Origin of the sequence: Paenibacillus sp. FSL R7-0179, from assembly GCF_038002265.1 — a bacterium.
Lineage (GTDB): Bacteria > Bacillota > Bacilli > Paenibacillales > Paenibacillaceae > Paenibacillus_AQ.
This window is the reverse complement of sequence record NZ_JBBOCC010000001.1, coordinates 2,708,524-2,766,194: the sequence shown is the minus strand read 5'-3', so window position 1 is coordinate 2,766,194 and position 57,671 is coordinate 2,708,524. Positions and strand designations below refer to the sequence as shown.

Sequence of the window (57,671 nt, the reverse complement as noted above, 5' to 3'; positions counted from 1 at the left end):
TTCACCGGCAAATACAGGATGCCTGCTGCTTACACTCATGCTCCTTCCCCCTTTTTCAAGTTCTAAATCCCACCCTAATAACCAACTAAATTTATAGGTTTATACGATTATAATTCCATAGGCCATTCACTTATAGTAAAAATCGGAACCCCCTGTTCACACTTTCGTTGCTTGACTTGAAGATCGGAACTCGTTTTAATGTGAATATCTTATCTAATACTTATTTTTCCCACTGGTTAAATGTGTTTTCGGATAAAAGGAGGTCCCTTCATATGTATTTGCCAAACAGAGCATCTGAGCTCTACCGTCCCGTTCAGCCAACCTTTAAAAAGCATCTGCCCTCCTACTCCGAGTACGTTCCTTCCTTAACTGCCCCCTTTGGCGGCGGCATTCAATTCCACGGATTTTTCATGGATGACTTCAACATGGAGCAAATGTTTGTCTTTCCGGAGGGGTGCATGAATCTGGTCATTTGCTGCTACCCGGATCAGCCGTCAGCCAATATATGCGGTACTCTGTACAAAGGCAGACAGGGAATTTTCGTGCGGTCGGGGTGCGAATACTTTGTGATCCGGTTTCTTCCGGGCTATGCGGAGCATTTCTTCGGGTATCCGGTCGGTGAGTTCAGCGAGCTGGAGATTCCGATCGGGGACGTTCTTCCTCATGCTGCAGAGCTGCTGGAGCGGGTGGTGGAGAAGAGGACTTTTCCTGAACGGGTTCAGGCGTTTGAGGACTACTACAACCTCTATGTACTGGGGCGCATGGAAATCCCGCGGCTGATTGACTATTTGACCCGTCAGATTATCCGCAGCCACGGTACCTTGCATGTTAACGATTTATCGAGGGATACAGGCTATTCCAGCCGTTATATGATCAAGGCCTTTGAGCGGTATATCGGGGCATCCCCCAAGCTGTTCAGCCGCATTATCCGCTTCCAGCATGTACTGGAGATATTGGAGGGCAATGATTACAGGAAGACGCTTGAGCGTATCTTCGAGCTTGGTTATTTCGATCAGAACCATTTCATCAAAGAGTTCAAGGAATTCAGCCTGACAACGCCAAAAAAATACATCATCCAGCGTACCTCGGGAGCTGCAGCCGATGAATGCTAGACATGTTCTTTCAGATACTCCTTCAATGCCTTTCCCAGCTCTGCCGTATACCGGGTCAGCCGCAGGCTGATCTCCGTGCGCATCACGTCCCGGGTGAGTCCGAAGCGTTCCTGATAGCCCCGGCAAAAGATTTTGTAATACACCAGGAACTCCTCCTGCTCATCGGGCACCACCCGGATATTGCGTTGCTTCAGCTCCTTCTGCAGCCGGTGCGTATCATCCATAATGCGCTGCTGAATCGCCTGGCCGGCAATCATGGAGGCCCGCTGGAGAATGCTGCCGGACAGCTCAATCTCGCGCAGGCTTTTGCTGACCATGGTGTCCAGGTAAGGGAGCAGAATGAGGTCACGCACCATCGTCCGTTCCTCGACCGTAATCATTCTTCGCCCCTCTCCCCCCTGCTTCTGTTCATACTGCTGAACATGCTCTGTCATAAGCATCTTGGATTTCCAGCGTTCGTTGCCATCCAGCTTGCTCATTTGTAATGGCCCCCGATCTGCTCAGCCCGTTCCAGGGCAACCGCGGATTCCAGCAATGAAGAGGCGCGGATCAAGGCCTGGCTGCCATACCGGGTCTTGATCTGGTCAATCGCCTGTTCCCTGCCCAGCGTTCGCATACGGTCATCGAACAGGGTCAGCTGCATCACGCGGTCATCCGTTAATTCGGAGATGGTAATCGCCAGACGGCTTAGCGGCATCCCCGTCCAGTGGTCCACGAACAAGCGGTACGCTGCCGCCGCCACCTCATGGGTCAGCGCGGACGGCTCGGGCAGTGTCGTCTGACGGCTGTAGGAATTGGAGGTATTGCCGTCCGTCTCGACTACTGCAACAGACACCACCGCGCCCATGTACCGGTATTTCCGCGCCCGCTGGCAGACCTCAATCACCAGCTCCAGCAGCACCACCTCAATCTCCTCCAGCCGGGTATACAGATTCCAGCGCAGCGCCTTCCCGTGGCCGACAGACTTCATCTGGTGGCGTATCCCGGTTACCACCGGGCTAGGATCGATGCCGCGTGCGGTCTGCCAATAATATTCCGCCTGGATATCGCTCTGCTTGCCCATAGTCCTGCGCATCCGCTGCTTGAACTCCCCCAGCTCCATCCGGGCAATATCTCCAATAGTCGTAATGCCCATACGGTAGAAATTCTTGGTCATCCGGCCAGCCACCATGAACATTTCATGCACTGGGCGCGGCCATAGCTCTGTGTCCAGATTATCGTAATCCAGCCGGAAGATTCCGCCCGCCTTCTTCTTGGCGAAGTTGTTGGCCATTTTGGCGAGGATTTTGGACGGCCCGATGCCCACCCGGGTCCACACTCCGGTAGATAACAGAACGTGCTGCTGGATGGAGTGAATCAGCTCCGGCAGGTCTCCTCCGAACGCGCGCAAGGAGCCGGTCACATCCAGGAACTGCTCGTCGATGCTGAACGCCTCCACCAGATCGGTATATACTTGGTAGATCTCGGAGATCAGGAGGGAGACCTTAATGTAGGTCCCCATCCGCGGCCGGATGACTATGAGCTCCGGGCATTTCGTCAGGGCTTCCCCCACACGCGAGGCGGTGGTCACCCCGCGGGATTTGGCGAGCGGACAGGCCGCCAGCACAATCCCGTTCATCCGCGTGGGGTCGCCGACCGCCACAGGCTGATCCGCATATTCGGGATGGGCCGCCTTTTCGACGCTGGCATAGAAGGACTGGCAGTCGGAGAGCAGAATAATCCGCTCTCTAGGCATACCGTTGCCCCCGTACCGGGCGCCACGACAGAATATTCGCGGTCAGGAACACACGGGGCTGGCCGGTGCTCAGACAGGTGGCCCGAATCCGGCCGTCCCGCATCCCGCACACCTCAATTTTCCGCTGCGTAATCCGGCCCGCCTTGTCCAGATATATCATTTCTATAGTTTGGCCGATGCTCATCTTCATGATTGATCGCCTCCGGATAAAGTGGGAACATCTGTTTGTATTATAACCAGCATTAAGTTTTTTAAGCAATGGTAAAATAGAACAGGCGTTCTCTTTTCGAAACAGTATATGCAGCTAGGGGGATAATTAGAACCGGGAAGGGAAATTAAAGGGTAAGAAACGCTGGAACAAACAGGAGATTTACCGTGTTTCTTAGCTGGAACTTAAACCCAAAAGGCGGTAAAATTCATATTAAAGCTAGCGGAGATTATAACTGTATCAACCGATATTTGTACAAGGAAGAGGTTCAAGCATAATGAGAAAAATCGCCGTTGGCGGACACACTTACTGGTGGAGTTATCAAACGGTCAGAGATGTGCATTGCCGTTCAAAGCTGACGCTGATCACAGAGGACAGAAAGACCAAATGGATTGTTAAGTTTACCACTGTAGACCCCATTACTGCCGGAAGTCCTCTGAATGAAGGATTACGGGTCATCAAAGAGGGGCAATCCTATGCTCTCAATCTAAACCAGCCCAAGTATGTTGCCGAAGTGTTGCAGTATGTACTAGGTATGGAGCTGGATACATCTGCGAAGAACGTGCATGAGCTGAACGGTAATGATCTGCTGGCTGGCATGGGGTACCGGGACACTACGGGGATGTTGATACCCGCAGCATTCAACCGGATGCTTTAGGCGCTGGAACGATAGCAACTGCATTTTATACAATGGAATACTGTAAAAAAGGCTTCGAAATACGATCTATTGTATTCCGTACAATGGAATGCTGAAAAAAGTCCCTTTTTCACCCGAAACACAATATTCTACTGTATGAAATACAATAGAACCTCATTTTATGGTCAGATATGCCTTTTCTATTGCAGGAAATACAATCAGCTATGATGTACTGGAGACGCAAACCTAAAACTTAAGCCTACACTGATCAAGGAGAACAAAGGATGAATGGAACGATCTAGTATAAAAAATCCCGCCGGCCAATTAAGGCTGACGGGTTGTTTGCTCTTTTATCCAGTCGAAACTCCTGAGAACGTCACGGGGCCGGTAATGCTGGCCGTATTAAGCAGAATATTGGTGCTGTTATTGGCTACCCCCAAAGAATAGGCATGATAACCGCCTGGAACATTTAAATCCAAATAAGAGATCGTAACCGGCTGTATTGCGAGTATAGCAAGTCCGCTTGCTCCTACATTAAAAATTGGCTGGTTATCCCGATATAACGTAAAAACTACATTCGGGACGCCAAGCGTAGTCTGAAAACCAATGGTTGCATTCAGCAAAACATCGCCGTTTGTAACCGTTGCAATTCCGAACTCCGCCAATATCTGATTCTGACCCGGTGCGAGAATTGGAATGGACAGGGTCTGAGTGCCTGTAGATGCTGTACTCCGTCCTACATCAATAACTTGTGCCACGATCAAGCCACCTCCCTTCCTGTAATCTATTAATAGATTATGTATGGAAAACAATTCCAGATTGGATAAATGGCAAGTATGATTGACACATTATTATGTGATGATAGAAGTAACTCGGTTACTGAGGGCTGCACTGTTACCCCGCCTTGCTTGGACCAACGAGGATAGCATATACTTCCTATGTTGTCCCCTGCAAGGGACCTACAATAACCGATAAAGAGAGGTCACACACCATGTTTCAAGGCAAAACGAGGACCGCCGTCTGGATCGGCCTCAGTCTGTACACTATTCTCACCCTGTTTTTCTTATTCGTCGGCTTCAACCGCTCATCGGCTCTGCCCGAGACGGGCCTCAGATATCGCTTGGCTTTTGACGGCATTCCGTTGCATTTTCCGGGCGGGGGTTATTCGAATCTCTGGGTCTTCAATCTGGGTAACTATCTGGCCTTCGTACCGTTCGGCCTCGTCCTCCCGCTGCTGATCCGCTGCCGGTTCCTGCCGTTCCTCTTGGTCTTCTTAGCAGCCATTACAGGAATTGAGCTGATTCAGATGGTAACGGGTCTGGGTTCGTTCGATATCAACGATATCGTCATTAATACGCTGGGCGCGGTTGTCGGCTACGGTGCCCAGCGGCTGATCCGCCGCGACCGTACAACCACAAAAGGTATGCTCAAGCTCCTGTCATCAGGCGCTGTCTTGACGTTAATCGTCTACTCCGCTGTGAGCGGTATCAACTATTATCTGGATCATGGCCGCGGGGAGATCCGAGCGCTGGACCAGCTCCCTATTGAGCAGGGTGAAATACGGTGGGAACAAGGACTCCATAGTTTCACTATGGCACAGGAGCAGGTCGAACCGGTGATCAATCTCTATAGCCCTGAACATCCGGGACTTCATGAGTTCTCACTGCGCCTGGATGGACAATATAAGGAGTTATCCGGGAATTTCGGCGTCCCTGACGATGCTATACCTGCTAAGGGCAGCGGCACCAGCAGTGTCATAATCAGCGCCGACGGAGAAGAGCTTTACTCCCTGGAGGTGAATATCGCACCGGGCGAGAATCAGCCGCTGTCTTTTCAGGTGCGGCTTGAAGGCAAACAGCAGCTGACTCTTGCAGTCAAAACCGATGCTGCCGACCCGCGAACCCATGCGGTATTGTGGGACCTTACGCTCACAGAGGCCAATACCGGCCAAAAGCTGGCCGCGCGGCTTCACCGGCTGCTGGGCGGGGGATAAAATAACCAGGTCCGCTAGCCAAATAGCTCCTGCGCCCCTGAAAGCAGGCTCAATCCGTTATAGACAAAAGACCCTTCAAAGCCGGATGGCTTGGGGGGTCTTTCCATTTCTAGATATAGAACATGTAATTATCCGCTTGGCTCTCTTCCTTGAAGTTGATCAGGTCGGATAGCGTGGTGGAGTCCAGGACGTCCGCGATGCTGTCGCGGATGCGCAGCCAGAGGTCGCGCTTGGCCGGGTCGTCTTCTTCGGTGAAGTCCACCGGGGAGATCGGGCCTTCCAGGACACGGATGATATCTCCGGCGGTAATGGTGCTGGTCTCGCGGGACAGTATGTAACCGCCGTAGGCTCCGCGGATGCTCTTCACCAGGCCTGCATTGCGCAGCGGGGCGATGAGCTGCTCCAGGTAATGCTCGGACAGTCCGTTTTTCTCGGCGATGCTCTTAAGTGATGTAGGCCCTTCGCCGAATTTCAGGGCAAGCTCCATCATAATGGTTAATCCGTAACGTCCTTTGGTTGATATTTTCAAAGGGGCACCTCTTTCGTATAGTTGCTGGTTCTGCCTGTGTCTGTTCAGCGTGACTGGACATGCGATATGTCATATCAACGTATTCCGATGTCTGCTCTCAGCTTATGTTATCATATCTATAGATACATTTGGAACAGCAAACGGTAATAATTCGCGATTTTGTTCGCCACTGGTGGACAAATTGTCAATTTCGGACTGTTTTTCGCTATATTTTATAGCCTGGGTGTCCTCGTTTGGGGTAGACAGGTATGTTATAATACACAATGAGCCGGGTGTTCAGTGAGAACGCCGGTATTTTGTGTACAGAAAATGGTGATCACGATGACAAAAGCTAATCAGGATATCCGGGTCGTCGTCGGGATGTCGGGCGGTGTGGATTCCTCTGTTACAGCGCTGCTGCTGAAGCAGCAGGGATATGACGTCATCGGCATCTTCATGAAGAATTGGGATGATACCGACGAGTTCGGCGTATGTACGGCCGAGACCGATGCCGAGGATGTGCGCCGCGTCTGCGAGCAGATCGATATTCCTTACTATACCGTTAATTTCGAGAAGGAATACTTTGATAAAGTCTTTTCCTATTTCCTTGAAGAATATAAGGCTGGCCGGACCCCGAATCCGGATGTGATGTGCAACCGCGAGATCAAGTTCGGCGAATTCCTGAACAAGGCGCTGCAGCTTGGCGCAGAATATGTCGCTACGGGGCATTACGCCCGGGTCGTGGAAGAAGACGGACTGTTCAAGCTGCTGCGCGGCGTGGACAACAACAAGGACCAGACGTATTTCCTCAATGCGCTGAATCAGTACCAGCTCTCGAAGGCCATGTTCCCGATCGGACATCTGCCGAAGCCGGAGGTACGCCGGATTGCCGAGGAAGCCGGACTCTATACCGCGAAGAAAAAAGACAGCACCGGCGTCTGCTTCATCGGCGAACGCAATTTCCGCGAATTCCTCAGCCAATACCTGCCTGCACAGTCAGGCAATATGGTCGATATCGCTACGGGCGAAGTGAAGGGCCGGCATGACGGCCTCATGTACTACACGCTGGGCCAGCGCCAGGGGCTGGGTATCGGCGGCTCGGGGACAGGCGAGCCCTGGTTCGTCGCCGAGAAGGATCTGGCCAGCAACACCCTGTATGTGGTGCAAGGCGAGAAGCATATCAGCCTGTACTCGACCAGCCTTATAGCCTCAGGAGTGAACTGGATCGATCCGGACACTCTTGGCGATGCGCCGCTCAAATGTACGGCCAAGTTCCGCTACCGCCAGCCGGATCAGGGAGTTACCCTGACGAAGCAGGCCGATGGAACCGTCCATGTCGCCTTTGATGTTCAGCAAAAGGCGATTACGCCCGGACAAGCCGTGGTCTTCTATCTGGGCGAGACCTGCCTTGGCGGCGGAACGATTGAGACGGCCGACAAGGTTGTGCCGCTGGCGCAGGCCTGATTGGGGAACAATGGCGTGGTGCTCAGTCTAATGTGATCGGTTTTTCGCATACATGCTGCTTAGTACATCCAAAAAAGAACCTTCAAACCACAGCGCGTGGAGTTGAAGGTTCTTCGTCATTGATGGGCAGGATACAGAGTCACGCCGGGGCTGACTCACAGGGCGGCAGTCTTATTGCGGCTGAACACCCCAGACCAGTACACCGTTGAGATACAGCGGTACCCGGTTCCAGTCTGTGAAAGATGTTTTGGTTGCATCATAGGAGTAATCGTCAGCCTCATTGTAATTACTCCAGTCGGTCTTGTTAATGCGCAGTTGAATCTCGCCGGTGTTCGCACCTGCTGCCAGACTGCCGGCACCGGCGCTGAAAGAGATTTCCAGATAATGGTCTGCGCCTGTAACTGCAGATTCAAGCTTCACGAAGCTGCCCAGCACATTGCTGCCGCCGAGAGCCGCATAATCGACATTGAACTGCTGTGCCCGCTCGCCGTCAATCGTGTAGTAATACCGGACCTTAACCTTGCTGAGGTCTACCGCTGTGGTCCCATTATTGACAATCCGCAGCTGTGGACGGAACTGCGGGTCGGTGGCGTTCGTATCCGTTGTACGGTATTGAACGACCAGATTTCCTACGGCAGGCGTAGCGGTTGGTGCGACTGTCGGTGTAGCCGTTGGTACTGTTGTCGGTGTAGCCGTCGGTGCGACTGTCGGTGTAGCCGTTGGCACTGTTGTCGGTGTAGCCGTTGGCACTGTTGTCGGTGTAGCCGTTGGCACTGTTGTCGGTGTAGCCGTCGGTGTAGCTGTCGGTGTGGCTGTTGGCACTGTTGTTGGTGTAGCTGTCGGTGTTGGTGTAGCTGTCGGAGTGGCCGTTGGCGTGGTTGTAGGGGTAGCTGTCGGCATAGGGCCGCTGCCGTTATTAATCAGCCGGTCATATTCGGCGTAGGCTGTAGCCATGTCCACCTGTGACCAGAAGCGGTGATAGGTGAACTCAGGCGCGCCATTGTCCCAGGTCTTGGTGGTTTTATTGTAGGAAGTATTGTATTTTCCTTCGAGATAACTCCACTTGGGATCATTTTTGATTTTCGGGAGAATATCGGTGTAGCTCGCATACACTCCATTGCCGCCCTTAGCCGGGTCAGATGGAACTGTCGCGTTCCCCGGAATGGTATTGCCCTGGCCGAAGGTACCGCTCCAGCCTGCCGGGAAATAGACCTCTTTGGTGAAGAACCGGAAATAATCGGCACGCTTCTCCAGAGTGGTAATTCCAAGGCCGTCATTGTAGCCCCAGGCGGTATCCAGCATCGACTTAGCCAGCTGCGAAGCGGTTCCGCCGAGCGCAGTGTAGTTGCCGTGCTCTGCCTTGTTCCCTGCGGCGAAGAACGTGAGGGCTTTGATATAGCTGCCCAGTACGCCGGTATCCTGCCCTGGGTCCTTGGTCACTGCCTTCAAGCTGCTGTTGCCGTTAAAAGAGCTGAAGCCGTTCCAGGTATCCGGCTGGCCGTGCCACTCTACATTGCCCGGAATCCAGAATTCGCCCGGTGCAGCCACAGTAGCCACCTGCGGGTTGGCTCCGCCCAGAATCCGGTTGCCCTGCTGATCCAGATAATAGCCGGCGGCATCCGATACGGGACGGCTGCCTACAAAAGCATAATCTGAAGACCAGTCAATCCAGTTCTCAATGACCCGTTTGGCCATTTTGAAATTATCCGAGGTGGTATCCCCGCTGGAAGCCAGGATATAATACAGCTCTGCTACGCGCTCCATACTCCAGGACTGCATCCCGAACCAGTTGTTGGATGGCGGGTCCTGATAGACAGGTGCCTCATCGTAGAGCATGCCGTAGAACGTGCTGGCTCCGGCAGGATAAGCACTGTAAGAACCGCCGTAGCTGTTGGTGGCACCGCCTGCAATCGCTCCTTCAGAGGATTGCAGCCAGTTGTAGAATTCCAATTGGCGGGTCAGCGATTTGCTCCAATCCGTTCCGGCTGTAGCGGAAGACGGAACCAGCCCTGCAGTTGCAGTGGACAGCGCATAGGCTGCAACCACATTCTGGTACCCTTGGTGCGCATGGCTTGCGCCGATTCTCCAGGCCCAGTCTCCGCCGCTGCCCAGACCGCCGCCCCAGGAGGTATACCAGGCCATCAGGTACTGGTTGGAATCCTTGCCGGTTCCCGGCTGAGGCGAACCGTTAGCCGCACTTCCAACCTTCTGGAAGTACTTATCGTACATACCGTAACGGAGGAAGTCGCCCATTTTCTTGGCTTTGTTCAGATAGACCGTATTGGTATAGCCAAGATCCTTGGCCCAGTACATCGCCTGCACAGCGCGTGCATCGGCGTCTGTAGCATTCGTGTAACGCCACTGCGCGGAAGGCGCACTATTTTCCTTGGTGAACAGGCTCATGAAGCCTTCATTCGGCTTGCCGAAGGTCTTGTTATCCTGCGAAGGATGGGAGACCGCCTCCCACACCGATTCCTGCACGCCGCGCTGGAAGGTGTTCACATAGCTGGCGGTGTGCTTAGGATTCAGCAGGTTGCCGAACCCATACCAGTTGTCCACATCCACCAGCCAGTGCATCAGATAGGTCTGGTTATTGCCGTAGGTGGCCTTCAGCTCTGCATCGAGCGGGTCCTTACCCGGAGTGTACTTGCCGTTCAATGCACTTGGATACTGATCCGGCTGAGGGAGCTCCGAGGCGTAGGTGGCCGGGCTGTTCGGGTTGTAGCTGCTCATCGTCGGCTGCTCCTGCACACCGTCGCCTTCATTAATTGGAATGATGTATTTCTCCATGTTATCCCAGGCTGATTCGAGCTTGCTCCAGTCCCCGGTGTTATGGCCATACAGCACTTCAAGCCACATCCAGTAGCTATAGGCCTCGGAGGTAGTCATATGCCCATAGTTGGGCGCCTCGCTGAGCAGGGTCTCTACCGCATGATACGGGATGCCTTCAGCCGAGAAATACCCGCTGGCCGGGTCCTTCAGCTGGTCATACAATTGCAGGAACCGGGTCTTCTCCACCGATGCCGCCTTGGCGGTTCCAGGGCTGAAGCTTAGGATTCCGCTGGTGAGGGAAAGGGTCAGAACGGCAGTCATGACTATGGAGGCCGGTTTCTTGAATGAACTTAGCTTCATCTTCATCATTTCGGCATACTTCCTCTCTGGTATGGTTTAGGGTTCGAGGCCCCAGACAAGTGTTCCTCCACGGTACAGGGTGACTTTGTTCCAATCCGCGAAGGTCTGCTGGGTACCGCCATAGGAATAGTCATTGCTCTCATTGTAGGCCGTCCAGTCTGACTTGTTGAAGCGCACTTGAATCTCCCCGCTGTCTGCCCCTGGCGCCAGGCTTCCTGCTCCTGCCGCAAAAGAAATCTCCAGATAAGAGTCGGCCAGGGTAACAGGTGCACTAAGCTTCCCGAAGCTTCCGTTCAGGTTCCCGCTGCCGACAGCTGCATAGTCACAATGGAATTCCTGCGGCTTGTCCCCGTCAACAGTGTAATAGTAACGCAGCTTCAGACCGCTGAGCGGAATGGCCTCGGTTCCTGTATTGATAATCCGGAACTGGCTGCGGATCTGTGAATCGCCGGGACTGGTATCATTGGTACGGTACTGCACGCGCAGAGCGCCGGCAGGCACTGTAATCTCGCGCGGCTTGGCGCTCACCTGTACGGACGCTGTACTCTCCCCTACGCTGTTCGAAGCGGTTACCACATAATAATAGTCCACTCCGTTCGTTAGTCCGCTGTCGCTGTAGACTGCTGAAGTAGCCGTACCCACTGTAGTGTACGGTCCGCCGCTCACCAGAGAGCGCTTGACGGTATACTTCGTCGCACCGCTGACTGCATTCCAGCTCAAGGCTACGCTGGCATTGCCGGGCTCCGCCTGGAGGCCGGACGGACGTCCCGGAACCTGCGGTTCACCTGGCGTTCCGCCGCCGGAAGGCAGCTCCCCGTACACTTTGACACCTGCATCGTACACCGGGATATAAGGGTTCTTCGTTGCCGCTGAAGCATTCGCGGCCACTCCCTTGAAGGAGAAGTCATTGCTGTTGTCCCAGAAGGTGGTGTTCAGCGGTCCGGCAATCCGGAACTGAACCTCCTTGCGGTAAGCTGACTGTCCTCCCGGGTAGATCGGGGTGCCGGAGAAATCTACTTTGGTGTAGTAGATATGGTTCGCTTCATCGTAAGGCAGCAGTTGGGAGACAGTGGCTCCCTGGTTGTAGCCCCCTGCCTTAACCGTGATATCGCCCGGACCATATCCCGCAGCAACAGCCTCGCTGATGTCCAGATAGTAGTTGAAGGACAGCTGGCTGCTGGAGCGGGCAGGCCATGCAGAACGGTTATTGAGAACCGCGCGGATCTCCACAAAATTGCTGCCGCTGGCATTCACGGAAGTCTCCGTGAACATCTCATCCTCACGCGTTTCGGCCGGAGGGAAGTTCGCAAGCGGGCTCTGCCCCTGCCCGTGAAGCATCATCATCCGGGCCAGAGAACCGGTAAAGGCTGAATTGTAATCGGTTGCAACTTCATTAGAGACATAATCGCTGATTGCATCTGTGTACGCATCGGTCTTGGAGGGTCCGCCAACGAGTGCGCCGTAAAGCACATGCCGGTGGTTGGCCGGGGTGGTCTGGCTGTCGCTCCAGGAGCCGTGTGAGGTACGGTGGTGAGGATGCTCAGGTGCATTCGCGCCGTAGCCGATAACATAGCTGCTATTACGCGGATTGTCGCCCAGCATATAGTTAATCTGGCGCTCTGCGAAGGCCTGGGCGGTATTCTTTTTCACCGGATCAGTCACCCAGTCTGCATAGACAAAAGCAAGGAAAGCATGGTTGGCTGCATACCGCAGCGCCCCCCATTGATCCAGATGGGCCAGCCCGCCTGGAGTATACGTTACCCGGTCAGAGGTGCCGTTCACCCCGGTCGTCCAGAACTGCATATTGCGTTCCGTGGACTGGATGAACTTGGGGTCCTCGGTGATGCGGGACAGCAGGAGCTGTGCCCCGTAATGCTTGTCATCCCAGGATTGGGTCCATTGGTAGCCCCAGTCACCGGCCTGGTTGGTGCCCCACAGTTCACTGGCGGCAACCGCCTTGTCCAGATAGGTCTGCTCACCGGTCGCCAGGTATAGCCAGACACCGCCCCAGCTTAATTCATCGGCATAGCTGCTCCATGAATTGTAATACTGCTTGGCGTCCGTGATGGTATCGGAGTAAGCCCCCCGGTACGTATCGGCAAAATTGTATAATTGCTTGGCATGCAGCAGGAGCTTGTCCGCATAAGCGGGATCTGAATCCCTGAAAATAATGGAAGCCGAGGCAAGGGCGGCGGCAGTCTCACCAGCCAGATCCGAGCCGGGATGTGCAGCATCAATCTTGTAGGCCGGGCGCGCCATAGGCATGACCTCCGCCGGTCCCCACCAGTTATGGTCCGCCGTGCCGTTACCCACCTGTCCCCACAGCTCATTCGGTGCAGTATGCGCTTTCACAAAATAGTCTGTGGCCCAGCGGATATTGTCCAGAATCTCATCCAGCTGCCCGGACTGCACGTAACCATCCTTGTATTCATAGACCGACCATGCCAGCATGGTCGCAGTATACGCCATCGGAAAGCCGAATTTGACATGATCTCCTGCGTCGTACCAGCCTCCCGTCAGGTCATGGCCGACATCGGCACCATCCTGCAGCCCCGAGTCGCCTCTCCATTCCACGCGGTTGTCCGCCGGCAGTTCACCCGAGCGCTGGGCCTCGTAGAAATAGATCGATTTCTGCAGTGCCTCTGCATAATTAAATCCGGCGCTTGCCGCTTCGGTGACAGACGGGCGGACTGCCGTCCCTGAACCAATGGTGAAGGCTAACATCAGGCTTAGTGTAGCGATACAGCCGGTCTTCCGTTTACTTTGACTCATCCTTGCTCATCTCCCTTCGATTTCTTGATTTTTCAGTCCGTCAGGACTCAGGCACGCACAAATACCTCCCCAGTGTCCATAATTAGACATCATATTTAGGCACGTTCCATATACCACCTCTATCTTACAAATTAAGGTAAAATACCTCTACCTACACATATACCACATATAGTAAATTAATTCTATATATTTACATTACAATTTTCTGAGGATACCGGTTTTTTTGCCAAAATATTTCTATTTCTATCATATTTATCGCCTGCAGGGTTGTTCCTGTTCGCCTGCAAATTCGCTTACATACATTCGTCCTGCGCATTGTGATCGGTTTTCCGATTACATTCCGCCCTCTCGCCTCCGCCACGCCCATTGTGATCGGTTTTTCGATTACATTCCGCCCACTCGCCTCCGCCATGCCCAATGTGATTGGTTTTTCGATTACATCCGGCCTGCGTGCCCCCATCCTGCGCATTGTGATCGGTTTTTCGATTACATTCCGCCCACTCGCCTCCAGCACGCTCATTGTGATCGGTTTTCCGATTACATCCGGCCCGCACAGGCTCATCTGGCGCATTGTGTTCGACAGTCCGCAAATACTTGCACGCACAAAAAAACCACCGTATGAAATACATACGGTGGTACAGAGCTATTGCCCGCGCCGCAGCTGCTGGTTATGGCGGATCTTCGCCTCATTGCCCTGCTCGGTGGCCTGATAGAAGACCTTGCGGGAGATTGCCTTCGGCAGATAGTCCTGCTTCACATAATGGCCGGGGAAGTTATGCGGATACTGGTAGCCCTCATGGCCCAGCTGGGCCGCACCTTTATAGTGCGTATCCCGTAAATGCAGCGGCACCTCGGCCGACTTCAGATCCTCCAGACTGTTCATGACGTTCGCGATAGCGGTCACTACCCCGTCTGATTTCGGGCTCTCTACGGCGAACAGAATCGCCTGCGCGATATTCAGCTTGGCCTCCGGCCAGCCGTTATTGCGGTAGGCATCCAGCGCGCTGACTGCCTGGACCATCGCTTGCGGGTTCGCCAGGCCGATATCCTCGCTGCTGGCCGCGATCAGTCGGCGGATGAAGGTCATCGGGTCCATGCCAAGCTTCTCCACCGCGTAGAGGAACCAGAACAGGGCGGCGTCACTGGAGCCGCGGATGCTTTTGTGAAAAGCGGACAGCACGTCGTACTGCGTCGACTCGTCCGCCTTCACAATCGGGCGGCGGATCGACTCCTCCGCCACCGCAAGCGTAATATGCACGCTGCCGTCACGCTCCGGCGCCGTAGTCATCGCCGCCAGCTCCAGAGCATTCAAGGCCCGGCGGATATCGCCGTTCGCCATGGCGGCGATATGCAGCAGCGCGTCTTCATCAGCCTTCAGGTCCATGAAGCCGAGCCCCCGCTGATCGTCAGCAAGCGCCCGCTTCATCGCAATCAGGCTATGTTCGCTTGTCAGGGACTCCAGCTGAAACAGTGTCGAGCGGCTCATCAAGGCCCCATTCACGTAATGGAACGGGTTCTCCGTTGTCGCACCGATGAAGGTAATCGTCCCCTTCTCCACGGCCGGCAGCAGCGCATCCTGCCGGGAGCTGTTGAAGCGGTGTACCTCGTCCAGGAACAGAATCGTCTTCGAGCCGTACAGCGCCTTATTGCTCTGTGCGCGTTCAATGACCTCCCGCACATCCTTCACCGAAGCCTCCACCGCATTCAGCCGCACGAATTCACCTTGGGTGTGATGCGATATGATATGGGCCAGAGTGGTTTTGCCGCAGCCCGGAGGCCCGTAGAGCAGGATAGAAGAGACCTGATCCGCTTCAATCGCTCTGCGCAGCAGCTTGCCCCTGCCTACAATATGCTCCTGTCCGATATATTCATCCAGATTGCCGGGCCGCATCCGGTCTGCAAGCAGCCGTCCGCTCCCGTTGTCTTCACCCTGCGAGAATAAATCCATCCCTACACTTCCTTGCTATCATCTAAGATTTCGATAGAATACATACACTTCTCCTATCATACCATACCTGTAGCGGTCGTTAAAAAGAGCATGACCCCGCCGCCACCGGCGGGAGCCATGCTCTTTGTTCTAGAATTAGAACTCATATACGTTCCAGACTAGCGGTTCATCGCCAGCCGCATCTGCCGCATTTTGGAAATAATCTTGCGGATGCTTTCTTCGGATAAGTGATATCTCTTCTGCAGCTCGTTCACCGAGCAGCCGCTGCTGTGACTACAGAAGATCTCTTCGTTGCGGGCAGCAATCTCTTGCCGGGAGCCGCTGTTCTCGCCCCATCTCACCCGTTCTTCCGCTTTCTTCGGGATGTATAACAGCTCACCCTGTATGTAACCCTGCAGCTCTTCGAGCAGCCCCGGGGGGAGCACATCCTTTCCATTGACGTAACTCACGTTCAATTTCCTCCTTCAACAGGTGTATTCCGTTCAGTCCGATCACTGTACTGTTCTGAATAATCATTCCACCTGCCTCCTTTCTTCTCCTCAAATTTGGTAAATCACCTAAATTCATTATATTAAACCCTGCGGTTATCGTCTACATTCATTATAAATCAGCAGCAATCTGTCAGTGGTTGGTCAGTAACATTCTATATAATATAGTAACCGGAATTACATATCCGCTCGTGTTCGCTCGTTATACATAAGGAGGCCTCGCGGCCTCCCCCTAAACAGGTTTCCGTCTTAGACGGAAACCACCTCGTATTCTGAAAACATATCTTCAGCCTCCTTCCAGAAGTAATCTTGCCCGGCCGGACACTTATTATTAAGCCACAGGCCGCCCGGGGTTACAAGTTCAAGAATAGTTATAATCGTTCTCCACCTGAAAGGCTGGCGCGCGTACTACTTGGAACGAGGAAGAAACCGGGAAGAATGCGAGTTAATTTTTTTGACGAAAAACTAATTATTTAGTCGATCTCTGTCGAAATATATATTAAAATATCTAGTTACTTCGAGATATGGAAATAAATTTTAACCGCCATCCATTCAGAAATTCAGGAGGAACTTCCATGCCAACACCGAAAAAAACCCGAAAGCACCTATTTCGTATCACGAAGCTCAGAACTGAACTGATGCTGCTTATCATTACAGCTATTGTGCTGCCCTCACTGGCTCTGGTGGCTATATCAACACAAACCTCAGAATCGGCTCTGCGCTCCAAAATGGAAGACACCACACGTTCAAGCATCCACCTCCTGGATAAAACACTGTCGCAGCTGATCCTGCTGGAGAGTGCCGCAGTGAATGAGCTGGCGTACGAGATGAGCAGCGCCGGGCTGACGAACAACTCTCCACAGCTGCGCAAGCTGATCGACAACTTCAAGCTCGAGCATCCTGAGGTAGATATCGTGGCGATAGGCAACGAGGACGGGAAATACATGTTCGCGCCGGATTCCAAGCTGGACAATTATGATCCCCGGATACGCGATTGGTACATAGATGCACTTAAGACTCCGGACAAAACATCGGTAATTAATCCCATTTTCTCCAAAGTAACGAACAGCTACATTCTACCGGTCTCCAAGGCTTTTCCGGACGGTAAAGGTGCTATTACAATCAGCATCAGCATGAAGGAGCTAATGGAGCTGGCGAAGAATGTCAGTCTGGGCGACAGCGGATATGTCTTCATCCTGGACGGCAATAACAAGGTGATCTACCACCCTGCCATGGAGGTTGCTTCAGAGGCCACAGGCGCAATGACGGCTGGAACCAAGCAAGGCCCGGCGGGCAAAATCTCCTACAAGGATACGGCAGCCGATACGCAAATGGACGGATACTACATTACCAATGATCTGACCGGCTTCACTCTGGCCGGAGTGCTTCCGGAGAGTGAATACACGAAAGCGGTCTACCCGATTCTGTACAAATCAGCTATCGTTCTCGTGGTCGCGCTGCTGCTTGCTGCAGTGATTACCTTCCTGATTATCCGCCGGATTACCGGGCCGGTAGAACGCCTGAACCGTTCGGCCAAGCGGGTAAGCGAAGGATATCTGGATGAATTCGTCCAGACCAGCCGCAGGGATGAGATCGGTCAGCTTGCCGGCAATTATAATGAAATGGTCTCTTCACTGCGCACCATGGTGCAGGAGGTTGCCGAGACCTCCGGCCAGCTCGCCGCTGCCAGTGAACAGCTCACAGCCAGCACGGCTGAGAACAGCAAGGCGGTCGAGTATGTGACAGAGCTGGTGGAGGAATCCACCCGGGGCGTGGAGACCCAGGCGTATGCTTCCGCCGAAGTCGCTACAACGATGGAGGAGATGTCTACCGGTATCCAGAAAATCGCTTCCGCTTCAGAGGCAATTGTGAGTGCCGCTATGCTTACGGAAACGGATGTCGCAACCGGCAGCTCCAGAATGCAGGAGACCCTGCAGCAGATGAAGACGATCCGCGAATCGGTGCAGCAGTCCGGCACCCTGATCGCTGAGCTTAACGGCTTAAGCACCCGGGTCGCTGAGACCAGCACGGCGATCTCCGCCATTGCCAAGCAGACCAATCTCCTGTCGCTGAATGCCGGTATCGAAGCGGCCCGGGCCGGAGAACACGGGCGGGGCTTCGCCGTCGTAGCCGGTGAAGTGCGCAAGCTATCGGAGGCTACGAATAGCAGTGCCGGACAGATTCAGGAGACCATCTCCGATATGGTCGGCCTGATCGCCAGCGCTTATGATGTAATGAAGCATAAGGTGGCAGAGGATGTGGAGCAGGGCATGGCGCTTACGCTGGAGGCAAGCGAAGCCTTCCGGCAGATTGAGCAGTCCACACGGCAGGTCGGCGAGCAGATCCATGAAGTCTCAGCCATTACAGAGCAAATGTCGGCCAGCAGCTCCGAAGTAGCCGCCTCCGTCCAGGAGATGGCTACCATCGCCCGGTCCGCGCTTGACTCCTTCCAGAGCGTAACGGCAGCTACCGAGGAGCAGCTTGCTTCGATGGAGGAAATCACCTCCTCCTCTGCGGCACTCTCCGGCATGGCTGCGGATATGCAGGGACAGGTGGAGCGGTTCCAGTTCGATGCGAAGGGTAAGGCTTAAAGAGAACAAATTCACTCTGCGGTTGAATAGGATTACCTTCGTGCGAGCACATTGTATGCTGTTTTTCGCATACATTCGGGACATGCGCCTGCATGCGAGCTCAATGTATGCTGTTTTCCACATACATTCGGGCTATGCGCCTGCATGCGAGCTCAATGTATGCTGTTTTCCACATACATTCGGGCTATGCGCCTGCATGCGAGCTCAATGTATGCTGTTTTTCGCATACATTCAGCAACATAGTCACTGTGCGAATCATTCAAAGAACTCTTAGCCACAAATTTACATTCACCTTATCCACAGCAGGAGGAAACTATAGTTTCCTATACAATAACAAACAAGGGGTGCCGTTCAAAGCCATCAATCCGGCTTTGAACGGCACCCCTCTTTTTGACGCAACAGTTCCCCGCTGTTATCCCTCATACGCTCTGAACGTCTTAATTCCCCTCTTCAAGCTCCGGCCAGCCGGAGACGGTCTCCTCTGTGTTAAGCTGCACGTAGGACGGAAGCGCTCCGCTGCGCAGCAGCCACAGCTCATGCAGGGCACGCGTACAGCCCACATACATCAGCTTCGCATCCCAGGCCGCCGCTCCATAATGGTCACTGTCGGCATCTGCCAGAATGACGGCATCGAACTCCAGTCCCTTGGACAAGTAGACGGGCAGAATCGACAAGCCGCCGCGGTATTCCGTGATGCTGCCGTCAATCAGATGAAGATCCTCGAATTGACCAGCGAGCTCAGCGTACAGCTCGGAGGCTTCCCGCAGGCTGCGGGTCAATACCGCCACCGTGCGGTATTCGCGCCCGGAGAGCTGCGCCAGCGCGCTCTTAACCGCGCTGAGCCGCTGGTCCGCCGGAGCAGCAGCAGCCGTTCCCGGCAGCACATCCTCCTCATAGGAGATCAGCCGCACAGGATTCCCGCTGCGGAAGACCGGAACGGCCAGCAGCTCACTGCCTACACCCGCAGACAGAATGCCGTTAGCGAACTCAATAATCTCCATCGTTGAACGGTAGCTTCGGGTAAGTGCATGGTAAGCAGTGTGTTCTTCGGCGAACAGCGTCTGCATCTCTCTCCACGCATGCACTCCCTTGTAAGCGTGGATGCCCTGCGACAGGTCACCCAGAATCGTGAAGGAATGCCCCTTCACATACAGATCCAGTACGGCAATCTGGAACGGGGAGAAATCCTGCGCTTCATCGATCACAATATGGTCAAAGCGCTCAGTACCTTCGTTACCGTTCAGAAGATAATGGATATAGAGCAGCGGGGGCAGATCCTCTTCGCGCAGAATGCCCTTTTTCAGCTCCTTGACGGTCTCCTTCAGCACGGCAGGCGGAATCTCTTCCGGCGCTCCTGCCGGCCAGTCCTCCGGCGTCTTCGCCGCCCGGAAGATCTGCTTGTAGATGGCGAGCGGCTCGTATTTCGGCCACTTGGCGCTGTAAGCCTTCTCACGTGCCGTGCCCTTCTTCTTACGCTCCTTCAGCGCAGCCGCCGAAGGGCTCTTCTTCAGCTCCATCTCGATCCAGCGGTGAAGCCGCGCCATCACCCGTTCCTTGCGCTTCGCCGGAGGATACGGTGCGTATTCCTCATTGTGCCAGCGCAGAATCACCTGGCGGCTCAGCACCGCCCCGTCCCAAGGGCTGAAATCGCCCTCCGGCACAGCGCTGGTCTCCAGCAGCTTGACGCTGGATTCAATGACGCTCATCAGCACCGTTGAGCCCTTGAAGCGCCCGGGGGTCTCTTCCGTAATGACTGGCATCGCTCCGGCCGTCTCGAACCAGCGGCTCATGACCTCCGAAGCATCCTGCTCCGGCAAGTCCACACCCAGCACCTCTGCCGCCCAGTCCGGGAACGTGCTCTGGGCAATATTGCCGACGCCCAGCTCCGGCAGCACATCTGAAATATAGTCCAGGAACATGCGGTTCGGGGCGAAAATAATCATTTTCTCCGCCGATACCTGCTCCTTGTATTGATACAATAAGAACGCCAGCCGGTGCAGCGCGACGGTGGTCTTGCCGCTTCCCGCGACCCCCTGGATGATCAGCGCCGTGTTCTTGGCCGCCCGGATAATCTTGTCCTGCTCCTCCTGAATCGTGGAGACGATATCCCGCAGCCGGTTATCCTTGTTCTCCCCCAGCCGGTAGACCAGGAATTCATCCGATACCGCCGGCGCGTCGCTGTCACGGTTATACGTATCCGCCACCCGCTCCAGGATCTGCTTGCGGATCACAACGTTGCGCTTGAGATAGACCAGCCCTTCAATCAGCCCGTCCGGCGCTTCATACGAGGCGGCTTCCGTTCCTCCGGTAAAAGAATAAAACAGGCTTGCCACCGGTGCCCGCCAGTCAATGACAAGCGGACGGTCGCTTACCTGCTCGCGGTCTACGCCGATTTTGCCGATATAGAGTGCCTTGCGGTCTTCCTCATCATTGCCCTGAAAATCAAGCCGTCCGAAATAAGGCTCCTGCCTAAGCTTGGCAAGATCTTTGCGCCTCTGTTCCCTTGAATCCTCCAGCACCTGCTCGGTATAATCGTGTCCCGTGTACACAGGTGTTGAGCGCAGCCGCTCAAGGGTGGAATCAATCTCTGTCAGCACGTGGTTCAGCCTGTCTTCTTCCTCTTGATAGGCACTTTGAAAGTTGTCTTCCAATTTCAGTTACCTCCTAAAAGTTTTGCGGGCATCACTTCACCCGACTTTTCTTCGCGCAAAACTGCTTCGGAAGCATACGCTTAGTTATGCGGGCATTCGCTTCCTGAATCACTACGAGCATAACTCGCTTCGGAAGCATGCACCTTAAGTTGTGTGAGCAGTCCATCTTATCACAACAGGATAGGGAAAGCCATATATTTCTAGCAACTGCCCAAGCTGCGGATAAGAGGAAGAGGGAAAAGGAGCCCCCCTTCCACCTTAGCCGTCAGCCCATCAGCGCATGCAGCACGAAGTTCGCAATGAACAGCCCGGCAATACCGTACAAGGCAGGAGGAACCTCTTTGCCTTTGCCGGTAGCCAGCTTCACCAGCGGATAGGTGATGAAGCCAAACGCCATGCCGTCCACGATGCTGTAGGTGAAGGGAATCATCACCATGACCAGGAAGGCCGGGAACAGCTCCGTCATGTCGCCGAGATCCATCTCGCGCACATTCTGCACCATCAGCCCGCCGATTACGATCAGAATCGGCGCAATCGCGCTGTCCGGCACATAAGCCAGCAGCGGGATGAACAGGAAGGTCGCCCCGAACAGCAGGCCGGTGACGAGTGAAGTTAAGCCGGAGCGGCCTCCTGCCGCAATTCCGGCGGTGGATTCGGCAGCGGCGACCACCGGGCTGCTGCCGAACAGACCTGCCGCGATGTTGGCGAGCGACAGCGCCCGCAGACTGCTTTTGAAGCGTTCCGGACGTCCTGCCATCAGCGTCTGGGAAGAGATCAGGCCGATATTCTCAAACACCACAATCAGCAGCAGCAGGAAGACGGCAATCCAGAAGACAAGGCTGACGAAGCCGCTCCAGTCCATACTGGCGAACACGCTGCCGTAACCGCTGAACACATGTCCCGGCTCTGTATTCTTCGGCGCATGGGCGGCCCCCAGCAGATAGGCAAGACCTGTGCCCACGAGCATACTGATCAGCAGACCGCCGCGTGTGCCCCGGATGAACAGCACCAGCGCCAGCAGCAGCGTCACCACCGAGGTAATGACCGCAGGATCACTGAAATGCCCGATGGCGACGAAGGTGGTGGCGTGGGCAATGACAATCCCGCTTTTTTGCAGGCCGATGAAGGTCAGGAACAGCCCGATGCCGACGGTGATCGCATGCTGCAGATTATGGGGAATCGCATCGCTGAGAATGCGGTAGAGCGAGGTGAAGGCCACAATGGCAAACAGCACCCCGGTCACCACCACCACCGCCAGCGCCTCGCGCCAATCCAGCTTCATAGAATGCACCAGCGTATAGGTGAAAAAGGCATTGATCCCCATGCCCGGGACGACGATAATCGGCGTTTTGCCGCCAAAAGCCATCAGCAGACAGCCCGTCACCGCTGTCAGCAGCGTGGCAACCATCCCGGCCCGCAGCGGCATGCCTGCATCTGCCAGGATCGCCGCATTAACCATTACAATATATACCGAAGCGAAATACGACAGGATACCGGCCGCCCATTCCTGCTTCCAGTTGTCGCCCGGCTCCATTCCCACACTATTCCGCCAAATATTCGATTTCATGTTACAACCTCCACTTAAGTTCTTCTCATAGGATGCCATGTATATCTCCGTAATAAAAGGGCATATAGCCGGAAGCCGGCTACACACCCTTTTACCTGATAGCATTCATTCAAATGTAATGCCGCCCGTTTCGAGCAAATCCCGTACCGTTACACTGACCATAATCAGGCCGACTACAGGGGGTACAAAAGAAGTACTGGCCGGAGGCTGCTTCGCCTTGCGCCGGTCCGGCGCATTCGCAGGCACGATCTGCTCCGTCACATCCTCGCGCGGCTTCACAGGCTTCTCGGTGGAGAAGACCACCTTCACGCCCTTCTTAATGCCTTCCTTGCGCAGTCTGGTGCGGATCACCCGGGCAATAGGGTCCATGCTGGTCTTGGAGATGTCGGCGACCTGGAAGCGGGTCGGGTCCATCTTGTTGGCCGCACCCATACTGGAGATCATTGGGATCTTCCGGGCCAGACATTCCTTGATCAAGTGAATCTTATAAATAATCGTATCCGAAGCGTCAATTACATAGTCCAGCTTGTATTTGAACAGCTCCTCATACGTCTCTTCGGTGTAGAACATATTCAGCGCAATCGCTTCGCATTCCGGGTTGATCAGCTTGATGCGGTCTACCATCAGATCCGTTTTATTCTGGCCGATGGTCGTGGTCAGCGCATGAAGCTGGCGGTTGATGTTGGTAATATCCACCGAATCCTTATCAATCAGAATAATCCGGCCGATGCCGGTCCGGGCCAGCGCTTCCGCCGCCATGGCGCCGACTCCGCCGATCCCCAGCACAGCCACTGTGCTGTTCTTCATAATCTCCAGGCCCTCCGGCCCGATCGCCAGCTCCGTACGCGAGAACTGATTCAGCATGATGCCAGCCTCCTTGGGCAAGGCTTCCGGGACGTCCCTCTGCTCTATTGGTGCGCCCCGTCAGTCCATAGTTGATTTATTTCTTTTCTTTCTCCGGTTTCGGTGCCAGCTTGATGTGCAGCTGCTCCAGTTGTCCCGCATCCACCGGGGATGGGGCATCCATCAGCAGGTCCGTTGCACTTGCCGTCTTAGGGAAGGCAATGGTCTCACGCAGGTTCGTGCGGCCCGCCAGCAGCATAATCAGACGGTCGAAGCCAAACGCGATGCCGCCATGCGGAGGCGTGCCGTATTCAAAGGCATCCATCAGATAGCCGAATTTCTCATAAGCCAGCTCCTGCGAGAAGCCGAGTGCATTGAACATTTTCTCCTGAACGTCACGCTTGTAGATACGCTGGGAACCACCGCCTACCTCGTAGCCGTTAAGCACCAGGTCATACGCCTGTGCGCGGATGGCCCCCGGATCGGTATCGAAGAGATGCAGGTCTTCATCCATCGGGCGTGTGAACGGGTGATGCTCAGCCACATAACGCTTCTGATCCTCATCGTAGCCGAGCAGCGGGAATTCCGTTACCCAGGCGAATTTGAACACACTGTCGTCGATCAGACCAAGCTGACGGCCAATCTTCAGACGCAGAGCACCAAGCACATCGGCTACCACCTTCTTGGTATCAGCGGAGAAGAGCAGCAGGTCGCCATCCTCGGCACCTGTGCGCTCCTTCACGGCAGCGATTTCTTCCTCGGAGAAGAACTTCACAATCGGTCCCTTGAACTCGCCGTCTTTGACCTGAATCCAGGCCAGACCCTTGGCCCCGTAACGGGCAGCATATGGTCCAAGATCGTCAATCTCCTTACGGGTCCATGTGCCGCAGCCCTTGGCGTTCAGACATTTCACTTCCCCGCCCTTCTCAATCACGGAAGCGAACACCTTCACACCGCTCTCAGCTACGATATCATTCATCTCTACCAGCTCCAGGCCAAAGCGCAGGTCCGGCTTGTCAGAGCCGTATTTGCCGATTGCTTCGGCATACGTCAGCCGCTGGAACGGTGCGGATACCTCTACTCCCACCGTCTCCTTCAGCAGGCGCTGCATGAGCTTCTCCATCATCGCCAGCAGCTCATCCTGCGGCATGAACGAGGTCTCAATATCGAATTGTGTGAATTCTGGCTGGCGGTCAGCGCGCAGGTCCTCATCGCGGAAGCAGCGGGCCATCTGGTAATAACGCTCGATGCCGCCAACCATCAGCAGCTGCTTGTAGATCTGCGGCGACTGCGGAAGCGCGAAGAATTCCCCTTCATGCACACGGCTTGGCACGAGATAGTCACGTGCGCCTTCCGGCGAGCTTTTGGTCAGAATCGGCGTTTCTACATCGATGAAGCCCTCATTGTCGAGGAAATCGCGGAAGATCTTAGCCGACTTGGAACGAAGCAGCAGCGTCTTGTGCATCTCCGGACGGCGCAGATCCAGGTAACGGTATTTCATGCGCAGGGATTCGTCTACTTCCACCCCGTCTTCGATGAAGAACGGAGGTGTCTTAGCCGCATTCAGCACTTCGATGTCTGTAATCTGCACTTCGATCTCACCGGTCGGCAGATTGCGGTTGATGGTCTCCTCATCGCGCTTAACCACAGTACCCGTCACGGACAGCACATATTCACTGCGTACCTTATCGGCAATCTGCAGCGCTTCACCGGAATAGTCAGGGTTGAATACAATCTGTACAATCCCTGTGCGGTCGCGCAGATCAATGAACAGCACGCCTCCAAGGTCACGGCGGGTCTGCACCCAACCGTTCAATGTTACTTTCTCACCGATGCTCGCTGTCGTTAATTGGCCACAGTTATGACTTCTGGTCATCTTATATCCTACCCCTTCATGTTTAAAATTACATATGCTCGCCTGCTCGCTTAATTCTGAATCAGCGCCTCTGCCAGCTCGTCCAGCTTCACCGTCCGCTGCTCGCCGGTCTCCATCGACTTGAGCGCGATGACGCCGTTATTCAGCTCGTCTTCACCGAGAATCGCCGTATACCGGGCTGACATGCGGTCCGCCGACTTCATCTGCGCCTTCATCTTGCGTCCCAGGTAATCGCGCTCCGCAGAGAATCCAAGGCTGCGCAGACGGAACAGCTGCTTCGTAATCTCCAGATCTGCTGCTTCGCCCAGTGCAACGAAGTACACATCCAGCGGCTTCGCCGCTTCCAGCTCGACACCCTGATTCTCCAGAATCAGCAGAATCCGCTCCAGGCCAATCCCGAACCCGATACCCGGCTGATCCGGCCCGCCGATCTCCTCGACCAGACCGTTGTACCGGCCGCCGCCGCCCACCGTGTCAATGGAGCCAATGCCTGCCGCTTTATACTCAAACGCCGTATGCGTGTAATAATCAAGGCCGCGCACCAGGCGTGGGTTGATGCTGTATTCCACACCCATCACATCAAGATGACCTTTCACCTTCGCAAAATGCTCTGTACACTCTTCATCCAGACTATCCAGAATAGAAGGCGCTCCGCCGAACTTGTCCTGATCGACCTTGCAGTCCAGCACACGCAGCGGGTTGCGCTCCATCCGCCGCTGGCAGTCGCTGCACAGGCTCTCTCTCATCGGTCTCAGGAAATCCAGCAGCTTCTCGCGGTAAGCCGCACGGCTCGGCGCGTTGCCGACCGAATTCAGCTCTACCCGCACATCCTTCAGCCCCAGATCAATATAGAACTGGTACCCCAGTGAGATGACTTCAGCATCAATCGCCGGGTCCACCGCGCCGAAGGCCTCGATGCCGAACTGATGGAACTGGCGGTATCTGCCGGCCTGCGGACGTTCATAACGGAACATCGGTCCGATGTAATACAGCTTGCTGACATCCGGCTCACCGTATAGCTTGTTCTGGACATACGCACGTACCACGCCTGCTGTCCCTTCGGGACGAAGCGCCAGATCACGGTCGCCCTTGTCCTTGAAGGTATACATCTCACCTTCTACAATATCCGTTGTTTCGCCGACTCCGCGCTCGAACAGCCCGGTGTGCTCGAACAGCGGGGTACGAATCTCCCGGTAATTGAAGCGGCGGCACAGCTCTCTTGCCTTGGCCTCCACGACCTGCCATTTCTCTACTGCACCCGGCAGCACATCCTGTGTACCTGTTGGTTTCTCGAATCTTTCTTTAGCCACGCCTATCCCTCCTGAAAATAACCCCTAAAAACAGCAAAAAATCCCTCATCCCTGTTCAATTACAAACAGGGACGAGGGATTATCATAACCAATAATTCACCCGTGGTACCACCCACATTCCGGGCTTAGCAACTTGCTCTGCCTAAGCTCCGCTCTAAGCGGTTAACGCCCGCCTACGCGCATCCGGCTACTGACTGTAGGCAATCCTGCTGCCTGCGTTCGCCGTGCGTTCTCGGGGAGGTCATTCGTCCGTTCATCAACAGAATCCTTACAGCCTTGCGGATCAGTATACGGTCCTTCTTACCTGGACGACAGCCATGATCTGCGGGATTCCTCTCTGGGGTTGTGGGTTACGGATTACTTGGTCCCGTCATCAAAACAATATAAACTTACCTATACTGTTAGATTCTACTGAACCACTGCGCTAAAGTCAAGGATTGAATTAGTGTGAACCTTTAAAATAAAAAAGTGACCTGCAGCCGATTGCTGCAGGTCCATCATCATATATTATAAAAAAGGGGGTCATGCTTCTATTATAAACACGCTATATTAAGGAATCATGTATGTAGTGTTACAGTTGCATTACAGAAAAGAAAGCGTTTCACCAAGCCGTTCAAATCCCCGCTGTCATGCTAATCCATAGGTTACACCATCCCCATGCTCCTGTCTACACCTATCCTGCCGTCCTCTCTTTTATGCTGCATATAAAACAGCTCCAGCCTCTCTATACCAGAGGGCTGGAGCTGAAATGAACTGTATACCGGCAGTGATTCCGCTTGCCTTTTTAATCAAAAATCTCTACATAGGCCTGCTTGCCGCGCAGCACCTCAACAACCTCGTTGTAATGATTATCTGCTACCTTGAGATCCATGACATAATGCAGGTGCTCCAGGTCGCTGCTTGTCAGCTCTTCCCCTCTATGCACTTCGCCCTCCGTACGTACTTCATCGGCACGTACTTCATCCGTACGATTCAAATTATCATCTGCTGCAACTGCGGGGACAATGGCCGCACCGGAACCCATACCCGTTGCACCTCCGGCAGCGTACACGCCCCCGGCACCTGTTGAAGCAGTATTGGTGGACCCCAGCGGAATCAGAATGTTACGACGGTTATTTACTCCATTATCCAATGGGTCGGTTAAAGCCGACACCTCAATCCCGTCTACACCGTAAGGAATCAAAGAAGTCTTAGCACCTTCCGCTGCATCTTCTGTACTGAAATAGGCCTGGATTCTTCTTGTCATTGTAAATCCCTCCCATAAAGTTGTATTATGCCAAACGGGTTATGCATGTATTTCATGTATTACAACACCTTAAGCAGCTCACGCACAAAAGCGGGCTCATCCTTGGGTGTGCGTGAAGTAATGTAGTTGCCGTCTACGACGACCTCTTCATCCTTGAACTCCGCGCCGGCATTGATCAGATCATCCTTCAGCGGCGGATAGGAGGTAAGGGTGCGGCCTTGCAGCAGTTCAGCACTGATCAGAATCTGCGGGCCGTGGCAGATCGCGGCAATCGGCTTGCCTGCACGGTCAGCATCCTTCACGAATTGCAGAACATCCGGGTCAAGACGGAGATTCTCCGGCGAAGATCCGCCTGGAATGACTATCGCATCATACTCTTCCGCTGTGACCTCGCTGACCGCTTTATCGGCGGCATAGGATACGCTCCCTTGTTTGCCGAGCAGGGTCTCATTTTTCTTCAGACCGATGATTTCTGCCTGATGTCCTGCCTGTAAAACTTCTTCGTAAGGAACCTTCATTTCAGAATCTTCAAAGTCATTGGCAAGCAGAAAAGCTACTTTACTCATGAGATCCATATCTCCTTTCTGGGCTGCTATCGTCTCGTCAATCTATTACCCTCATTCCCCCGCTTTATAACGAAGCCTAAGCAGTTACCATAAATTCTGTTCCGTACGTACTGCCTCCCTGCTTAAAAAAATCCGCTCCCGCATACCTTCTCCCCGGTCAGGTACGCGGCAAAAGACCGCGGCCTCTGCGCTGGAGTCCCTGCGGCTCCTTCGGGTCGCCGGCTTCCTTGGCTGTCGCTGAAGCTTCGGTCATCGACCCGGCCACATGGGCCTGAATCATGTTCCACATCCATGCTTGTGGTGCTTGTCTCATTTTGCTTGCTCCCCGCACTTGAATAATGGTGCATCATTCATAGTCTATCCAAGCAGGGCTGCTGCTATCCCGCTTGCTAATTCTCTGAACAGACACCGCGGGCAATTGGGAATTCCACACCATCCAGATGCTACTCTCCCGACGAAAGAGTTGGAAAAAGCACACTTAATTTTGTCTTTTTACTGTAGTTAGGAGCAGCAGTTGGATAATGTACAGTTAATTCTTTCAATATCAGGCGGTGGAGAATAAAGAGGATAATTAAGTGTTACTTTTCCATTTGCTATGGCGCAGTATGACATTCTCGAGTAATTAGTTGTACAAATTCCACTTGCGTTCCCGCCCCCACTACTCCAATGCACCTGTATCCCCCCGTTCAGCGCAATCAAGCGTTCTTTCACCCAAGCGGAAACGGCTATGCCTTTGTAGAGAAGGTACCGTTTCTGCGGGAAATAGAAGGATACATGATGAGATACCATACATACATAAGTTTTGCTATCTCGGCAAAAAAGGACCCCACCATGTGGAGTCCCGTGATATATCATATACAGTTAAGGCGGTGTCTGCCGCCTCCATTTCTAACCCTTGCTGTCCAACAGCAGCGTAACCGGTCCCCAGTTGGTCAGGGCGACATCCATCATCGCTCCGAACACACCGGTCTCTACCTGCAGTCCTCCGGCACGCAGCTCCTGGTTGAAGTAGTCGTAGAGGCGCTCTGCCTCAGCCGGAGCCGCTGCTGCCATGAAGTTGGGACGTCTGCCCTTGCGGCAGTCCCCGTACAGCGTGAACTGTGAGACGGACAGAATGGCCCCGCCGGCCTCCGTCACACTGTGGTTCATTTTACCAGCCGCATCTTCAAAAATCCGCAGTCCGGCGACCTTGTCAGCCAAATACTTGGCATCCTTCTCCGTATCCTCATGGGTTACGCCGACCAGCAGCAGCAGGCCCTCTCCAATCGCTCCGGTCACTGCTCCGTCCACCGTCACACTGGAGTTCTTGCAGCGCTGCACAACTACTCTCATCTCATTCTTCAGCTCCTTGCCTTAGCACCTCTATTGCATAATGCGGTTAACAGTATAGACATCCTTGACCCGCTTCACTTTGTCGACCACAGACTGCAGGTGATCAGTGTTGCGGATCAGAATCGTCATATGGATCATCGCCATCTTGTTCTTGTCGGAGCGCCCGGTGACCGCTGAAATATTGGTCTTGCTCTCCGATACCGCCTGCAGCACCTCATTCAGCAGCCCATTGCGGTCATGGCCGGTAATCTCAATATCGACGCTGTAATTAGCCTCCATACTGCCTTCCCACTCCACTTCGATCACGCGGGCCGCTTCCTCTCCGTCCATCTCGTTCGGAATGTTCGGACAATCCTCCCGGTGTACCGATACGCCCCGGCCACGGGTCACATAGCCGATAATATCGTCGCCCGGCACGGGATTACAACATCGTGCGAAGCGCACCAGCAGATTGTCAATCCCCTTGACACGGACCCCGTTGGTCGGCTGGTTGCGCTTCTCTCCGCTGGATTTGATTGCCTTCATCTCAGAGGTAAGCTCCAGATGGCCTGCGGCCTCCTCCTGGTCCTTACGCAGCTTCTCGGTCAGCTTGGAAGCGATCTGCGCCGCAGTAATCCCGCCGAAGCCGACCGCCGACAGCATATCCTCCACATCATTGAAGGCGAACTTCTTCGCTGCCTCCGATAATTTGTCCTCCGTCAGCCAGTCAGAGACCTCTACGTTCAGGCGCTTCAGCTCGCGTTCGATAGCCTCCCGGCCCTTCTCGACGTTCTCCTCGCGCTTCTCCTTCTTGAACCACTGCTTGATCTTGCTCCGCGCATGCGAGGACTGGGCAATCTTCAGCCAATCGCGGCTCGGACCGTACGAATTCTTCGAGGTCAGAATCTCCACGATATCTCCGGTCTTCAGCTTATGGTCAAGCGGCACGATACGCCCGTTCACCTTGGAGCCGATCGTCCGGTTCCCGACCTCGGTATGGATGCGGAACGCGAAATCCAGCGGCACCGAGCCGGCAGGCAGCTCTACTACCTCACCCTTAGGCGTGAATACGAAGACCAGATCGGAGAAGAAGTCCATTTTGAGCGACTCCACGAATTCTTCGGCATCCTTGGCTTCATGCTGCAGCTCCAGGATCTCGCGGAAGAACGGCATTCGGTTCTCGGGATTGACGTTGTTGCTGCTGCCTTCCTTGTACGCCCAGTGCGCGGCGATCCCGAATTCGGCCGTGCGGTGCATCTCCCAGGTGCGGATCTGCACCTCCGTCGGCTCTCCTCCCGGACCAACTACGGTTGTATGCAAAGACTGATACATGTTCGCCTTGGGCATAGCAATATAGTCCTTGAAACGACCGGGCATCGGCTTCCAAAGCGTATGAATAATACCCAAAGTGGCATAACAATCCTTAATATTGTCGACGATAATGCGGATAGCGAGCAGATCATAGATCTCGTTGAACTGCTTGTTCTTCGTGTTCATCTTGTTATAGACACTGTAGATATGCTTCGGGCGTCCCGAGAGATCGCCTTCGATGCCCATTTCATCCAGCTTGGCGCGGATGCGGCCGATGACACTGTCAATGAACTGCTCACGTTCTGCCCGTTTCTTGTGTACAAGGTTGGCAATCCGGTAGTACTGCTGCGGATTCAGGTAACGGAGCGCAATATCCTCCATCTCCCACTTGATCGCAGAGATCCCCAGCCGGTCCGCAATGGGACAAAAGATCTCCAGCGTCTCATAAGAAATCCGGCGCTGACTCTCTTCGGACTGGTATTTGAGCGTACGCATATTATGCAGACGGTCCGCCAGCTTAATCACGATTACCCGGATATCCTGCGCCATAGCGATGAACATCTTGCGGTAGTTCTCGTTCTGCTGCTCCTCCTTGGAGCGGAAGCGGATGCGTTCCAGCTTGGTCAAGCCGTCCACAAGCATTGCGCAGGTATCGCCAAATTTCGTGCGGATCTGCTCCAGGGACACTGTCGTATCTTCCACAACATCATGCAGCAGCGCAGCAATAATGGATATGACATCCATTTGCATATTGACGACAATATCTGCGACCGCGAGCGGATGCAGAATGTATGGCTCCCCCGACTTCCGGACCTGCCCGTGATGAGCCTGATCGGCGAATTCATAAGCTTCACGGATGCGGAGAAGATCTTTTTCTTTTATATAGGCGCCAGCCTTTTCGGTTAATTGCTCTATGCCCATTCTCGTCGTATCCGTTTCCCTTCTATAATAAAATGAACCTGCAAGCATGCAGAATTTGCAGGTTCCGTGCGTTCCCGGCTGCATTACGCTCAGGTTAAAGTTGTCTATAATTATGACGCTTACGAGGGATTCCGTCAACACTTGCCATAGCGTGGTATTCCTGTCAGGGAAAGGGTCAAGAAAAGACAATTTTGTGGCACGGGTAAAAATGTTGTTGTAAAAACCCGCCGATCTATTTAATCTAGTAAAGGCGGTTTTTTATAAGATAAGAATTGTCAAATCAAATTAGATCAGAAAGAGAAGTGAACTCCATTGCAACGCGAAATTCAAGTTAACGAAAGACTCCCTTGGGGCCCGGGCTTCCTCCTGAGTCTTCAGCATCTGTTCGCCATGTTCGGCAGCACCGTGCTTGTTCCCAACCTGTTCGGGGTAGATCCCGGCATGATCCTGCTGATGAACGGTATCGGCACCTTGCTCTACATTCTGATCTGCCGCGGCAAAATCCCCGCCTATTTGGGTTCAAGCTTTGCCTTCATCTCTCCCGTGCTGCTTGTGCTCAAAGAGCATGCCGGCGATCATGAGCGCGGATATTCGCTTGCACTGGGCGCTTTTATCGTGACTGGCGTTATATTCATTCTTGTGGCCTTAATTGTACGTTATGCCGGTACCGGCTGGATTGATGTCGTGTTCCCTCCGGCAGTTATGGGAGCAATTGTTGCCACGATCGGACTTGAGCTTGTGCCTGTAGCCGCACGGATGGCCGGACTCATTGCTCCTGAGGGTGTAGCTACCGCTGACTGGACGCCTGACGGCAAAGCCATTACCCTGTCGCTCGTCACACTCGGTGTTACCGTGCTCGGCTCCGTGCTGTTCCGCGGCTTCCCCAAAATCATTCACATCCTCATCGGTATCGTTACCGGTTATGTACTCGCTTATATCTTGGGTGAGGTGAATACTGGTGCCATCTCTCAAGCAAGCTTCCTCTCGCATCCCACTATTATTACCCCATCCTTCAACTGGCAGGTTATTCTGACGATCATTCCGGTATCACTTGTAGTCATTGTAGAGCATATCGGCCATTTGCTGGTTACCAGCAATATCGTCGGCAAGGACCTGACCAAGGACCCGGGACTGGACCGCTCACTGATGGGCAACGGGATTTCTACTGTACTGTCTGGATTCCTGGGGTCTACGCCTAATACCACTTATGGTGAGAATATCGGCGTAATGGCTCTGACCAAGGTATACTCGGTATATGTTATCGCGGGGGCTGCTGTAATCGCCATTGTGTTGTCGTTCTCCGGAACATTCTCCTCGGTCATTGCCAACATTCCTCTGCCGGTCATGGGCGGTGTATCCCTGCTGTTGTTCGGGGTTATTGCGGCATCAGGCCTGCGTATCTTCGTTGAACAGAAGGTCGATTTCTCCAAAGCCACCAACATGATTCTGGCTACGCTCGTCCTGGTTGTCGGCATCAGCGGCATTTCGCTGAAGCTTGGCGGTGTAGAACTGAAGGGAATGGCACTGGCGACTATCGTCGGTATGGTTCTCGCCCTGCTCTTCAAGCTGATCGAGGTTCTGGGCCTGTCCAATGAACAGGAAGCTGACAAATCGGCACATTAAGTGATTCTCATCTGTTAAAATATAAAAAGCGGACTGCTGTCTTCATTCGACAACAGTCCGCTTTTTATTTCCCGGGAAAAGTTGCCGGGCACCGGGATTAATCCTCGTAAGTCAACAAGGTAACCACTTCAATATCGGACAGCTTGTCCCGTCCGGACAGAGCTGTCAATTCGATCAGGAATGCAGCGCCGACCACCTGGCCGCCAAGCTGCTCTACCAGGTTAACAGAAGTAGCAATCGTACCGCCTGTAGCCAGCAGATCATCCGCAATCAGCACCTTCTGGCCTGGCTTGATCGCATCGGTATGCACAGCAAGGGTATCCTTGCCGTATTCCAGATCATAGCCTACTTCGATTGTCTCATAAGGAAGCTTGCCGCTTTTACGGATTGGCACGAAGCCTACCCCCAGCGCATAAGCCAGCGGCGCACCCACTACAAAGCCGCGCGCCTCCGGTCCGGCAATGACGTCGATCTCCAGGTGGGCTACCAGGGCCTTAAGCTCATCGATGGCAGCACGGTATGCAGCGCCGTCCTTCAGCAGCGTAGTAATATCTTTGAAGCTGATTCCTGCCTGGGGGAAATCCGGAATTACGCGAATATTGTTTTTGAAATCCAACATCATCATCTCCTAAAAGTAAGCGGGGATCACCCCGCTGAAGTTACTCAAACCAATGACCGTGACAGCATGTACAGCTGTTATGAGGCCCCTAAACGTCGTGACAGCATGAATTCCTGCAATTCACTGCGGCTGCCTTCCATGAAATACTGCTCCATCTCCGCCGTCTTGCCCAGTCTGACGAAATGCTCTGATGTGCTCAGACTCTTGGCGGCAGGCTGCGGAACAAAAGTAATTGTGCCGCCGCTGCGCTCAATGAAGTCAAGCTCATCGAATACATCCAGCATTCTGCTCACCATACGCACACCAAGCGCCGACTGGCGGCTGAGCCGCAGCAGCACTTCATGCTCAGGAGTTGGAGCTGCAGCGATTGCGGCAATCCATTTATATAACAATTTGAAATGATCACGGGTAGGAACCTGCAGACGGTCACGCCCGTCACGGATCGAATGCAGCAGGGCAATGTTCTCCGCCTCAGGAAAAGCAGTAAACAGCGCTTCCAGCTGTTCCGGGGACTCGGGCATATCCAGCACACAGAGCAGCGACAGTCCCTCTTCATCATGCGCGCCTTCCGGCTGATGTACAGCAGAGATCCCGGCAGACTCATCGTATACCCAGAGGGACATGCCCTTAAGATCACGCAGCGGCGTCGTCCGGCTGTTCTGGAAGACCGCAGCACTCCGGCCCGGATTGCTGCCGCTATAGGTGCGGAGCAGCTCCTGAATATGCGCTGCCTGCTTGACAGCATCAGCTGCGCCGCGCAGATCGAACAGCTGCGCCTTCGGCACCGCCAGATCCTGCAGCATCAGCTGAGGCTTGCGCGAGCCGTTCCATTCATTGACGGACAGCTCTGCCAGTACATCCACGGCTGTGCCGTCCGGCAGCAGCTCAGCCAGTGGACCCTTGCCGAAGGCTACAGCTTCAATCGTCAGCTTGTCCTGCTGGAGCACAAGCTTCAGGTGCTTACCCTCCTGGCCCATCTTCCTTGTCTCCTTCACAACCGCTCCGCGCAGAATGAATCTTGGCAGCGGATTAGCCATGCCGAACGGCGCAAGCCGCTCCAGCTCAAGCGCAGCCTGGAGGGTCAGATCGGCAATGGAGACTTCGCCGTCCGCAGCTGTAACCGCTACGAAGTCCTCCGGTGTCAGAACAGACGCAGCATAGCTATTCAGCGCAGCATCGAAGGCTTCCAGCTTGCCCTGCGGCAGACTCATCCCGGCAGCGGCCGGATGTCCTCCGAAGTGGTCCATCAATTCGGCGCATGAGGATAAGGCCGCATAGATATCGAGACCCGGGATGGAGCGGGCAGAGCCCTTGCACATCCCGGTCTCCGGATGAATGTCCAGAATAATGACCGGACGGTAATACCGCTCCAGCAGCTTGGAGGCCACAATGCCGACTACGCCGACATTCCAGCCCTGGTCCGCCAGCACAATAATATCCGGCAGTCCGCTCCGGCTGATTCTCTCCTCCAGCTTGGCTGTGGCTTCAGTAACAATTCGCTCCACAACCAGTTGGCGTTCCTTGTTCAGCAGATCCAGCTCACCGGCAAACTGCTCTGCTTCCGCCGAATCTTCTGTGGTCAGCAGTGTAACCGCCCGGCCAGCATGATCCAGTCTTCCGCTGGCATTGATACGCGGAGCCATCCCGAAGGCGATATTCACCGCACTGACGGTGTTCATGGCAATACCGCCCACCGAGAGCAGCGCCCGGATGCCGGGGAACGCGGAATTCCGCATGCTGCTGAGGCCTCTGCGCACCAGACTGCGGTTCTCGCCCAGCAGCGGCATCAGGTCAGCTACGGTACCGATGGCGGCAATCTCACACCATTCCTCCGGCACTTCGCTGCCCAGGAGCGCCTCAGCCAGCTTGTAAGCCACCCCCACTCCGGCCAGACCCTTGAACGGATACGGGCAGTCCGGCAGCTTCGGGTTAATCAGGGCATAGGCCTCAGGCAGCAGCTCCGGCGGCTCATGATGGTCCGTGACAATAACATCAATGCCAAGCTCAGAGGCGTAGGCAATCTGATGATAGGCACTGATACCAGTATCAACCGTAATGACGAGAGATACACCCTGCTGGACCGCCCAGTCCAGCGCATGATTATGCAGTCCATAGCCTTCATTGGAGCGGTGGGGAATATAAATGTCAAAGGAGGCGCCGAGATGACGCAACAGGTAGATCATCAGCGCTGTGCTGGATACCCCGTCTGCATCATAATCACCGTACACCAGAATATGCTCTTCCTCTTGCAGTGCCTTCTGAATCCGCGGCACCGCTTCCGCCATTCCTTTGAGCAGGAATGGATCATGTCTATCTTCCGCTCCTCCATCCATGAATACTCGCGCCTTGTCAGCGGTATCCATACCTCTTTGCACCAGCAGTGAAGAAAGGAGCGGAGAAATAGAAAGGCTCCGGGCCAGTTCCTGAATACGCTCGGAATCGGCTGCCGGAGATTGCCAGCTTGTTTTTGAATGAAGCAATACAGCTCACCTTTCTCTCACCTTGCAGACTACTGAAGCAGCGTGGGAATATCGTTGTCCACGAGCTCGTGATTGCTTTTATAAGGATAACCCGGATCATACGGCACAACATCCATATGAACCTCACCGACATGAACGAACCGGTGCTGCAGCAGCTTCCTTGCGCATTCCGAAATATCCTGTGCCTCCATCACGCTGATCCGCGGATTCACACTAATCTTCACATGCAGATTCACATAGTTGCCTTCCTCCAGCGCCCGGAGCTGCTCCACCCGGATGACTCCGTGTACCCGCTGAACCGTCTCAATGAAGCTGGCTGCTTCCTCGGAAGGAAGCTCCTGAATCTTCTTGCTGTATACAGAGGAAGCAATTAATGAATAGCCTTTGCGGAGAATCAGACATCCGGTCAACAGAGCTGCGATGGGGTCCATGTAGAGCAGAGGATGCCAGTTCAAGTATCCTCCGGTTATGGCCAGGGCAATCCCGATAAATACAGTTATAGATGTATACAGGCTGAACCGGTGGCTGTCGGCATAAGCCGCGTGACTGCCGTCACCCTTTTTTTTGAAATAACGGTACTGGTATTGAAATACAGCCTCTTTGAACACAATGCACAGCAGGACAGCAACAAGTGCTGACTCCTCCGGTGCCGACAGATGTCCCCTTGTCAAATCACGGATAGCAGAGAAAGCAACCTGCAGCCCGCCCATAATAATCAGCACGGAGAACAGAATAGCCGCCATCGGCTCCCTGCTTCCTTGCGCAGTCCGGCCGCGTTCCGCTGAGCCTGCCGCCTTGTGACTCTGCTTCAGGTTCCACGGAATCACCCCTGCCGCTCTGGCAGCGGCATCTGCTCCGGAATAGATTGCATCCCCCAACAATGCTTTGCTGCCTGATATATAACCGATACTTCCCTTAGCTACAGCGAGCAGAACATCACTTAGGATTCCGGTCCAGGCAACAGTTTGTTTCCGGGGTAATGGTTTGTCATTCATAACGAGGCCCTCCTTACCACTAGCAGGTAAACTCATGATGATGAAATCAAGCAAGACGCCCTGACCCGAAGATTCCGAAAAGCCGCGTCGCTACAGACGCGGCTTTTACAGAATAACCGGTTATTAGGCTTTGGCCGGGGTCTTCGCCGCAGGCTTCTGATTCTTTTTCAGGAGCAGCCAGAGCGGACTTGCAATGAAGATCGATGAATATGCTCCGAAGAGCAGACCGATAACCATGGCCAGCGAGAACATGCGGATCGACTCCCCGCCCATAATCAGCAGGAAGAATGCAGCAATAAATACGGTGAAGGCTGTATAAAGAGAACGCATGAGTGTCTGCATTACACTTTTGTTAACCAGGTGCTTCAAGTCCTCATACGACTTCTGCTTGCCGAAGCGCAGATTCTCGCGTATCCGGTCAAAGATAACGATCGTATCATTAATCGAGTAACCGATAATGGTCAGCACCGCGACAATGAAGGTAATATCAACCTCCAGACGGAAGATCGAGAAGACCGCCACTACCATGAATGCGTCATGAAGCAGTGCCACAATGGACGCCAGCGCAAAACGCCATTCAAAACGGATACTTACATAGATGATAATCCCGATACTGGAGAGCAGCACGGAATAGATCGCATTACGGGCCAGCTCCTTAGCCATCTCGGTATCTACGGTATTGATTTCAAAAGACGCCTTGTCATCAATCTTGTTGATTGACTTCTTGAGGGTCTCACTTTGTGCATCACTCAGCTCTTGATCATAGCGGATGTTGACGCGCTTGTCGCCGACGGTAATGGTGGGTTCATGCTCGATGCCCGCATCCTTTAAGGCTGGCTGAAGCTCAGCCAGCGTAACACTCTTCGAGAGCGCTACGTCTACATTGGACCCGGCCTTGAAGTCAACGCTGTAGTTCAGGCCGAAGGTTGCCAGAAAGACCAGACCCGCTACAGTAAGGGCAATCGAGAAGATATAGAAGAATTTACTTAAATGTACGAAATCAAGCTCTTTCTTAAAGCGCACTGATGTCACTCTCCTTTACCCCAAATTGCTTCGGCTTGTTGAGTGCGCCGGCTTTAACCAGCACTGTCAGCAGCCAGTGGGCAAAATAAAGGTTTGTTACGATACTAAGTACAATTTCCACGATCAGAATCAGCGCGAAGCCTTTGACCGCACCAGTACCGAAGGCGAACATGACAGCCGCTACGATAATAGTGGTTACATTCGCATCCATAACTGTACGGAAGGAGGTCTTGTTCCCTGCTTTGACGGAAGACATAATGCCCTTACCGCTGCGCATTTCTTCCCTGATCCGTTCATTGGTAATGATATTGGCGTCGACGGCCATCCCTATACCGAGAATGAACGCGGCGATCCCGGGAAGCGTCAGCGTAAAGTCCGCCAGGACAAATACCAGAATCAGCAGCCAGGTGTGCAGGATCAGCGCGAAGCTGGCCAGTACGCCCGGAAGACGGTACATAAGCAGCATGAAGATCAAAATAATCACAGAACCGACAATACCGGCTCTGACGGTCTCATCCAAGGATTGCTTACCCAGTGTAGCCCCTACGCTCTGGGAATATTTCTCTGTCAGCTTCAGCGGCAAAGCACCGAGGTTGATCGTATCGGCAATCTCACGGGCTTCATCCAGGGTATATCCCCCGGAGATCGAAGCCTTACCATCGGTCAGGACAGCTCGTACCGTTGGAGGCGCAGATAACAGGTTCTCATCCAGGTAGATGGCAAGTTCCTTACCCAGCAGACGCTCAGTAATCTCTGCGAATTTCTTCTTGTCTTTGATGGAGATGCTGATTTCGGGACGGTTGAGCTGATCGCGTTGAACCTCTGCCGCACCTTCCACGAAGTCACTGCCTACAAGCTCAATCTTACTGAATACTCCGGGAGCATCCCCTTCCTTGGCACTGCGGAAGGTGAGAACTGCGGGTTCTTTCATTTTCTTGCGGACCTCTGCTTCGTCGGTAACACCTGCGATCTTCAGACGGATGCGGTCCGTTCCTTCGGTGGTCACCTCAGGCTCGCTGGTTCCGAGTGCATTCGCCCGCTTCTCGAGACTCTCAGCAGTCTTCTGCAGCGAAGCGCGGGTCAGAGTTCCTCCCGTATCCATTGGCTCTGCGTGGTACAGAATTTCGAATCCGCCCTTGAGGTCAAGACCCAGACGGACTCTGTCCAGCAGCCCGGGAGTAGTAAATACCATGACGCCTGTTAGAACGACCACGGTAATGATAAAGCTCAACATTCTCTTCATGCTCTAGCTAGTTCCCCTTTCATTACATCAATATTCCTATTATAGCTACGTGCGAAATGACCGTCAATTCAGGAGGAATGACGGTGTCTTGATTCACACAAAGAAACGGCAGGTTCTGCTGCACAGCGAGGATACCTCCGTTTGATAGGACAAGTCTGAACACTCTTTACTTACTTTACTGCTTCCCGTACCCGTTTGCAAAAGAAAATCGTTCCTTTTGGCAATCCCCCCGTTAATTCAATCCCCGGTAGGCCGCCAAGGTCAGATAAGTCATATAACTGCCTGACTTAAGCGAGTAGATGTCATTGACCAGCCTGTGCAGGGGAGGTCTTCCCTCCTTGGCATAGTTGCGGCTGATGCAATCCCAAATATCCTTACCGGTCACATATTCATAGCCGAGGAGCCGGAATTCCTCCGCTTTGCTGATGCACATGGCTTCGATCTCTTCACTAAGCTCGTCATATGTCCATTGTTCCGATTCCACGTGCAGGCACCTCCAAAGATTCCTCAATTACGTATGCTCAGTGGTACGTATTCGACCTTACGCTCATACTTTCCTGCTTTCGGCCAAAAAACTTGTCTATAGAATGCTTGTCATGCAGCGCACCGGTACCGGCATATCCTTATACAAGCCTGGCTTGATAATTGCGGTAATTCACCTGCAGTTTCATCTCATATGTAGGAAGAAGGAGTGCCCTGTGAGAAAACAGACCTTTATACAAGGAACGATCATCCTGCTGCTCGCCGGTATCATTAACCGGATGCTTGGCTTCATTCCCCGGATTGCCCTGCCCCGGATCATCGGCGCTGAGGGGGTGGGTCTGTACCAGCTCGGATACCCGTTTTTTATTGTCCTTATTACGGTAATTACAGGAGGAATCCCGCTGGCTATTGCTAAGCTGGTAGCGGAAGCCGAAGGGGAGAACCGCCCGGAGCAGTCCCGCAAAATTCTGCAAGCCGGCCTTGCCCTCAGCTTATCGCTGGGCATTGTGTTCACCTTCGTCACCCTGTTCAGCGCCTCCTGGGTATCCAGCGTTCTTCTGACGGACCAGCGTGTCTATTACACCTTCGTCAGCATGACCCCCATGATCGCCATCGTCGCCGTCTCATCCATCTACCGGGGATACTTTCAAGGCAGGCAGAACATGATTCCCTCGGCCTTCTCCTCCGTGCTGGAATCGGTCATCCGGATCTTCTTCATGCTGTGGTTCTCCTGGATGCTGCTGCCGAAGGGCATCGCCTTTGCCGCTGCAGGTGCCATGCTTGGCGTGACTGTGGGGGAGATCGCCGGAATGCTGGCCCTGCTGGGACAATATTATTTTAACGACAAAAAAGACAGGTCCGAACCCCCGCCTTCCGTGGATGTAACTGCTCAGAATATACAAGGCGGTGCCGGAAGCGAGCCCGGACAGACAACCACACCTGTCTTAAAACGTCTGATCGGTATTTCTGTGCCGGTAACCGCCGGACGGCTGATCGGCTCATTCTCTTACCTTCTGGAATCCATTATTACCGTGCGTAGCCTCGCGCTTGCCGGAATCGCGGCCGCCGCCGCAACTGCACAATATGGTTCCCTGCAGGGAATGGTGATTCCGCTGCTGCTGTTGCCGGGTGTGCTTAGCTCCTCGCTGGCCGTCTCCCTCGTCCCTTCCTTATCCGAGGCCGCCGCCCGCAACGACCTCCCCACGATTCATAAAAGAATGCACCAGGCGCTGCGGCTCGCCATGGTGACCGGTGCCCCGTTTGCTGCCGTTATGTATATTCTTGCCGTACCGCTCTGTACACTAATGTACGGCAATGCGGCGGATACGGCACCTATGCTTAGAATGATGGCCCCGTTCGCTGTGTTTCTCTACGTACAGGCTCCATTGCAGGCAGCCCTCCAGGCCATGGACCGGCCGGGCAAGGCTCTGATTAATACACTGATAGGCGCCGTTGTCAAAATCCTGCTGATTCTCCTGCTGGCCTCCCGTCCCGAATACGGCATTCTGGGCGCCATCATCGCCATTATGGTTAACAGCCTGCTTGTCACGCTTCTGCACGGCTACAGTGTGGTCAAGCTGACCGCCATGTCCTTACGCTGGTCGGACCCGCTCAAAATCCTGGCCGCTACGGTCATCATGGCCGCCGGGATGTCATATGTCTATACATCTGTTCCGATCTCACAGTCGCAGTGGATACAATTTCTGGCCGCTGGTACTTGTGGCATGGCCATCTATCTAAGCATCTGCCTGTTATCCGGGCTGATCTCCAGGCGTGACCTGGAACGGGTGCCCTTTTTTAGACGCTGGCGCAGTTAGGTCTGCTTCCCCTTATCGGGACTAATCGGGGCAATATAGAGCTCCCCCTTATGATCCACAGAGCACAGGAACACATCCCGGAAATCAGAGACACCCTTCTGCCGGATCTGGGTTCTAAGCCAGAAACGGTTCTTGCCGATCATCTCCAGATTGCCGTCCTGCACCTTCCCGTCCATAATCAGCGGAATCGGCAGACCTTCATAACGGATCTTATGCTTCGGCAGCTTCACAGAAGCAGAGTCACCGCCGGATGATTCAGCATCGCCGGAGTCCTTCTGGTTATCGCCGTTCTTCTCCTTCCGCTCTGCGCCGGAGCTGCTGTTGCCCGACTGATTGGATGAGGTGACATTGGCATTCTTCTCAATCACCGTTAACTGCCCGCTTGTCTCCAGGATCGCGAACTCCACATCAGCGGGACTGACAATATTCTGCCCGCGGAGCTGCAATAGCAGATCATCAATGTTATACCGCTGCCTGCGCATTTCGCCCCGGTGAATCTTCCCGTCCGAAATCAGGATGCTGGGTCTGCCATCCACCAATAAGCGCAGCTTCCGGCTTTTCAGACTGAGCTGTGCGACGATAACCTGAATCAGCACCAGAGTCGCCATAGGAACGACACCATCATAGATGGGGCGCTCGATATCCTCAATTACAAAGACAGCGATCTCGGCAATCATGATGGAAATGGTCAGGTCAAATACAGACAGCTTGCCGATTTCGCGTTTGCCCATGATGCGCATGCTCAGGAAAATGAAGATATACATCAGCACGGTGAGAAAGACATGGGTCGTAATATGCTGGAACATATTCTCTTCGCTCCCCTTCCGCTACTCCACCGTATAGGCGGATTAATGTAACCCTATTCTGACCTGACCTCCTAGGGAACATTCGGAAAGCTGCTGCTTAATTACTGGTAAAAGTCATCCCGCCTATTCTTGTACTATTGGGGCAAGCCTCCCCATACAATAATTAGTATCTTGGTTAACAAACTTTTAGGGGGTTTTACCATGTCTCTGATCAGGCGTCTATTCTCATGGAAAATATCTAGTCCGGTATTATCGGGTTTAATCCGCTCGTTCCTGTGGATGATGCTGGGTGCGTTCATCCTTTCCCTCCTGCTCTGGGGCAGCGGACTGCAGGAACAGGACCTCACGATGTACACCTACATTGTACACGGCGTCGCTGCCGCATTCGGAGGCCTCACCGCAGGCAGCAGAGCCATCCGCAGAGGCTGGTACCAAGGAGGACTCACAGGCATGTTATACGGACTGGCTGTGCTCCTGATCGGATTTCTCGCGCTTGACAGTTCACCGGGAGGAATGGACTTCCTGTGGGTTCTGGCGGCTGCAGGCATCAGCGCACTTGGAGGAATGTTTGGAGTTAATTTACAAAAATCCTAATTAATATAATTTTCAAAATTTGAAACCTTCCCTTGAAAATATGGTACACTACCTATATCTGACTTCATAAGAGTGATTATCAAGGAGGCTTCGAATGCTTTGCTGTACCAGTCCATGAATCTTGTAGTTGTGTATACCGTAGCCATTGTTGTAATCCTAATCTGGATCGGCGCAGGGCGCAATCCGCTGATGGCCTTAGTTGAAATCGGGAGAGAGCTGCTGCGGTCCTATAAATTTACACTCATTATTATAGGAATGTTCAGCATTCTTGCCCTGAATAAATATGAGCTGCAGATCGAAGAGAAGATGCGGCTGACCGCAGATTACACCGGCTTTATCTTCGGCCTGGAGGGGCATTTCGTCCGGATGGTTCAAGAGCTATTCTACGCTCCCTGGCTGACACCGGTAATTGTCTTCTTCTATATCTTCATGCTGCAGGCCGTGCTGGCGGCCTCGCTCGGGGTCTATCTGCTGGACAAAAACCGTGTGATCCTCTATGCGACCTGCTACACCATTATTTTAACCTATGCTATCGCTATTCCGTTCTATCTGTACTTTCCGGTTAACGAGGTATGGTCCTATGCGCCTGCAGGGGTACGGTTTGTCATGCTTGATGTTTTCCCGAAGTTTGAACAGGAATACCGGCCGCTATCCGGTCTCAATAACTGCTTCCCGAGCCTGCATACCGCTATTTCCGTATCCATGGCCCTGCTCGCTTACCGCTCCGGCAACCGCCGCTGGATGGTGATCAGTACAATCTCAGCTGTTATTATCGTGTTTGGAATCTTCTATCTTGGCATTCACTGGCTGACCGACATGATTGGCGGCACTTTGCTGGCTGTGCTGTCCACGGCTATCGCCGTACCGCTTGCCAAGCTTACCCTGCGCAGCGGGGAACAGGGCCTTAGAGTACGGGGCCGGGTCACGAATACACGGTAGTGCCAGCAATTGATAAGCATTATATAAAAAAATCGGCGTTTTCTCCTAGGAGAAACGCCGATTTTTATGTAATTTGGCAGAGAGACTATTACATCTTGTCTTCTACTTCCACAACCGCGTGACTGATCGAGCCCCGGTCAAACGTCAATCGGGTCACATCATTAACCCGCAGAATAACGATGTCATCCGAAATCTCCATGATCGTTCCGTGCAGACCGCCGATGGTAACTACCTTATCGCCCTTCTTCAGCGCTTTGAGCATTCCGTTGCGTGCCTTGGTCTTCTTCTGCTGCGGACGAATCAGCAGGAAGTAGAACACGACAAACATCAGTACAAAAGGACCTACTAGACCCAGAATACTGCCTCCGCCGCCTGAACCTGCTGCCATATAAAATTGTGACATATCATTTCCCCCCTTTCAAGAATAAACATGAACACTCCGTACGCTCTAGAAGCCTTTTAGATTATCATATAATCCGTATTGTGCAAAAAACTCATCGCGAAAATCAAGCAGCCGATCTTCCATGATGGCTTCACGCACTTTACGCATCAATTCCAGCAGGAAGTGTAAGTTATGGTACGTTGTCAGCCGCAAGCCGAAGGTTTCGTCGGCCTTGATCAGATGACGCAGATAAGCACGGGAATAGTTCCGGCAGGTGTAACAGGTACACTCCGGGTCCAGCGGCCCGAAATCACGGGCATACTGCGCATTGCGCACGACGAGTCTCCCCTGACTGGTCATCGTTGTTCCATTACGGGCAATGCGGGTAGGCAGAACACAGTCGAACATGTCTATTCCGCGGATTGACCCTTCCAGCAGCGCATCCGGTGAACCTACGCCCATCAAATAGCGCGGTTTGCCTTGCGGCAGCAGCGGAACCGTGTAATCCAGCACTTCATACATAAGCTGCTTGGACTCTCCGACGCTGAGTCCCCCAATAGCATACCCCGGGAAATCCATGGAAGTCAAATCAGCCGCACTCTGGCGGCGGAGATCCTCATGCATGCCCCCCTGCACGATGGCGAACAGCCCCTGGTCATTTGGACGGGCATGGCTCTTGAGGCAGCGTTCGGCCCAGCGGGTGGTGCGTTCAAGCGATTTTTTCACATACTCATATTCTGCCGGATAAGGCGGGCATTCATCGAAGGCCATCATAATATCGGAACCGAGCGCATTCTGGACCTCCATAGCGACTTCGGGAGACAGAAACTTCTTGTCCCCGTTCAGATGGGAGCGGAAATGAACCCCTTCCTCGGTGATCTTACGCATATCGCTCAGGGAGAATACCTGAAAGCCGCCGCTGTCGGTCAAGATCGGGCGGTCCCAGTTCATGAACTTATGCAGGCCGCCCGCTTCGCCGATGATTTCATGTCCCGGACGAAGGAACAGATGGTACGTATTGCTCAGAATAATCTGCGCTTCCATCTGCTTAAGCTCTTCAGGACTCATCGTCTTGACAGTAGCCTGAGTGCCGACCGGCATGAACGTAGGTGTCTCAATAATTCCGTGCGGGGTGTGGACTCTTCCGAGCCGTGCCCCGGATTGCTTACAGGTCTTAATGTGTTCGTAAGTGATGGCTGCCATTAGTTTAACCCTTCCTCTTGCTTAATAAATGAACATTGCATCGCCGAAGCTAAAGAACCGGTACTGACGCTTAATCGCTTCTTCATACGCAGCGAGAATCAGCTCCCGGCCAGCCAAAGCGCTTACCAGCATGACCAAGGTTGACTTGGGCAGATGGAAATTGGTGATCAGTGCGTTAACAACAGTGAATTCATAACCCGGATAGATAAAAATATCCGTCCAGCCGCTGCATGCCTCAACCGGCCCGCCCTGGCATTGTCTCCCTACGGTCTCCAGGGTCCGGCAGGAGGTTGTGCCTACAGCTATTATTCTTCCGCCCCTTGCTCTGGCTTCATTAAGCGCATCTGCCGCAGCCTGGGACAGCTCGAAATACTCGGCATGCATGACATGCTCTTCCACGGTCTCAACAGACATTGGACGGAAAGTCCCCAGACCGACATGAAGTGTGATATAGACGATATTCACACCGATGGCTGCAATCTGCTCCAGCAGCTCTGTGGTGAAATGCAATCCGGCTGTCGGTGCTGCCGCTGAGCCTTCATGCCGGGCATACACGGTCTGATACCGCTCACGGTCATCCAGGGTTTCCTTGATATAGGGAGGGAGCGGCATGGAGCCGAGCCTGTCCAGAATCTCCTGGAAAATCCCCTGATAGATGAAGCGGAGTGTCCGCCCGCCCATATCCGCCTCATCTTCAATCACGGCACGAAGCTCTTCGCTGAAGACGATGACCGCTCCGGTCTTCAGCTTCTTGCCGGGCTTCACCAGCGCTTCCCAGCGGTCACCCTCCAGATTCTTAAGCAGCAGGACTTCTGCCTTGGCTCCGGTATCTTCCTTGACTCCGAACAGTCTGGCGGGAATAACCCGTGTATCATTAAGTACAAGCGTATCTCCCGGGCGGAACTGCCCCAGTATATCCGTGAAATGACCGTGGTCCAGTTGTCCATTCTCCTTGTCTACCAGCAGCAGTCTGGATGAACTGCGGTCGGCAAGCGGAGTCTGGGCAATCAGCTCCTCCGGCAGATTGAAATCATAAAGTTCAACATTCATAATAGGATCTTCATTCCTTAATTCTTAATTATAGTAACGTTATTAAAATAGTGTTGCAATATTTGCTTATAATCATACCCTTTGTCGGCCATTCCCTTCACGCCCCATTGGGACATGCCGAGTCCGTGCCCGTAACCCCAGCCGATGAAATAGAAGCCCGGACTGCCAGTGACGACTCTTGCGGTCTGATCCGCGCCCATTACAACCGTTCCGCTTCCGCTGGACGTCACTTGACCCGATGCAGACAGCACTCCGGCCGAGCTTGTTCTGCCGATAGCAGCTGTAGAGCCGTCAGCGCCTAATACAGTATAACTTCCGGCAGGTACAATATCAAACAAGGTGCTGGGCAATCCGCCGAAGGAGGAACGGAACAAATCGGGGTACTTCACCTGCAGGATCTGGCCGTTCGCCTTGACCTCCACTGCTCTTCCCGATGGTCCGCGCCGGGTAACCTCCAGAGTGGTTATGGAAGAGGGCAGAGTGCCGCTGGTCTTGCCGGCCAGGCTCTTCAGCAGCTCTGCTGAAGAATACGGCCCCTTAATCCAGCTGTAGCTTCCAGATTCATAGACCTGATTCAGCACGACGGCGTTCTGGCCGGGATTCAGCTTGCCTGCCGGAGCAGCACTGCTGTCAACAACAGGAAGTGGCCGGATATTCACATCCTTGGCTGTGGCTGTGGCAATGGAGAGCCCTGCGGCTGTCTTATCGCCTGTTAATTTGATGTTATCTTCCCGGGCATAGCCGGAAACGCCGCTGTCCAGCAGTACATAGTACCACTTCTTGGCCGAACCCACCGCAGCCACATCCTCTGCGCTGGCCACACTGGCATAATTGCCGCCGCTGTTCCATACTTCCGACGGGTCAGCCGTAACGCCGCCGCTGTTCGAGGAGAATACCGCCTCTACGACCTTGCCGCCGCTCTGCAGCACTTCACCTGCGGTTGCATCGACTGCCTTGATGATAGTGGGTGCTTCTGCACCAATTCCGTTATAGACCTGGCTGAGCGTTGTATCCACCACATTGGCAACATCAAAACGGTTCCCTTGGGACAACGCGTAGCTGCGTGCCGCTACAGCCTGGGCCTTGAGCGCTTCTTCCGGCCAGCTAGAGGATACCTCTCCTCCCACTACGGCATACAGATATTGCTCCAGCGGAACCACGTTAATGACTGACAATGAACCATTCAGATTGCCAAGCTCCATATCGCCGCGATAGATCCGCTTGGACCTTTCTGTAAGCATAATTCCCTTATCATTGCCGGACAAAATGAACTTTGCGTTACTTCCGGATAACAGATAATGAAAGGCCTGGACTTCGCTGTTGAAATCAAGCCCTGCGTCCATGCGGATCATTACTCCCGGTGCACCCGGAGCCACAGGCGTCAAAGCAAGCTGAGGAAGCAGCGCAGTTGCCGAAGCAGAGACCGCTGCCAGCTCGCTGTCACTTGAAGCCTCGCCTACCCATACCTCGGTCCGCGCACTGCCGCCCTCACCGGATATGAATACCGGCCAGGCATCTAAGCCGGCAGTGGTCAGACTGCTCACTACCGCCTGGGCTTCCTCAAGTGTAGCGTAGGAGCCCGCAGACAGATGCTTGGTTCCGGCCACCGCCGGTGTCTGCCCCTCAGGAATCGCCAGACCGGCTTTGAGGACTGCGTTCAGCCCGTTATTGGCTGCACTCTCACTGGCATAGCCTCCGGTATATAGCTGATATACCTTAGCTCCGCCTCTTGCAGCCATGAAGATCTGCGGCTTATTGGAAGAAGACTGAAGCTTCTTCGCCGCATCCGCAGCGGTCTGCCAGCTTGGCGTCTCCAGCACCTTCACCCGGAACCCGTCCAGACTGACACGGACCTTATTCTGGGCCGGAACCGACAATAACGAGCTGCCGCCGGCTGCCGGAAGCAGGCTGAAGCTCTGCTCGGACTGCAGGGTTACCAGCGGTACGGTAGATTTATATTTGCTGCCAATGTCGGCATACAGTGCAACCCGGATAGGCCCGCCGGAATCGGCGCGGGCGTGATCTGCCGGAATGAGCAGACTGCCTGCTGCAAGCAATGCAGCCAGAGCCCCCCGGCCCAGCAGCCCGATTCCTGTTGTTGTCCACTTCGCAAGTTTCATTGTAGGCCTCCTATAAAGTATTAGTGATTAATCAACTTTGGTTTGTAGCCCAGATCCTACGCAAGATGTTGTACTATGGGCAGGCTTCTCAGCAATCAGTTCTGCTGCGGGGGAAGCGGAAGGCCCAGATGGTGATACGCCGCAGGCGTAACAATGCGGCCGCGCGGCGTACGCTGCAAGAAACCGATCTGCAGCAGATAAGGCTCGTATACATCCTCAATGGTCTGGCTCTCTTCGCCTATCGTAGCGGCGATGGTATCCAGTCCGACAGGCCCGCCCCGGAAAGAGCTGATCATGGACTGCAGCATCTTATGGTCGATGCTGTCCAGCCCCCGGGGGTCCACCTGGAGCATCTTCAGCGATTCGGCGGCAATCTCCGGGGTGATGATTCCGTCGCCCCGGACCTGGGCGTAATCGCGTACCCGCTTCAGCAGGCGGTTGGCAATCCGCGGCGTCCCCCGGGCCCGCAGGGCAATCTCCTCCGCTGCATCGCCCAGAATCTCGATGCCCAGCAGTTCAGCGTTGCGCGCCACGATGAAGCTCAGTTCATCGATGGTGTAATACTCCAGCCGGCTGACCACTCCGAAGCGGTCACGCAGCGGAGCAGACAGCAGTCCCGCGCGTGTCGTCGCCCCAATGAGCGTGAAGGGCGGCAGATCGAGCCGGACCGACCTTGCACTCGGCCCCTTGCCAATCATAATATCCAGCGCGAAATCCTCCATCGCCGGATACATGACCTCCTCCACCGTCCGGTGCAGACGGTGGATCTCGTCAATGAACAGCACATCGCCTTCCTGAAGGTTCGTCAGCAGCGCCGCCAGATCGCCGGGCCGTTCAATTGCCGGGCCGGAGGTGGTCCGCAGATTGACTCCCAGCTCGTTGGCAATAATATTGGCCAGCGTCGTTTTGCCGAGACCCGGAGGTCCGTAGAGCAGAACATGATCCAGTGCTTCGCTGCGCATCTTGGCCGCTTCTATATATATTTTCAGGTTCTCTTTCACCTGGTTCTGGCCGATATATTCACCCAGATAACGGGGGCGCAGACTTAATTCCACCGCCTGCTCGTCCATCATCAGATTAGCCGATATAATCCGGTCATCCATTCTTCCTCACTCCGTTCTTCAGGGACCTATCCTATTTGGCGATATACAGCAGCCCCAGCGCCTTCTTCATCAGCACATCCACCGGTCCGGTGTCCGTGCCTTCCTGCTTCATCTTCAAGTGCACCCGGTCCAGCTCGGCATCGGTGTAACCAAGCGCCTTCAGCGCATCCCGGGCTTCTTCCCACGGCAGCGCCTCTGCCTTGCTCTGCGCTTCAGCCGCCACTGCGAACAATCCCGTCTGCAAGGCTGCCCCGCCGAAGCCGTCCAGCTTGTCCTTCAGATCCAGAATCATCCGCTGCGCCGTCTTCTTGCCGATCCCCGGCAGCTTCGTCAGGAAGGTGATATTCTCCTGATAGATCGCCGCGATCAGCTGGTCCGGCGTTCCGCCGGTCAGAATGCCCAGCGCGACACGCGGGCCGATGCCCGATACCTCAATCAGCTTGCGGAACAGCCTCTGCTCCTCACGTGACGGGAATCCGAACAGCAGCGTAGCATCCTCGCGGGTCTGATAATGAATGAACACAGTCACCGGACCCTCAGTCTTGGCAAAAGCATACGGGTTCGGGCAGAATACCCGGTACCCTACGCCCTGCACATCCAGCACAACATATTCCGGCTCCAAATGTGCAACCGGCCCTCTAAGAAAATCTATCATTTTCGCAATACCTCATTTAATTTGGAATTAAGACTCACGGAATGGGCATGGCATACCGCTACCGCCAGCGCATCCGCCACATCATCGGGCTTCGGCACAGCCGTTAGCTTGAGCAGCAGCTTGACCATCTCCTGCACCTGCTTCTTCTCCGCCTTGCCGTAACCGACCACAGCCTGCTTCACCATCATTGGGGTGTACTCTGCCACCGGAAGCCCGCGCTGCACGGCTGCCAGAATCAGCACCCCGCGTGCCTGCGCCACCGGCAGAGCCGTGGTCACATTGCGGCTGAAGAACAGCTTCTCTACCGCTACCGCATCCGGCTTATATTTATCTATCAGCTGTACCATGCCTTCATAGACATGCAGCAGACGCTCTTCTTCCGGGGTATGTGCCTCGGTCTGGATGCAGCCGTATTGGACGGGTGTTAATTTGTTGCCAACCTTATCTACGAAGCCAAAGCCGACAATCGCCAGCCCCGGATCAATCCCCAAAATGCGCAAGACCCATCTCTCTCCCCTATGCCCGGGCGGATAATCCGGCCCTAAAGCGAACATATGTATTCCTTCCACCCATTATAGCAAAAAAAATTCCCCGGGAGACAAAAAGTTTGTCCCCGGGGATTTGTAACGCTATTGTTTGTCTACATGTCAGGGCCCAGGAGATTCAGGGGCACTAATGCTCCTCGTTTGCTCAGTTGGCCCGTTTCTGGTGAATTCAGGTGTACTAATGCTCCTCGCTACGATCCTTTAGGCGCACTTGGCGCACCGTATGGGATTTATCCCTTTAAATTTCACGTTTGCCCCTCTTTCAGCCGAATCTATGGGATTTATCCCCTTTATTTACTCATTCAGCCTACTTTCTGCATCACCAGAGGGATTTATCCCTCTCATTTACTCATTCAGCCCACTTTCTGCATCACGTATGGGATTTATCCCCTTCATTCCCCGCACAAAAAGACCCGCAGGCCACTTGCGCGCCGCGGGTCTTCATGCTGCCGCTAATTCTATAGTCTCCCTCACTCCGGATGCATCACCTGTTCCGAGGAATCACGCGCATAGTCGCTGAAGGTGGAGAGTACGCTGTTGTACTCCTCCAGATCCTGCACCCGGATGCCTTGATGAAGCTGCTCCCAGATGCCCTTGGGCAAAGAGGATTTAATCGAGCCCATGTCCATTTGGAAAAAGGTCTTCATGACCCGCTCCGCCTCGGGCGGTCCTTGGAACAAAGTCAGGTTGCCTTGCTCGTCCACCCCGAAGTAAGCTTCCTTCTTGGTCAGCGGCGACAGGTCATTGACCCGCTGCTCCAGCCACAGGTCTCCTTCCCGGCTAATCCTGCCGCTCCAGCCCGCATGGCGGACAATCAGCTCGTTAAGCTGGGCCGGGGTCTGCTTGCCGGGCAGGGTCTGCACCTCTTCACCAGCTACAAAGAGGGTCCTGAGATGCACCGTTCTGCTAATGGCTTCCTTGCCCACAGCCTTCAGCAGCTCCTGACTGTTCATCACGGCGGCATCCTCTCCGGTATCATCGTCTGTATGGTTATATACGGCGGCTACAGCCGGCAAGCTGCTTCCGGGCTCCAGGTTCTGCCCTGCGCTGCCGCTCAGGAATGACGAAGATTTAAGCAGCGTGCTGATCTCTTCCGGAACCTGCATGCCGCGCCAGGCGAGCAACGTCAGCACGAGGCATGCCGCACCTACCCAGGGAGCTTTTTTCCAGCGTCTCCACCGCCGCCACAGTTGTTTTTTCAGGCGAAAAGCATTCACGTTAATCCCTTCATTCTGGTTTTTTCCTATTGTGACCTGTGAAGGGATCATTTATGCGTAAATGCTTGAAATTCATCCCAGGGCGGATTCAATCCGTGCGCTGCGGATTCTCAATTGCTCCAAGAAACAACACGACTCCGGTCTGCGTGTCCCGGATAGCGTACAGGAACGGCCGGTTAACATTCATTTCAAAGGGCTTATCTGCTGGAGGCGCTGCTCCGGCATCCATTTGAATTAGAGTAGAGGCCGCTGCCTCCGTTCCCTGCTCGTTCACATCGATATAGGTTCTGTGGATGACCTGTGCAAAATATATCGGGTCGTCCAGATCCGCCATAAGGGAGAAATCGCCCCGGTTCGGATCAAAAGCCAGCTTCACGCCCAGCGCCTGCAGCGCCTTGGAGAGCTCTGTCCCATAGCTGGCCGTAAATCTTGGCAACAGCAGCGTCCCCGGGGTACTGGAGAACCCTTCATCCAGAGGCAGAGTCCCCTGCTCCAGATGACTCACAAGCTCCGCGAGCGAAGCTTGTTCACCCGGGAGAACCACTACCATCTCCAGCTGTCCCTCTCCGTAGGGAAGCTTTACCGCCTGCCAATCCTCATGCGCTGCATACTCGAACATTCCGCCCCGCTTCATCATCATCACCTGCACTGCCGGTCCGTCCGGTGGATAAAAGTCCGCCTGCTTCGTAGCCTCTTCCTCGAACACATCGGTCCAGCCGCCTTTGAAATACAGCGCATTGACAAGGACGGCCACAGCCTGCGGTCCGGGCGGCTCCGTGAGCATCTCCTGAATCTTATCCCCCGTATGGTCTGCCACCCATCCGTTAATCTCCTTCACAGACTTCTCTGCAGCCAGATCCGTAGTGTTAATCTGTGCATCATAGAAATCCTTACCGGTCCCCAGGTAGTCCTTACGCAGCGGCAGGCCCTTCATACCCCAGACCGAATTCGCGATCTTCAGCTCCATGCCCGGTTCTCCATGATTCAAAAGCTTCATTAATGACTGATGGCCGATATTCAGCTTCTGCCGTTCGCCCGGCGCATAGCCCAGCAGCTTCCCCAGCTCCTCTGCCGTCTCTCCGGCACTGCCGTTATAGGCCAGGGCCAGAGCGGCAGCTACACTGTAAGGGGATATCGTCAGGTTCCCGCCCCCTTGCTTCCATAACTGGCTGAACAGCTTCACGCCCAATTGGTTGCTGCTCTCAGCCAGAGCCGGATCAAGCTCTGCTGCGGCAGCCTGTCTCTCCGTGTAATTCATGCCCGAACCTCCTCCACTGCAGCCGCCCAAAAGCAGCACGGTTAGTATAAGTGCGGATAATCTTTTGCCCATGCCAAGCCCTCCCCGAATTCTCCATAGCCTCTCTATCCACTGACGCTGCGGATTGGGAAAAGTTGCAAATTATTAGCGGCAGGCCTACAAAATTGCTATTCGTTATATTGAAGGCTTATCTTTCTATGCCATCATTTGCTATACTCTATATTAACGAAAAAAGTTAAAAACTAAAACAAAGGGGATATCCTTGATGATTATTCAGCCAAAAACACGCGGCTTTATCTGCACAACAGCTCACCCGGAGGGATGTGCCGGACAAATACAGGAACAGATTGATTATGTACGTTCCCAAAAGAAGCTTACCGGCCCGGTGAACGTGCTGGTCATCGGCGCTTCCACAGGCTATGGACTGGCTTCGCGGATTGCCGCTGCCTTTGGCGCGGGCGCGAACACCATCGGCGTCTTCTTCGACAAGGCTGCTGAAGGCACCCGCACCGCCTCCGCAGGCTGGTACAATTCTGCTGCCTTTGAACGTGAAGCAGCCAAGCAGGGGCTGAAATCCTTCAGCATCGTCGGCGATGCCTTCTCGGACGCCATCAAGACCACAACAATCGAGCTGATCAAAGCCGAATTCGGCACCGTTGATCTGGTCGTGTACAGCGTGGCCTCCCCTCGCCGCACCCATCCGGTAACCGGGGAGTTGTTCTCCTCGGTAATTAAGCCGGTAGGCCAAGCCTATTCGAACAAGACGATGAACTTCCATACCGGAGAGGTCACCACCGTTACCATTGAACCGGCTACAGAGGATGAAGTCCGCCAGACCATCGCCGTGATGGGCGGAGAAGACTGGGGCATGTGGATCAGCCAGATGCAGGAGGCCGGTGTGCTTGCAGATGGAGCAACTACCGTAGCGTACTCTTATATCGGCCCCAAGATTACGCATCCTATCTACAAGGACGGAACTATCGGCCAGGCGAAGAACCATTTGGAGCAGACCGCTATTGCCTTGAACGAGCAGCTCTCCGCTACCGGGGGCCGGGCCTTCGTATCCGTGAATAAGGCACTGGTTACCCAGTCCAGCTCGGCGATCCCGGTAGTGCCGCTGTATATCTCTGCCCTGTACAGAGTCATGAAGGAGAAGGAGCTGCACGAGAACTGCATCCAGCAGATGTACCGTCTGTTCGCGGACCATCTGTATAACGGCGGTGAAGCCGCTGCGGACGGCAGCCACCTGATCCGCATTGACGACTGGGAGATGCGCGAGGATGTGCAGATCGAGGTCATGAGACGCTGGAATGAGCTGGAGACGGGTAATGTGCCTGAGCTGGCGGATCTGGCAGGCTATCAGGACGACTTCTTCCATCTGTTCGGCTTCCGTACCGAAGGCGTAGACTATGAAGCGGAGACAGACCCTGCCGTAGAGATTCCTAATATGGTGTAAAAGCTTGAAGTTTGCTGTACGCAGCGCAAGAAAGCCGCCCCCTCCCGGGAGCGGCTTTCTTGGCGTTCTATCCAGCCTTCGGCGCGGCCTGCGCCATAATCCGCACAGCACCGCCAGTCTATTCGTCGCGGAGCCGCTTCTGGTACAGCACTACAGACACAAGCGTCAGCACAGCTGTCCATGCCGCAATAATCAGCAGAGGCGACCACACCTCTGCTGCCGGATAACCGGCAGGGCTCAGGTTCAGCAAATGTATTAATTGGCTGCTTGGCATATAGTCCAGCACTCCTAATACTGGATAATCCTTCGCCAATACTGCTACCAACGGTGCACCCATGAAGATGCAGGCTACCGGGATGATCGATAAGGACGCATCCAGCAAGGTTTTGGAATAGAGACCGCAGATCGTCCCGGCTGCCGTGTAGAGTACAATGGAAAGCACGATCGCGGCTATAAATGCCCCTATATTTGCAGGCTCATAGCCAAATAACAAGGCAGTGATGGTGAGAACCACCGCTGACATGACAAAGACCAGACTGCTTTTGCCCATGAGCACATCCATTGTAGTAGCCGGAGTCATCATAAGGGACCGCAGCGTGTTACGCTCCTTCTCTTCCGCAATCAGGCAGGCTTGAGCGAAGCAGGTCAGCAGCACAAACGAGCTGTTGAACAGAAGTCCGGCGGCTCCCGGCAAGGATGTACCTGCACTTTTGAACAGCAGCGCAAACATAATCGGAAACAGCAGCATAATGGATAGCGCATAATTGCGCGAGAATTCCTTGTAATCCTTCACAAAGATCGCGCCGGCCCGCTTATAGGAGATGTTCATAGCAGCTCACTTCCCGTCATTTTGATAAAAATATCACCCAGACTCGGTTCCTTCGTCTCTACCCGCTCAATGAGCCCCCGCTTCATCCAATCCGCGATCCGGTCCGCCGTATCCCCGTCCACCGGAAGCTCATGAGCCTCTCCGCTGGTCAGCTCCACCCGGATCACGTTCTCCCGGTGCTGCCGCTTCAGCTCCCGCGGAGAGCCGATGGTCTGGATGCGTCCCTGGTAGAGAATCGCCACACGGTTACAGAGCAGCTCTGCCTCCGCCATATCATGCGTGGTGATGAAGATGGTCGTGCCCTTCTCATTCAGATAACGCAAGCCCTTATAGATATGCGCTGAATTCACAGGGTCCAGTGCCGAGGTCGGCTCATCCAGGAACAGCAGCTCCGGCTCATGGATAATGGCGCAGGCCAGCATCACCCGCTGACGCATTCCTTTGGACAGCGTATTTGTTTTCTTTTTGCGCTCACTGCTCAAATTAACGAACTGCAGCACCTGATCCACCGCAGAGCGGGGAAGCTCATACAGCTTCCGGTACAGCTCCAGATTCTCCTCTATGGACAACCGCTCGTACAGGCCGCTGTTATCGGTCAGAATGCCAAAACGCATCTTCTGGGCCGACTGCTGCATCGCCTCTGCCGGCTGATCGAATACTTTGGCCGCTCCGCCTGACGGCTTCAGCTGTGCAGTCAGAATCTTAATCAAGGTGGTTTTCCCTGCACCGCTCGGACCGAGGAACCCGAAAATCTCCCCCTTTGGAATACTGAAGGACACCTCTGTCAGCGCATCTCTCGCCCCGAAGGTCTTGCGGACCTGCTCTACCTGAATAACCGCCATCTCGCCACATCCTTTAGTAGTTGATGGCTTAACGTTATCCAGAATTCAGCCTTTCAGCCACCAAAACCGGGTGAATTGTACCCATTCCGGCCTGAACGGTACCTTTTACAGCTTAAGCAGTGCCTTAAGTTCCTGCAATTTGGAGCGGGATAACGGGACCACGGCCTCCTTGCCGGTGTTCAGCCGCAGACTGTAGCTG

49 protein-coding genes (2 of these 49 only partly in view) are annotated in these 57,671 nt (G+C 54.1%); 10 read left to right on the top strand and 39 right to left on the bottom strand.

Features of this window, described 5'->3' with window-relative positions; all coding sequences use genetic code 11:
• Positions 1-39 carry the 5' portion of a glutathione S-transferase family protein gene (locus MKX63_RS12305; RefSeq protein ID WP_341017353.1) on the bottom strand. 942 nt of this gene lie to the left of the window's left edge, so 39 of the gene's 981 nt are visible here — the first part of the coding sequence; its start codon is at positions 37-39; its stop codon lies off the left edge, out of view.
• A gap of 233 nt (positions 40-272) precedes the next feature.
• On the opposite strand from MKX63_RS12305, the gene MKX63_RS12300 reads away from it, so the two are divergent.
• Positions 273-1,112, top strand: a complete 840-nt coding sequence (locus tag MKX63_RS12300) for a helix-turn-helix domain-containing protein (RefSeq protein ID WP_341017350.1) — start codon at positions 273-275, stop codon at positions 1,110-1,112.
• On the opposite strand, the gene MKX63_RS12295 is transcribed toward MKX63_RS12300, so the two are convergent.
• From MKX63_RS12295 to MKX63_RS12285, 3 genes are read right to left on the bottom strand one after another with little or no spacing between them, the layout of a single operon-like run.
• Positions 1,109-1,591, bottom strand: a complete 483-nt coding sequence (locus MKX63_RS12295; RefSeq protein ID WP_341017347.1) for a hypothetical protein — start codon at positions 1,589-1,591, stop codon at positions 1,109-1,111. The genes MKX63_RS12300 and MKX63_RS12295 overlap by 4 nt on opposite strands.
• Positions 1,588-2,847, bottom strand: coding sequence for a DNA polymerase IV (locus tag MKX63_RS12290; RefSeq protein ID WP_341017346.1), 1,260 nt, complete (start codon positions 2,845-2,847; stop codon positions 1,588-1,590). Before MKX63_RS12290 ends, MKX63_RS12295 begins: the two co-directional genes overlap by 4 nt.
• The gene (locus MKX63_RS12285) at positions 2,840-3,037 is read right to left on the bottom strand and encodes a hypothetical protein (protein ID WP_341017345.1); all 198 of its coding nucleotides are present in this window, start codon (positions 3,035-3,037) and stop codon (positions 2,840-2,842) included. The genes MKX63_RS12290 and MKX63_RS12285 overlap by 8 nt, the downstream gene beginning before the upstream one ends.
• A 295-nt stretch (positions 3,038-3,332) precedes the next feature.
• Between MKX63_RS12285 and MKX63_RS12280 the strand changes: the two genes are divergently transcribed.
• Positions 3,333-3,713, top strand: coding sequence for a hypothetical protein (locus MKX63_RS12280; protein ID WP_341017343.1), 381 nt, complete (start codon positions 3,333-3,335; stop codon positions 3,711-3,713).
• A 329-nt stretch (positions 3,714-4,042) separates the two neighbouring features.
• Here MKX63_RS12280 and MKX63_RS12275 read toward each other — a convergent pair whose 3' ends face one another.
• Positions 4,043-4,450: a hypothetical protein gene (locus tag MKX63_RS12275; protein WP_341017342.1), complete on the bottom strand. Its 408-nt coding sequence runs from the start codon at positions 4,448-4,450 to the stop codon at positions 4,043-4,045.
• A 233-nt stretch (positions 4,451-4,683) separates the two neighbouring features.
• On the opposite strand from MKX63_RS12275, the gene MKX63_RS12270 reads away from it, so the two are divergent.
• Positions 4,684-5,685, top strand: coding sequence for a VanZ family protein (locus MKX63_RS12270; protein ID WP_341017340.1), 1,002 nt, complete (start codon positions 4,684-4,686; stop codon positions 5,683-5,685).
• Positions 5,686-5,794: 109 nt separating this feature from the next.
• Here the strand turns inward: MKX63_RS12270 and cymR are convergent, their stop codons facing one another.
• A complete protein-coding gene (gene cymR / locus MKX63_RS12265; RefSeq protein WP_173128615.1) occupies positions 5,795-6,214 on the bottom strand; it encodes a cysteine metabolism transcriptional regulator CymR in 420 nt (139 codons plus the stop codon).
• 321 nt (positions 6,215-6,535) lie between these two features.
• On the opposite strand from cymR, the gene mnmA reads away from it, so the two are divergent.
• Complete coding sequence (gene mnmA, locus MKX63_RS12260; RefSeq protein WP_341017339.1) at positions 6,536-7,657, top strand: tRNA 2-thiouridine(34) synthase MnmA; 1,122 nt, start codon at positions 6,536-6,538, stop codon at positions 7,655-7,657.
• A 171-nt stretch (positions 7,658-7,828) separates the two neighbouring features.
• Here the strand turns inward: mnmA and MKX63_RS12255 are convergent, their stop codons facing one another.
• The 4 genes from MKX63_RS12255 to MKX63_RS12240 all read right to left on the bottom strand — a co-directional run bounded on the left by MKX63_RS12255 (position 7,829) and on the right by MKX63_RS12240 (position 15,958).
• Positions 7,829-10,789 (bottom strand): glycoside hydrolase family 48 protein, encoded by a 2,961-nt coding sequence (locus MKX63_RS12255; protein ID WP_445323520.1) that lies wholly within the window; start codon positions 10,787-10,789, stop codon positions 7,829-7,831.
• Positions 10,790-10,825: 36 nt separating this feature from the next.
• Complete coding sequence (locus MKX63_RS12250) at positions 10,826-13,561, bottom strand: glycoside hydrolase family 9 protein (protein ID WP_341017338.1); 2,736 nt, start codon at positions 13,559-13,561, stop codon at positions 10,826-10,828.
• 643 nt (positions 13,562-14,204) lie between these two features.
• Entirely contained in the window at positions 14,205-15,509 is a 1,305-nt protein-coding gene (locus tag MKX63_RS12245; RefSeq protein WP_341017337.1) for a replication-associated recombination protein A, read from the bottom strand.
• A 158-nt stretch (positions 15,510-15,667) separates the two neighbouring features.
• Complete coding sequence (locus MKX63_RS12240) at positions 15,668-15,958, bottom strand: CD3324 family protein (RefSeq protein ID WP_209987564.1); 291 nt, start codon at positions 15,956-15,958, stop codon at positions 15,668-15,670.
• Positions 15,959-16,572: 614 nt separating this feature from the next.
• Between MKX63_RS12240 and MKX63_RS12235 the strand changes: the two genes are divergently transcribed.
• Positions 16,573-18,588: a methyl-accepting chemotaxis protein gene (locus tag MKX63_RS12235; protein ID WP_341017336.1), complete on the top strand. Its 2,016-nt coding sequence runs from the start codon at positions 16,573-16,575 to the stop codon at positions 18,586-18,588.
• Between the two features lie 437 nt (positions 18,589-19,025).
• Here MKX63_RS12235 and MKX63_RS12230 read toward each other — a convergent pair whose 3' ends face one another.
• From MKX63_RS12230 to MKX63_RS12185, 10 genes are all read right to left on the bottom strand, one after another.
• Positions 19,026-21,239 carry a HelD family protein gene (locus MKX63_RS12230; RefSeq protein ID WP_341017335.1) on the bottom strand — a complete coding sequence of 738 codons (2,214 nt, stop codon included), beginning with the start codon at positions 21,237-21,239 and terminating at the stop codon, positions 19,026-19,028.
• A gap of 265 nt (positions 21,240-21,504) precedes the next feature.
• Positions 21,505-22,806 carry an NCS2 family permease gene (locus tag MKX63_RS12225; protein ID WP_341017334.1) on the bottom strand — a complete coding sequence of 434 codons (1,302 nt, stop codon included), beginning with the start codon at positions 22,804-22,806 and terminating at the stop codon, positions 21,505-21,507.
• A 105-nt stretch (positions 22,807-22,911) separates the two neighbouring features.
• Positions 22,912-23,670 carry a tRNA threonylcarbamoyladenosine dehydratase gene (locus tag MKX63_RS12220; RefSeq protein WP_341017332.1) on the bottom strand — a complete coding sequence of 253 codons (759 nt, stop codon included), beginning with the start codon at positions 23,668-23,670 and terminating at the stop codon, positions 22,912-22,914.
• Positions 23,671-23,746: 76 nt separating this feature from the next.
• On the bottom strand, positions 23,747-25,525 hold the full coding sequence (gene aspS / locus MKX63_RS12215) for an aspartate--tRNA ligase (RefSeq protein ID WP_341017331.1): 1,779 nt from the start codon (positions 25,523-25,525) through the stop codon (positions 23,747-23,749).
• A gap of 50 nt (positions 25,526-25,575) precedes the next feature.
• Positions 25,576-26,835, bottom strand: a complete 1,260-nt coding sequence (gene hisS / locus MKX63_RS12210) for a histidine--tRNA ligase (RefSeq protein ID WP_341017330.1) — start codon at positions 26,833-26,835, stop codon at positions 25,576-25,578.
• 784 nt (positions 26,836-27,619) lie between these two features.
• A complete protein-coding gene (locus MKX63_RS12205) occupies positions 27,620-28,081 on the bottom strand; it encodes a hypothetical protein (RefSeq protein WP_341017329.1) in 462 nt (153 codons plus the stop codon).
• A gap of 59 nt (positions 28,082-28,140) precedes the next feature.
• Positions 28,141-28,647, bottom strand: a complete 507-nt coding sequence (locus MKX63_RS12200) for a type 1 glutamine amidotransferase domain-containing protein (protein ID WP_341017327.1) — start codon at positions 28,645-28,647, stop codon at positions 28,141-28,143.
• A 157-nt stretch (positions 28,648-28,804) separates the two neighbouring features.
• The gene (locus MKX63_RS12195) at positions 28,805-28,960 is read right to left on the bottom strand and encodes a hypothetical protein (protein WP_341017325.1); all 156 of its coding nucleotides are present in this window, start codon (positions 28,958-28,960) and stop codon (positions 28,805-28,807) included.
• 575 nt (positions 28,961-29,535) lie between these two features.
• Positions 29,536-29,979 carry a D-aminoacyl-tRNA deacylase gene (gene dtd, locus MKX63_RS12190; protein ID WP_036690534.1) on the bottom strand — a complete coding sequence of 148 codons (444 nt, stop codon included), beginning with the start codon at positions 29,977-29,979 and terminating at the stop codon, positions 29,536-29,538.
• Between the two features lie 30 nt (positions 29,980-30,009).
• The gene (locus tag MKX63_RS12185) at positions 30,010-32,190 is read right to left on the bottom strand and encodes a RelA/SpoT family protein (protein WP_036690535.1); all 2,181 of its coding nucleotides are present in this window, start codon (positions 32,188-32,190) and stop codon (positions 30,010-30,012) included.
• A 312-nt stretch (positions 32,191-32,502) separates the two neighbouring features.
• On the opposite strand from MKX63_RS12185, the gene uraA reads away from it, so the two are divergent.
• Positions 32,503-33,813 (top strand): uracil permease, encoded by a 1,311-nt coding sequence (gene uraA, locus MKX63_RS12180; protein ID WP_341017323.1) that lies wholly within the window; start codon positions 32,503-32,505, stop codon positions 33,811-33,813.
• 97 nt (positions 33,814-33,910) lie between these two features.
• Here uraA and MKX63_RS12175 read toward each other — a convergent pair whose 3' ends face one another.
• The 6 genes from MKX63_RS12175 to MKX63_RS12150 all read right to left on the bottom strand — a co-directional run bounded on the left by MKX63_RS12175 (position 33,911) and on the right by MKX63_RS12150 (position 40,657).
• Positions 33,911-34,429: an adenine phosphoribosyltransferase gene (locus MKX63_RS12175; protein WP_340757639.1), complete on the bottom strand. Its 519-nt coding sequence runs from the start codon at positions 34,427-34,429 to the stop codon at positions 33,911-33,913.
• Positions 34,430-34,509: 80 nt separating this feature from the next.
• A complete protein-coding gene (gene recJ / locus MKX63_RS12170; protein WP_341017322.1) occupies positions 34,510-36,912 on the bottom strand; it encodes a single-stranded-DNA-specific exonuclease RecJ in 2,403 nt (800 codons plus the stop codon).
• A 29-nt stretch (positions 36,913-36,941) separates the two neighbouring features.
• Positions 36,942-37,907: a cation diffusion facilitator family transporter gene (locus tag MKX63_RS12165; RefSeq protein WP_341017320.1), complete on the bottom strand. Its 966-nt coding sequence runs from the start codon at positions 37,905-37,907 to the stop codon at positions 36,942-36,944.
• 123 nt (positions 37,908-38,030) lie between these two features.
• On the bottom strand, positions 38,031-38,930 hold the full coding sequence (secF, locus tag MKX63_RS12160) for a protein translocase subunit SecF (RefSeq protein WP_341017318.1): 900 nt from the start codon (positions 38,928-38,930) through the stop codon (positions 38,031-38,033).
• Positions 38,920-40,173 (bottom strand): protein translocase subunit SecD, encoded by a 1,254-nt coding sequence (gene secD, locus MKX63_RS12155; protein ID WP_341017316.1) that lies wholly within the window; start codon positions 40,171-40,173, stop codon positions 38,920-38,922. Before secD ends, secF begins: the two co-directional genes overlap by 11 nt.
• Positions 40,174-40,405: 232 nt before the next feature.
• A complete protein-coding gene (locus MKX63_RS12150; RefSeq protein ID WP_341017315.1) occupies positions 40,406-40,657 on the bottom strand; it encodes a post-transcriptional regulator in 252 nt (83 codons plus the stop codon).
• A 214-nt stretch (positions 40,658-40,871) separates the two neighbouring features.
• Here MKX63_RS12150 and spoVB point away from each other — a divergent pair, with 214 nt between their 5' ends.
• The gene (gene spoVB / locus MKX63_RS12145; RefSeq protein ID WP_341017314.1) at positions 40,872-42,473 is read left to right on the top strand and encodes a stage V sporulation protein B; all 1,602 of its coding nucleotides are present in this window, start codon (positions 40,872-40,874) and stop codon (positions 42,471-42,473) included.
• On the opposite strand, the gene MKX63_RS12140 is transcribed toward spoVB, so the two are convergent.
• Positions 42,470-43,279, bottom strand: a complete 810-nt coding sequence (locus MKX63_RS12140) for a DUF421 domain-containing protein (RefSeq protein WP_341017313.1) — start codon at positions 43,277-43,279, stop codon at positions 42,470-42,472. The two genes, spoVB and MKX63_RS12140, sit on opposite strands and share 4 nt — an antisense overlap.
• Before the next feature lie 201 nt (positions 43,280-43,480).
• Between MKX63_RS12140 and MKX63_RS12135 the strand changes: the two genes are divergently transcribed.
• The gene (locus MKX63_RS12135; protein ID WP_341017312.1) at positions 43,481-43,873 is read left to right on the top strand and encodes a TIGR04086 family membrane protein; all 393 of its coding nucleotides are present in this window, start codon (positions 43,481-43,483) and stop codon (positions 43,871-43,873) included.
• Between the two features lie 114 nt (positions 43,874-43,987).
• Entirely contained in the window at positions 43,988-44,812 is an 825-nt protein-coding gene (locus tag MKX63_RS12130; protein ID WP_341017310.1) for a phosphatase PAP2 family protein, read from the top strand.
• 88 nt (positions 44,813-44,900) lie between these two features.
• On the opposite strand, the gene yajC is transcribed toward MKX63_RS12130, so the two are convergent.
• The 9 genes from yajC to MKX63_RS12085 form a co-directional block, all read right to left on the bottom strand.
• Positions 44,901-45,215: a preprotein translocase subunit YajC gene (gene yajC / locus MKX63_RS12125; RefSeq protein WP_341017308.1), complete on the bottom strand. Its 315-nt coding sequence runs from the start codon at positions 45,213-45,215 to the stop codon at positions 44,901-44,903.
• A 45-nt stretch (positions 45,216-45,260) separates the two neighbouring features.
• A complete protein-coding gene (tgt, locus tag MKX63_RS12120; protein WP_341017307.1) occupies positions 45,261-46,397 on the bottom strand; it encodes a tRNA guanosine(34) transglycosylase Tgt in 1,137 nt (378 codons plus the stop codon).
• Between the two features lie 21 nt (positions 46,398-46,418).
• Positions 46,419-47,447, bottom strand: coding sequence for a tRNA preQ1(34) S-adenosylmethionine ribosyltransferase-isomerase QueA (queA, locus tag MKX63_RS12115; protein ID WP_341017306.1), 1,029 nt, complete (start codon positions 47,445-47,447; stop codon positions 46,419-46,421).
• Positions 47,448-47,464: 17 nt separating this feature from the next.
• Positions 47,465-49,567, bottom strand: a complete 2,103-nt coding sequence (locus MKX63_RS12110) for a SpoIID/LytB domain-containing protein (RefSeq protein ID WP_341017305.1) — start codon at positions 49,565-49,567, stop codon at positions 47,465-47,467.
• Between the two features lie 95 nt (positions 49,568-49,662).
• Entirely contained in the window at positions 49,663-50,670 is a 1,008-nt protein-coding gene (gene ruvB, locus MKX63_RS12105) for a Holliday junction branch migration DNA helicase RuvB (RefSeq protein ID WP_036732369.1), read from the bottom strand.
• Between the two features lie 31 nt (positions 50,671-50,701).
• Positions 50,702-51,325 (bottom strand): Holliday junction branch migration protein RuvA, encoded by a 624-nt coding sequence (ruvA, locus tag MKX63_RS12100; protein WP_341017304.1) that lies wholly within the window; start codon positions 51,323-51,325, stop codon positions 50,702-50,704.
• Positions 51,322-51,825 carry a crossover junction endodeoxyribonuclease RuvC gene (gene ruvC / locus MKX63_RS12095; RefSeq protein WP_036690559.1) on the bottom strand — a complete coding sequence of 168 codons (504 nt, stop codon included), beginning with the start codon at positions 51,823-51,825 and terminating at the stop codon, positions 51,322-51,324. Before ruvC ends, ruvA begins: the two co-directional genes overlap by 4 nt.
• A gap of 515 nt (positions 51,826-52,340) precedes the next feature.
• Positions 52,341-53,138: a BofC C-terminal domain-containing protein gene (locus tag MKX63_RS12090; RefSeq protein WP_341017303.1), complete on the bottom strand. Its 798-nt coding sequence runs from the start codon at positions 53,136-53,138 to the stop codon at positions 52,341-52,343.
• A 37-nt stretch (positions 53,139-53,175) separates the two neighbouring features.
• Entirely contained in the window at positions 53,176-54,417 is a 1,242-nt protein-coding gene (locus tag MKX63_RS12085) for a serpin family protein (RefSeq protein ID WP_341017302.1), read from the bottom strand.
• Between the two features lie 193 nt (positions 54,418-54,610).
• Here MKX63_RS12085 and fabV point away from each other — a divergent pair, with 193 nt between their 5' ends.
• The gene (fabV, locus tag MKX63_RS12080; RefSeq protein ID WP_341017301.1) at positions 54,611-55,801 is read left to right on the top strand and encodes an enoyl-ACP reductase FabV; all 1,191 of its coding nucleotides are present in this window, start codon (positions 54,611-54,613) and stop codon (positions 55,799-55,801) included.
• A 118-nt stretch (positions 55,802-55,919) separates the two neighbouring features.
• On the opposite strand, the gene MKX63_RS12075 is transcribed toward fabV, so the two are convergent.
• The 3 genes from MKX63_RS12075 to MKX63_RS12065 all read right to left on the bottom strand — a co-directional run.
• Entirely contained in the window at positions 55,920-56,630 is a 711-nt protein-coding gene (locus MKX63_RS12075; RefSeq protein ID WP_341017299.1) for an ABC transporter permease, read from the bottom strand.
• Positions 56,627-57,472, bottom strand: coding sequence for an ABC transporter ATP-binding protein (locus MKX63_RS12070; RefSeq protein ID WP_341017298.1), 846 nt, complete (start codon positions 57,470-57,472; stop codon positions 56,627-56,629). Before MKX63_RS12070 ends, MKX63_RS12075 begins: the two co-directional genes overlap by 4 nt.
• A 105-nt stretch (positions 57,473-57,577) precedes the next feature.
• Positions 57,578-57,671, bottom strand: partial view of a LytTR family transcriptional regulator DNA-binding domain-containing protein gene (locus MKX63_RS12065; RefSeq protein ID WP_341017296.1) — the end only. The gene runs 803 nt beyond the window's last position; 94 of the gene's 897 nt are visible here — the last part of the coding sequence; its start codon lies beyond the right edge, outside the window — the gene reads right to left on this strand; the stop codon is at positions 57,578-57,580.

Excerpts from the sequence above, each read along its gene's own strand:
- MKX63_RS12300 (WP_341017350.1), top strand. The coding sequence starts at position 273 with ATGTATTTGCCAAACAGAGCATCTGAGCTCTACCGTCCCGTTCAGCCA.
- MKX63_RS12295 (WP_341017347.1), bottom strand. The coding sequence starts at position 1,591 with ATGAGCAAGCTGGATGGCAACGAACGCTGGAAATCCAAGATGCTTATG.
- MKX63_RS12290 (WP_341017346.1), bottom strand. The coding sequence starts at position 2,847 with ATGCCTAGAGAGCGGATTATTCTGCTCTCCGACTGCCAGTCCTTCTAT.
- MKX63_RS12285 (WP_341017345.1), bottom strand. The coding sequence starts at position 3,037 with ATGAAGATGAGCATCGGCCAAACTATAGAAATGATATATCTGGACAAG.
- MKX63_RS12280 (WP_341017343.1), top strand. The coding sequence starts at position 3,333 with ATGAGAAAAATCGCCGTTGGCGGACACACTTACTGGTGGAGTTATCAA.
- MKX63_RS12270 (WP_341017340.1), top strand. The coding sequence starts at position 4,684 with ATGTTTCAAGGCAAAACGAGGACCGCCGTCTGGATCGGCCTCAGTCTG.
- mnmA (WP_341017339.1), top strand. The coding sequence starts at position 6,536 with ATGACAAAAGCTAATCAGGATATCCGGGTCGTCGTCGGGATGTCGGGC.
- MKX63_RS12255 (WP_445323520.1), bottom strand. The coding sequence starts at position 10,789 with ATGAAGCTAAGTTCATTCAAGAAACCGGCCTCCATAGTCATGACTGCC.
- MKX63_RS12250 (WP_341017338.1), bottom strand. The coding sequence starts at position 13,561 with ATGAGTCAAAGTAAACGGAAGACCGGCTGTATCGCTACACTAAGCCTG.
- MKX63_RS12245 (WP_341017337.1), bottom strand. The coding sequence starts at position 15,509 with ATGGATTTATTCTCGCAGGGTGAAGACAACGGGAGCGGACGGCTGCTT.
- MKX63_RS12235 (WP_341017336.1), top strand. The coding sequence starts at position 16,573 with ATGCCAACACCGAAAAAAACCCGAAAGCACCTATTTCGTATCACGAAG.
- MKX63_RS12225 (WP_341017334.1), bottom strand. The coding sequence starts at position 22,806 with ATGAAATCGAATATTTGGCGGAATAGTGTGGGAATGGAGCCGGGCGAC.
- MKX63_RS12220 (WP_341017332.1), bottom strand. The coding sequence starts at position 23,670 with ATGCTGAATCAGTTCTCGCGTACGGAGCTGGCGATCGGGCCGGAGGGC.
- aspS (WP_341017331.1), bottom strand. The coding sequence starts at position 25,525 with ATGACCAGAAGTCATAACTGTGGCCAATTAACGACAGCGAGCATCGGT.
- MKX63_RS12205 (WP_341017329.1), bottom strand. The coding sequence starts at position 28,081 with ATGACAAGAAGAATCCAGGCCTATTTCAGTACAGAAGATGCAGCGGAA.
- MKX63_RS12200 (WP_341017327.1), bottom strand. The coding sequence starts at position 28,647 with ATGAGTAAAGTAGCTTTTCTGCTTGCCAATGACTTTGAAGATTCTGAA.
- MKX63_RS12195 (WP_341017325.1), bottom strand. The coding sequence starts at position 28,960 with ATGAGACAAGCACCACAAGCATGGATGTGGAACATGATTCAGGCCCAT.
- dtd (WP_036690534.1), bottom strand. The coding sequence starts at position 29,979 with ATGAGAGTAGTTGTGCAGCGCTGCAAGAACTCCAGTGTGACGGTGGAC.
- MKX63_RS12185 (WP_036690535.1), bottom strand. The coding sequence starts at position 32,190 with ATGGGCATAGAGCAATTAACCGAAAAGGCTGGCGCCTATATAAAAGAA.
- MKX63_RS12165 (WP_341017320.1), bottom strand. The coding sequence starts at position 37,907 with ATGAATGACAAACCATTACCCCGGAAACAAACTGTTGCCTGGACCGGA.
- secD (WP_341017316.1), bottom strand. The coding sequence starts at position 40,173 with ATGAAGAGAATGTTGAGCTTTATCATTACCGTGGTCGTTCTAACAGGC.
- MKX63_RS12140 (WP_341017313.1), bottom strand. The coding sequence starts at position 43,279 with ATGTTCCAGCATATTACGACCCATGTCTTTCTCACCGTGCTGATGTAT.
- MKX63_RS12135 (WP_341017312.1), top strand. The coding sequence starts at position 43,481 with ATGTCTCTGATCAGGCGTCTATTCTCATGGAAAATATCTAGTCCGGTA.
- MKX63_RS12130 (WP_341017310.1), top strand. The coding sequence starts at position 43,988 with ATGAATCTTGTAGTTGTGTATACCGTAGCCATTGTTGTAATCCTAATC.
- yajC (WP_341017308.1), bottom strand. The coding sequence starts at position 45,215 with ATGTCACAATTTTATATGGCAGCAGGTTCAGGCGGCGGAGGCAGTATT.
- tgt (WP_341017307.1), bottom strand. The coding sequence starts at position 46,397 with ATGGCAGCCATCACTTACGAACACATTAAGACCTGTAAGCAATCCGGG.
- queA (WP_341017306.1), bottom strand. The coding sequence starts at position 47,447 with ATGAATGTTGAACTTTATGATTTCAATCTGCCGGAGGAGCTGATTGCC.
- MKX63_RS12110 (WP_341017305.1), bottom strand. The coding sequence starts at position 49,567 with ATGAAACTTGCGAAGTGGACAACAACAGGAATCGGGCTGCTGGGCCGG.
- ruvB (WP_036732369.1), bottom strand. The coding sequence starts at position 50,670 with ATGGATGACCGGATTATATCGGCTAATCTGATGATGGACGAGCAGGCG.
- ruvA (WP_341017304.1), bottom strand. The coding sequence starts at position 51,325 with ATGATAGATTTTCTTAGAGGGCCGGTTGCACATTTGGAGCCGGAATAT.
- MKX63_RS12090 (WP_341017303.1), bottom strand. The coding sequence starts at position 53,138 with ATGATCCCTTCACAGGTCACAATAGGAAAAAACCAGAATGAAGGGATT.
- MKX63_RS12085 (WP_341017302.1), bottom strand. The coding sequence starts at position 54,417 with ATGGGCAAAAGATTATCCGCACTTATACTAACCGTGCTGCTTTTGGGC.
- fabV (WP_341017301.1), top strand. The coding sequence starts at position 54,611 with ATGATTATTCAGCCAAAAACACGCGGCTTTATCTGCACAACAGCTCAC.
- MKX63_RS12075 (WP_341017299.1), bottom strand. The coding sequence starts at position 56,630 with ATGAACATCTCCTATAAGCGGGCCGGCGCGATCTTTGTGAAGGATTAC.
- MKX63_RS12070 (WP_341017298.1), bottom strand. The coding sequence starts at position 57,472 with ATGGCGGTTATTCAGGTAGAGCAGGTCCGCAAGACCTTCGGGGCGAGA.